This is a genomic window from Hymenobacter nivis, assembly GCF_006439025.1.
Taxonomy (GTDB): Bacteria; Bacteroidota; Bacteroidia; order Cytophagales; family Hymenobacteraceae; genus Hymenobacter; species Hymenobacter nivis_A.
On sequence record NZ_RCYZ01000007.1, the window covers coordinates 56414 to 112523 of the forward strand.

General features: G+C 66.4%; 52 protein-coding genes (2 of these 52 cut by a window edge). 23 read left to right on the forward strand and 29 right to left on the reverse strand.

The genetic code is table 11. The annotated features are described in order from the left end of the window. A protein-coding gene (locus EAH73_RS16155) for a spheroidene monooxygenase (RefSeq protein WP_240047294.1) crosses the window boundary here: on the forward strand, positions 1–679 show its 3' portion. The gene continues 44 nt to the left of window position 1, outside the view; the window shows 679 of its 723 coding nt (coding positions 45–723); its start codon lies off the left edge, out of view; it ends in the stop codon at positions 677–679. A gap of 50 nt (positions 680–729) precedes the next feature. On the opposite strand, the gene EAH73_RS16160 is transcribed toward EAH73_RS16155, so the two are convergent. Further along, complete coding sequence (locus tag EAH73_RS16160) at positions 730–1947, reverse strand: hypothetical protein (RefSeq protein ID WP_140468395.1); 1218 nt, start codon at positions 1945–1947, stop codon at positions 730–732. 165 nt (positions 1948–2112) lie between these two features. Here EAH73_RS16160 and EAH73_RS16165 point away from each other — a divergent pair, with 165 nt between their 5' ends. Both EAH73_RS16165 and EAH73_RS16170 read left to right on the forward strand, forming a co-directional pair. After that, positions 2113–3672: a hypothetical protein gene (locus tag EAH73_RS16165; protein ID WP_140468397.1), complete on the forward strand. Its 1560-nt coding sequence runs from the start codon at positions 2113–2115 to the stop codon at positions 3670–3672. 50 nt (positions 3673–3722) lie between these two features. Next, positions 3723–5312, forward strand: coding sequence for a hypothetical protein (locus EAH73_RS16170; RefSeq protein ID WP_140468399.1), 1590 nt, complete (start codon positions 3723–3725; stop codon positions 5310–5312). A 313-nt stretch (positions 5313–5625) separates the two neighbouring features. Here the strand turns inward: EAH73_RS16170 and EAH73_RS16175 are convergent, their stop codons facing one another. After that, positions 5626–6738, reverse strand: a complete 1113-nt coding sequence (locus EAH73_RS16175; protein WP_140468401.1) for a DNA topoisomerase IB — start codon at positions 6736–6738, stop codon at positions 5626–5628. A gap of 146 nt (positions 6739–6884) precedes the next feature. Then, on the reverse strand, positions 6885–7460 hold the full coding sequence (locus EAH73_RS16180; RefSeq protein WP_140468403.1) for a hypothetical protein: 576 nt from the start codon (positions 7458–7460) through the stop codon (positions 6885–6887). A 125-nt stretch (positions 7461–7585) separates the two neighbouring features. On the opposite strand from EAH73_RS16180, the gene EAH73_RS16185 reads away from it, so the two are divergent. Both EAH73_RS16185 and EAH73_RS16190 read left to right on the forward strand, forming a co-directional pair. Continuing rightward, the gene (locus tag EAH73_RS16185; RefSeq protein WP_240047295.1) at positions 7586–8710 is read left to right on the forward strand and encodes an App1 family protein; all 1125 of its coding nucleotides are present in this window, start codon (positions 7586–7588) and stop codon (positions 8708–8710) included. A gap of 20 nt (positions 8711–8730) precedes the next feature. Then, positions 8731–9003 carry a hypothetical protein gene (locus tag EAH73_RS16190; RefSeq protein WP_140468407.1) on the forward strand — a complete coding sequence of 91 codons (273 nt, stop codon included), beginning with the start codon at positions 8731–8733 and terminating at the stop codon, positions 9001–9003. A gap of 203 nt (positions 9004–9206) precedes the next feature. Here the strand turns inward: EAH73_RS16190 and EAH73_RS16195 are convergent, their stop codons facing one another. From EAH73_RS16195 to EAH73_RS16205, 3 genes are read right to left on the reverse strand one after another with little or no spacing between them, the layout of a single operon-like run. After that, the gene (locus tag EAH73_RS16195; RefSeq protein ID WP_140468409.1) at positions 9207–9761 is read right to left on the reverse strand and encodes a YdeI/OmpD-associated family protein; all 555 of its coding nucleotides are present in this window, start codon (positions 9759–9761) and stop codon (positions 9207–9209) included. Between the two features lie 34 nt (positions 9762–9795). Next, positions 9796–9975, reverse strand: a complete 180-nt coding sequence (locus tag EAH73_RS23415; protein WP_193560207.1) for a hypothetical protein — start codon at positions 9973–9975, stop codon at positions 9796–9798. Between the two features lie 43 nt (positions 9976–10018). Beyond that, a complete protein-coding gene (locus EAH73_RS16205) occupies positions 10019–10699 on the reverse strand; it encodes a metallophosphoesterase (RefSeq protein ID WP_161599577.1) in 681 nt (226 codons plus the stop codon). Positions 10700–10865: 166 nt separating this feature from the next. On the opposite strand from EAH73_RS16205, the gene EAH73_RS16210 reads away from it, so the two are divergent. Then, entirely contained in the window at positions 10866–12254 is a 1389-nt protein-coding gene (locus EAH73_RS16210) for an amidohydrolase family protein (RefSeq protein ID WP_140468413.1), read from the forward strand. A gap of 97 nt (positions 12255–12351) precedes the next feature. Here EAH73_RS16210 and EAH73_RS16215 read toward each other — a convergent pair whose 3' ends face one another. The 4 genes from EAH73_RS16215 to EAH73_RS16230 all read right to left on the reverse strand — a co-directional run bounded on the left by EAH73_RS16215 (position 12352) and on the right by EAH73_RS16230 (position 17361). Beyond that, complete coding sequence (locus EAH73_RS16215) at positions 12352–13785, reverse strand: glucoamylase family protein (RefSeq protein ID WP_140468415.1); 1434 nt, start codon at positions 13783–13785, stop codon at positions 12352–12354. Positions 13786–13962: 177 nt separating this feature from the next. Then, positions 13963–14424 (reverse strand): YybH family protein, encoded by a 462-nt coding sequence (locus EAH73_RS16220; RefSeq protein ID WP_140468417.1) that lies wholly within the window; start codon positions 14422–14424, stop codon positions 13963–13965. A 90-nt stretch (positions 14425–14514) separates the two neighbouring features. Continuing rightward, positions 14515–14877: a hypothetical protein gene (locus tag EAH73_RS16225; protein WP_140468419.1), complete on the reverse strand. Its 363-nt coding sequence runs from the start codon at positions 14875–14877 to the stop codon at positions 14515–14517. Between the two features lie 15 nt (positions 14878–14892). Next, positions 14893–17361 carry a penicillin acylase family protein gene (locus EAH73_RS16230; protein ID WP_140468421.1) on the reverse strand — a complete coding sequence of 823 codons (2469 nt, stop codon included), beginning with the start codon at positions 17359–17361 and terminating at the stop codon, positions 14893–14895. 139 nt (positions 17362–17500) lie between these two features. On the opposite strand from EAH73_RS16230, the gene EAH73_RS16235 reads away from it, so the two are divergent. Continuing rightward, on the forward strand, positions 17501–18979 hold the full coding sequence (locus EAH73_RS16235) for an APC family permease (protein WP_140468423.1): 1479 nt from the start codon (positions 17501–17503) through the stop codon (positions 18977–18979). Between the two features lie 109 nt (positions 18980–19088). Here EAH73_RS16235 and EAH73_RS16240 read toward each other — a convergent pair whose 3' ends face one another. Then, complete coding sequence (locus EAH73_RS16240; protein WP_140468424.1) at positions 19089–19484, reverse strand: hypothetical protein; 396 nt, start codon at positions 19482–19484, stop codon at positions 19089–19091. A gap of 179 nt (positions 19485–19663) precedes the next feature. Here EAH73_RS16240 and EAH73_RS16245 point away from each other — a divergent pair, with 179 nt between their 5' ends. Then, positions 19664–19951, forward strand: coding sequence for a hypothetical protein (locus EAH73_RS16245; RefSeq protein ID WP_140468426.1), 288 nt, complete (start codon positions 19664–19666; stop codon positions 19949–19951). 6 nt (positions 19952–19957) lie between these two features. Here EAH73_RS16245 and EAH73_RS16250 read toward each other — a convergent pair whose 3' ends face one another. The 4 genes from EAH73_RS16250 to EAH73_RS16265 all read right to left on the reverse strand — a co-directional run bounded on the left by EAH73_RS16250 (position 19958) and on the right by EAH73_RS16265 (position 22461). Further along, a complete protein-coding gene (locus EAH73_RS16250; RefSeq protein WP_161599578.1) occupies positions 19958–20260 on the reverse strand; it encodes a SemiSWEET family sugar transporter in 303 nt (100 codons plus the stop codon). A 97-nt stretch (positions 20261–20357) separates the two neighbouring features. Beyond that, a complete protein-coding gene (locus tag EAH73_RS16255; RefSeq protein ID WP_140468430.1) occupies positions 20358–20813 on the reverse strand; it encodes a peroxiredoxin in 456 nt (151 codons plus the stop codon). 159 nt (positions 20814–20972) lie between these two features. Then, on the reverse strand, positions 20973–21893 hold the full coding sequence (locus EAH73_RS16260) for an anti-sigma factor domain-containing protein (protein ID WP_140468432.1): 921 nt from the start codon (positions 21891–21893) through the stop codon (positions 20973–20975). Positions 21894–21900: 7 nt separating this feature from the next. Next, positions 21901–22461: an RNA polymerase sigma factor gene (locus EAH73_RS16265; RefSeq protein ID WP_240047296.1), complete on the reverse strand. Its 561-nt coding sequence runs from the start codon at positions 22459–22461 to the stop codon at positions 21901–21903. 167 nt (positions 22462–22628) lie between these two features. Between EAH73_RS16265 and EAH73_RS16270 the strand changes: the two genes are divergently transcribed. Further along, positions 22629–24026: an NAD-dependent succinate-semialdehyde dehydrogenase gene (locus EAH73_RS16270; RefSeq protein ID WP_140468434.1), complete on the forward strand. Its 1398-nt coding sequence runs from the start codon at positions 22629–22631 to the stop codon at positions 24024–24026. Positions 24027–24208: 182 nt separating this feature from the next. Here the strand turns inward: EAH73_RS16270 and EAH73_RS16275 are convergent, their stop codons facing one another. From EAH73_RS16275 to EAH73_RS16285, 3 genes are all read right to left on the reverse strand, one after another. After that, entirely contained in the window at positions 24209–24976 is a 768-nt protein-coding gene (locus tag EAH73_RS16275; protein ID WP_140468436.1) for a YdcF family protein, read from the reverse strand. A gap of 111 nt (positions 24977–25087) precedes the next feature. After that, positions 25088–25441, reverse strand: coding sequence for a thioredoxin family protein (locus EAH73_RS16280; protein ID WP_140468438.1), 354 nt, complete (start codon positions 25439–25441; stop codon positions 25088–25090). Between the two features lie 65 nt (positions 25442–25506). Beyond that, positions 25507–27267, reverse strand: coding sequence for a DUF885 domain-containing protein (locus EAH73_RS16285; RefSeq protein WP_140468440.1), 1761 nt, complete (start codon positions 27265–27267; stop codon positions 25507–25509). 219 nt (positions 27268–27486) lie between these two features. Here EAH73_RS16285 and EAH73_RS16290 point away from each other — a divergent pair, with 219 nt between their 5' ends. Both EAH73_RS16290 and EAH73_RS23745 read left to right on the forward strand, forming a co-directional pair. Beyond that, a complete protein-coding gene (locus tag EAH73_RS16290) occupies positions 27487–27951 on the forward strand; it encodes a transposase (RefSeq protein WP_140468441.1) in 465 nt (154 codons plus the stop codon). A gap of 150 nt (positions 27952–28101) precedes the next feature. Then, positions 28102–29529: a DNA/RNA non-specific endonuclease gene (locus tag EAH73_RS23745; RefSeq protein WP_140468443.1), complete on the forward strand. Its 1428-nt coding sequence runs from the start codon at positions 28102–28104 to the stop codon at positions 29527–29529. Here the strand turns inward: EAH73_RS23745 and EAH73_RS16300 are convergent. The 8 genes from EAH73_RS16300 to rsmA form a co-directional block, all read right to left on the reverse strand. Then, positions 29526–30377 (reverse strand): alpha/beta hydrolase, encoded by an 852-nt coding sequence (locus tag EAH73_RS16300; RefSeq protein WP_140468445.1) that lies wholly within the window; start codon positions 30375–30377, stop codon positions 29526–29528. The two genes, EAH73_RS23745 and EAH73_RS16300, sit on opposite strands and share 4 nt — an antisense overlap. A gap of 103 nt (positions 30378–30480) precedes the next feature. Further along, positions 30481–32121 carry a M28 family peptidase gene (locus EAH73_RS16305; RefSeq protein WP_140468447.1) on the reverse strand — a complete coding sequence of 547 codons (1641 nt, stop codon included), beginning with the start codon at positions 32119–32121 and terminating at the stop codon, positions 30481–30483. A gap of 163 nt (positions 32122–32284) precedes the next feature. Beyond that, positions 32285–33067 carry an enhanced serine sensitivity protein SseB C-terminal domain-containing protein gene (locus EAH73_RS16310; RefSeq protein WP_140468449.1) on the reverse strand — a complete coding sequence of 261 codons (783 nt, stop codon included), beginning with the start codon at positions 33065–33067 and terminating at the stop codon, positions 32285–32287. Between the two features lie 15 nt (positions 33068–33082). After that, positions 33083–33922: a nuclease A inhibitor family protein gene (locus EAH73_RS24000; RefSeq protein ID WP_140468451.1), complete on the reverse strand. Its 840-nt coding sequence runs from the start codon at positions 33920–33922 to the stop codon at positions 33083–33085. Positions 33923–34109: 187 nt separating this feature from the next. Further along, positions 34110–34583, reverse strand: a complete 474-nt coding sequence (greA, locus tag EAH73_RS16320) for a transcription elongation factor GreA (RefSeq protein ID WP_068232258.1) — start codon at positions 34581–34583, stop codon at positions 34110–34112. Between the two features lie 108 nt (positions 34584–34691). Beyond that, positions 34692–35657 (reverse strand): NAD(P)-dependent oxidoreductase, encoded by a 966-nt coding sequence (locus EAH73_RS16325; RefSeq protein ID WP_317129392.1) that lies wholly within the window; start codon positions 35655–35657, stop codon positions 34692–34694. Next, entirely contained in the window at positions 35654–36076 is a 423-nt protein-coding gene (locus EAH73_RS16330; protein ID WP_140468453.1) for a hypothetical protein, read from the reverse strand. The genes EAH73_RS16325 and EAH73_RS16330 overlap by 4 nt, the downstream gene beginning before the upstream one ends. A 23-nt stretch (positions 36077–36099) precedes the next feature. Then, positions 36100–36885, reverse strand: a complete 786-nt coding sequence (gene rsmA / locus EAH73_RS16335) for a 16S rRNA (adenine(1518)-N(6)/adenine(1519)-N(6))-dimethyltransferase RsmA (RefSeq protein WP_140468455.1) — start codon at positions 36883–36885, stop codon at positions 36100–36102. Between the two features lie 187 nt (positions 36886–37072). Here rsmA and EAH73_RS16340 point away from each other — a divergent pair, with 187 nt between their 5' ends. Further along, positions 37073–38134 carry a LacI family DNA-binding transcriptional regulator gene (locus EAH73_RS16340; protein ID WP_140468457.1) on the forward strand — a complete coding sequence of 354 codons (1062 nt, stop codon included), beginning with the start codon at positions 37073–37075 and terminating at the stop codon, positions 38132–38134. A 102-nt stretch (positions 38135–38236) separates the two neighbouring features. Here EAH73_RS16340 and EAH73_RS16345 read toward each other — a convergent pair whose 3' ends face one another. Beyond that, a complete protein-coding gene (locus EAH73_RS16345; protein WP_140468459.1) occupies positions 38237–40138 on the reverse strand; it encodes a DUF294 nucleotidyltransferase-like domain-containing protein in 1902 nt (633 codons plus the stop codon). Then, a complete protein-coding gene (locus EAH73_RS16350; protein ID WP_161599579.1) occupies positions 40131–40898 on the reverse strand; it encodes a 3'-5' exonuclease in 768 nt (255 codons plus the stop codon). The genes EAH73_RS16345 and EAH73_RS16350 overlap by 8 nt, the downstream gene beginning before the upstream one ends. Positions 40899–41028: 130 nt before the next feature. Between EAH73_RS16350 and EAH73_RS16355 the strand changes: the two genes are divergently transcribed. From EAH73_RS16355 to EAH73_RS16405, 11 genes are all read left to right on the forward strand, one after another. Next, positions 41029–43851 carry a bifunctional transaldolase/phosoglucose isomerase gene (locus EAH73_RS16355; protein ID WP_140468462.1) on the forward strand — a complete coding sequence of 941 codons (2823 nt, stop codon included), beginning with the start codon at positions 41029–41031 and terminating at the stop codon, positions 43849–43851. Between the two features lie 94 nt (positions 43852–43945). Continuing rightward, complete coding sequence (locus EAH73_RS16360; protein WP_140468464.1) at positions 43946–45406, forward strand: leucyl aminopeptidase family protein; 1461 nt, start codon at positions 43946–43948, stop codon at positions 45404–45406. 115 nt (positions 45407–45521) lie between these two features. Beyond that, positions 45522–46556, forward strand: a complete 1035-nt coding sequence (pdxA, locus tag EAH73_RS16365) for a 4-hydroxythreonine-4-phosphate dehydrogenase PdxA (RefSeq protein WP_140468466.1) — start codon at positions 45522–45524, stop codon at positions 46554–46556. A gap of 96 nt (positions 46557–46652) precedes the next feature. Further along, positions 46653–47186: a YceD family protein gene (locus tag EAH73_RS16370; RefSeq protein ID WP_140468468.1), complete on the forward strand. Its 534-nt coding sequence runs from the start codon at positions 46653–46655 to the stop codon at positions 47184–47186. Between the two features lie 136 nt (positions 47187–47322). Continuing rightward, the gene (gene rpmF / locus EAH73_RS16375; RefSeq protein WP_068232288.1) at positions 47323–47547 is read left to right on the forward strand and encodes a 50S ribosomal protein L32; all 225 of its coding nucleotides are present in this window, start codon (positions 47323–47325) and stop codon (positions 47545–47547) included. 120 nt (positions 47548–47667) lie between these two features. Next, the gene (plsX, locus tag EAH73_RS16380) at positions 47668–48609 is read left to right on the forward strand and encodes a phosphate acyltransferase PlsX (RefSeq protein WP_140468470.1); all 942 of its coding nucleotides are present in this window, start codon (positions 47668–47670) and stop codon (positions 48607–48609) included. 136 nt (positions 48610–48745) lie between these two features. Further along, positions 48746–49750, forward strand: a complete 1005-nt coding sequence (locus tag EAH73_RS16385) for a beta-ketoacyl-ACP synthase III (protein ID WP_140468472.1) — start codon at positions 48746–48748, stop codon at positions 49748–49750. A 99-nt stretch (positions 49751–49849) separates the two neighbouring features. Further along, positions 49850–50413 (forward strand): elongation factor P, encoded by a 564-nt coding sequence (efp, locus tag EAH73_RS16390; RefSeq protein ID WP_140468474.1) that lies wholly within the window; start codon positions 49850–49852, stop codon positions 50411–50413. Between the two features lie 28 nt (positions 50414–50441). Then, the gene (accB, locus tag EAH73_RS16395; protein WP_140468476.1) at positions 50442–50906 is read left to right on the forward strand and encodes an acetyl-CoA carboxylase biotin carboxyl carrier protein; all 465 of its coding nucleotides are present in this window, start codon (positions 50442–50444) and stop codon (positions 50904–50906) included. 178 nt (positions 50907–51084) lie between these two features. Beyond that, positions 51085–52428 carry an acetyl-CoA carboxylase biotin carboxylase subunit gene (accC, locus tag EAH73_RS16400; RefSeq protein WP_140468478.1) on the forward strand — a complete coding sequence of 448 codons (1344 nt, stop codon included), beginning with the start codon at positions 51085–51087 and terminating at the stop codon, positions 52426–52428. Between the two features lie 206 nt (positions 52429–52634). After that, entirely contained in the window at positions 52635–55232 is a 2598-nt protein-coding gene (locus EAH73_RS16405) for a cellulase family glycosylhydrolase (RefSeq protein ID WP_140468480.1), read from the forward strand. 90 nt (positions 55233–55322) lie between these two features. Here the strand turns inward: EAH73_RS16405 and EAH73_RS16410 are convergent, their stop codons facing one another. Beyond that, a protein-coding gene (locus EAH73_RS16410) for an alpha/beta hydrolase (RefSeq protein WP_140468482.1) crosses the window boundary here: on the reverse strand, positions 55323–56110 show its 3' portion. Its footprint extends 97 nt past the window's final position; only the last 788 of its 885 coding nucleotides appear in the window; its start codon lies beyond the right edge, outside the window; its stop codon occupies positions 55323–55325.

A 56110-nucleotide genomic window follows, 5' to 3' on the forward strand; every position in this document is an offset into this window, starting at 1 on the left:
CGCCCGCTGGGCCCTGGCCCAGATGGGCACCGCTCCGCCGCAGTTGAAGCGCGTGGCGGGCCTGCGCTTCGCCAAGCTGCTGGGCAGCGGCGCGGGCGGCTTTGGGGCCCTGCCCAACCTGCGCCGCTACGGCCTGATGGCCGTGTGGGACGACGCGGCGGCGGCGGCCGCGTTCTTCGCCCAGCACCCGCTCTGGCAGGCCTACCGCGCCCGCGCCGCCGAAACCTGGACCGCCTACCTGGGGCCCCTTAAAGCGCACGGCCTCTGGGACGGCGCCACCCCGTTTGACTACCCCGCCGACGCGGCGGCGGGGGCCCCGGCCGCCGCCGGGGGCCCCGTGGCCGTGCTCACCCGCGCCAGCATCCGGTGGTGGAAAACGCCCCGCTTCTGGCGCTACGTGGCGCCCACCAGCGCGGCCGTGGCGGGGGCCCCGGGCGTGGCGCTGGCCATCGGGCTGGGCGAGTTGCCGGTGGTGCGCCAGGCCACGTTCAGTGTGTGGCGCTCGGCGGCGGCCATGCAGCAGTACGCCTACCACGACGCCCGTCACCGCGAGGCCATGCGCCTCACCCGCCAGGAAAACTGGTATTCTGAGGAGCTATTCGCCCGCTTCCAGGTACTGGCCGCCGAAGGCACCGTGGACGGCCGCGACCCGCTGGCCGGACTGTTCGCGGAGGGTTGATAGCTATTTCAGGCTGTAAGTTTTAAGCTCAGGCGAGCCTAACTGGAACCTCACTTTCCCTTGTTCACCGCTTCATAAAACCACCCGGCCACGGCGGGCAGCTGGGCGCGGCGGGCGCGCAGGGCGGGGCCCAGCGCAGCGGCCATGGCGGCGCAGGTTTCGGGCGGGCCAGCTTGCAGGGCCGAGTCGAGGGCCGCGTCGGTGAGGCGCTGGCGCAGCAACGCGGCTTCCTGCTGAAAGGCGGTGGCCGGCAGGCCGCGTAGCAGCAGCGTGTCGAGGGGGCGGGCCGTGATGGCGAGGCCGGCCACGGCAGCGGCCGTGAGGCGGGGCCCGAAACTCTGGTAGCGGGCGCGGCACTGCCCGATGAGCCACGGGTAGAGGCCGTCGTCCATCTGAAAAAACGCCTGGTCGCGGTCGCGCGGGATGGGCCGAAACTCGGGGCCCGCCCCGGCGGCGGGCTCCGCGGCCCAGCGCCACTGATCGGGGCGGCGGCTCCAGTCGCCGAGCCACAAATCGAGCAGGCGAGCCCGCAGAAACGCCCGGGCCGTGGCCGGCGAAACGGGTCTCTGGCCCACCTCGGCCAGCATTTCGGCCGAGCCCACCACCCGCGCCGAGGCCCCCAGCGTGGGCGCGTGGCGCTGGTCGCCAGCGGGGCGCTCCTCCAGCAAATACAGCGCCCGGCCGTAGGCGGCGCGGAAGGGCCCCAGGGCGGGGTCATCGGGCAGGTACACCAGGCGCGGGTTGGTGTGGAGCACGCCCGCGGACTGGGCCAGCCGGGCGGCTACATAGGCCCCGTAGGGGTGGCCGGCGCTGGTTTGGTCGCGCATGAGGGGCCCCAGCAGGCGGCGCACCCAGCCGGCGGGCAGTGCCGGCCGGGCGTCTTTATCCACGGAGCGCAGCACGAATTCGCGGCCATCGGCGGTGCGCAGGCGCAGGCTGCGGGTTTGGTAGCTACCGCCGGCCCGCAGCGGCCGGAGGCCACCCGGGCCCGTGGGCCCCAGCCGTAGCACCGGCGCCGTCACGGGCGTGGCCCACAGCGCCCGGTGGTGCCCCCCCCACAGCGCCCGCCAAAGGGGCCCCGCGGCGTATTCGGGCCCAGCCGCCACCACTACGCTGGCCGAATCGGGGGCCCAGCGGGTGGGCGGGGGCCCCACCGTGCCCACCCCGCGGCGGCAGGCGGCCGAGAGCAGTAGCCCCGCCAATAGCGCCAGCACACCCAATGCCGCCCAGCCCAGTACGTTGCCCAAAACTTTTAGCCCGCGACGCATAGCAGAGACAATTGCACAAAGGCTGGATTAAACGTGGCAAAACAACGGCCTGCCGGCCCTTATACTGTAAAGGCGGCCGTTGCGGCCAGCGCGTCCCGCCTTTTTTGGGGCGCTTGCGTAAGCAGTGGGCCCCGGGGCCGGGTTTGGGCCGGCCGGAGGCGCTGTTTGCTCCACCTCGACCTCGCCCCCGGCCGCTTGCTGCTTCGCTACGCTTTTTACTTACCGGCCCTGCTGGGGGCCCTGGGTGCGGCGGGGGCCCTGGCCGGCTGCGCCCGCGAGCCTTATGGCCCGCCCGATGCCCGCCCGCCCGCGCAGGCCGCCCGGCCGCTGCCCGCGGATGCCGACTCGGTGCGCGGCGCGGCGGCCAACCCCCGCTACGCCCGGCACGGGGGCCTTTACCAGGCCATTCTGGGGCGGCACTACCGCCGGGTGTGGGCCGCTCCGGTGGCGGTGGCCGTGCTCGMCCCCGCCCGCGCGGCCCCCGGCGGCGGGCCGCTGCGGCCGCGCAAGGCCGGCGGCGGCTTCCAAACCATCAGCCTGAGCCTGCGGGGCCCCGGCGGCCAGGAATACGCGCTGCGGGCCCTTGACAAAGACCCGCGCAAGATGCTGCCGCCGCTGCTGCGCCGCACCTTTTTGCTGAACGCCGTGCGCGACGCCACCAGCGCCGCCAACCCCTACGCCGCGCTGGTAGTGCCGCCCCTGGCCCGGGCCGCGGGCGTGGCCCACACCAACCCGCGCCTGGTGTACGTGCGCCCCGACGAGGCCGGGCTGGGCGAAAGCTCGGCCCGCTTCCAGGGCCGCCTGGCGCTGCTCGAAGCCAAGGCGGGCGGCAAGGCCGATGTACTCAACACCACGGAAATGCTGGCCCAGTGCGCCGCCGCGCCCACCGCCACCGCCGATGGGCCGGCCTTTTTGCGCGCCCGCCTGCTTGATGTGTGGCTCGGCGACTGGGACCGCCACGAGAAGCAGTGGAACTGGGCGGCGCGGCCCGCGCCCGGGGGCCGCACCGATTTTGTGCCCCTGCCCAAGGACCGCGACCAGGTGTTTTTTCGGTTCGACGACGGGGCCCTGCCCTGGGCCGTAAGCCGGCTGGTGCCCAAGTTTCAGACCTTTGGGAGCCGCTACGGCAGCGTGCCCGGCCTGGTGCGCCAGGGCCGCTCCCTCGACCGGCACGTGTTGGCCCAGGCCACCCGCGCCGATTTTGCCCGCGCCGCCGCCGCCCTGCAAGCCGCCCTGCCCGACTCGCTGCTCGAACGCGCCCTGCGCCGCCTGCCGCCCGCCGTGTACGCCCTGGAGGGGCCCCGCACGCTGGCCGCGCTGCGAGCCCGGCGGGCGGCCCTGCCCGCCGCGGCGGCCGAATATTACCGCACCCTGGCCCGCCGCCCGGCCGTGGGCGGCACCGCCGAGGCCGAGCGCTTCGTGGTGCGCCGCTACCCCGATTCGGTGGCCGTGGCCGTGTACGCAGCCGGGGCCCCGGGGGCCCCGCCGCGCTTCGCCCGCACGTACTTGCCCGCCGATACGCGCCGGCTGACGCTGTACGGCCGGGGCGGGGCCGACGTGTTTGAGGTGCGCACGGCCCCCGGCCGGGTGGCCCGGCTGCGGTTAATTATCGTGCCCGGCCCGGGGCCCGCCCGGCTGGCTGCCGAGGGCCCCCGGCAGCGGCTGGCCTACCGCGCGGCCAGCAGCGCGGCCAGCAGCGCCGGTGCCGCACCGGCACCGCGCTAATATTCTATCAACAATCTGACGTTACCTGCGTTTAGTTTTTTTTCGTTGCTGTGCCGCGTCCTGCCTTACCCCTCCTTTTTGCTATTTCTTCGCTGCACCGCGCCGCGGGGCAGATCCTGCGCCGGTGGTGGGGGCCCCTGGGCCTGCTGGCCGCCGCGGGCTGCGCCCAGAAAGATTACTTCCAGCCCGATGCCCGCCTGCCCGCCACTACTGCCGGTGGGGCCCCGGCGCGCTACACCGCGGGGCGGCAGTACGACCGGCCAGGAGGCCTGCACCGGGTATTTTTTGGGAAGCACTACCGCCGCACCTGGGCCGCGCCCGTGGCCGCGCCGGCGTTCGACGCCGCCACTGCCGCGTCCGGCGGGGCATTACGGCTGGGCAAGCTCGGCGGGGGCTTCAACAGCACCAGCCTGGGCCTGGTGGCCGCTGATGGTCGCCCCTACGTGCTGCGCACCGTGGACAAGGACCCCAGCCGGGCCCTGCCCGGGTGGCTGAAAAACTCGCCGGTGGCCTGGTACCTGCGCGATAATGTATCGGCCACCCACCCCTACGCGGCGCTGGTAGTACCGCCGCTGGCGCGGGCCGCGGGCGTACCCCACACCACGCCACGCCTGTTTTACGCCCGGCCCGACGCCCCCGCCCTGGCCGGCGACTCGCTTGTGAAGCTGCGCGGCCAGCTGGTCTGGCTGGAGGAAAAATTCAGCGGCGACGCCCGCCCCACCGACGTCGTGCCGGCCGCCACCGACTTGATGAGCAGCGAGGCGTTCTACAAGCACCTGTTTGCCGACCCGCGCCACCGGCCCGACGCCGCCGCGCTGCTGCGCGCCCGCTTGCTCGACGCCTGGCTCGGCGACTGGGACCGCCACGCCGGGCAGTGGACCTGGGCCCAGGTGCCCGCCCCCGGGGCCCCCGCCGGCCGCTTCCGCTACCAGCCCGTGCCCAAAGACCGCGACATGGTGTTCTACCGCGCCGCCGACGGCGTGTTTCCCTGGCTCTTCACGCGGCGCATTTTCCTGCGCAAGTGGAATACCTTCCGGCCCGCCTACCACGACATTGGAGGCCTGCTGCAACAGGGCCATTACCTCGATGAGCACGGCCTTATCGGCCTCACCGCCGGGCAATTCCAGGCGGCGGCGGCCGCCATGCAACGCCAGCTCACCGACGCGGCCATCGACTCGGCGCTGCACCGGCTGCCGCCCGCGGCCTACGCCCTGGAGGGCCCCTACCTGGCCGGGGCCCTGCGGCAGCGGCGCACCGATTTGCCCCGCGTGGCGGCGGTGCTCTACCGCCGTCTCAGCCGCCGGCCCACGGTGGGCGGCACGGCCCAGGCCGAGCGGTTCGTGGTGCGCCGCTACGCCGACTCGACTGCGGTGGCCGTGTACGCCCCCGCCCTGGGGCCCGATTCGCTGCTGCTGGCCCGCACGTTTTTCCGGCACGAAACCAAGGTAATTACCCTCGAAGGCCTCGAAGGGGCCGACGTGTTTGAGGTATCCGAAATAGGGCCCCGGGCAACCCAGGGCCCCCGCGTGGCCATTTACGGCAATCCCGGGGCCCGTCCGCCCGCGCCCGCCCGGGGGCTGCGCTACTTCACCGAGCCCCGCCGCAGCGCCCATGCCTATACCCGCCCTGCGGAAGAATAGGGCCCCAGGGCGCTGTTTGAATTTGTTAGAACTTACGCCTGGCCTTTTTGCTAGCCCCGGCGGGGCGGCCCATCGGCAGCAAGAAAGTGACAAGCCAAACCAAGGCCCCAGCGGGGCGACCCAATTGTTCGGGTCGCCCCGCTGGGGCTTTATCATTTACTTACCGCCATTTATTACCGACGGGCCGCCTCGCCGGGGCTAGCAAAAAGCCTAGATAGGCATAAGTCCTATTTATAAGAAACAATGATGCTTAGACTCTGCTGGGCCCCGCATGACCGTTTTTTAAGTAGACAACTTATGTACTTGCAGCCGACTAAGCGTTGGCGGCCAGCATTTTCAGCACCAGGCGCTCGGTGGGCGAGAGCGGGTCGTGGGGGGCGGAGGTGGCGTCGTGGTCGCGCAGGTACTCGATGAGTTCGCCCGATTTAAAAAGCGTAACCACCTGCGGGTGGATGTAGTATTTCGAGCACACGGTGGGCGTATTGCCCAGGCCGCTGGCCACGTATTTCACGGCTTTGCGGATGACTTTTTCGGGGGCCAGGTCGGGTTCCTGGGTGAGTACGCTTTCGAGGCACTCCACCATTTTCACGGTGCCCCCCCAAGTGCGGAAGTCCTTGGCCGACAGGGCCAGGCCGGTGTGCTCGTGCAGGTAGCCGTTCACGTCGCCCGATTCCAGGGCGTGGCGGTGGCCGTCGGCGGTGTAGTACTGAAACAGGTGCTGGCCGGGGATTTCCTGGCACTTGCGCACGAGGCGGGCCAGGCGGCGGTCGCGCAGCGTCACGTCGTGGGCCACGCCTTTTTTTCCCACGAAGGCAAAGCGCACGGCGTCGCCCTTGAAGGTGACGTGCTCGTCGTGCAGCGTGGTGAGGCCGTAGCTCTTGTTCTTCTTCGCATACTCTTGGTTGCCCACCCGGATGAACGATTGGTCCATGAGCGAAATCACCAGGGCCACCACCTGCTCGCGGCTCAGGGCCGGGCGGGCCAGGTCGTGCTTGAGCTGCTGGCGCAAAGCGGGCAGCTTCTCGCCGAAGGCGTGCAGGCGCGAGAACTTGGTGAGGCTGCGGATTTCGTCCCAGGCGGGGTGGTAGCGGTACTGCTTGCGGCCCACCGTGTCGTGGCCCGTCACCTGCAAGTGGGCCCGGGCATCCTGGGCCACCCACACATCTTTCCAGGCCGGCGGAATCACGAAGCCGGCGATGCGCTCGAGCACCGCCGCGTCGGTCACCTTGTGGCCCTGGGCGTCGTGGTAGCTGAATTTGCCGCCGCGGCTGGCCTTGCGGGTGTAGCCGGGGGCCGCGTCGGTGGCGTAGTGCAGCCCGGCCTGGGCGGCCTGCTGGGCGGGGTCTTTATAAAGCTCGTGGGCAGTGGGCGCGAGGTGCTTCTTACGGGTTTTGGGGCGGGCGGTGGGCGCGGCGGCAGCGGGCATGGGGCGGGAAAAAGGATGGGGCCCTGGTGTACGCAAAAACCCGCCCCAGGATGAGAAAACCGCGTTACTTCCTGCAAATCAGGGCCCCACAGCGCAAAGCTGCGCTTAGCTAACGGCGCCGGGCGCTCCTCCCCTTTCCCGCCGGGCTACAGGCCCTCGCCTACCGGGCGCAGGCGGTGGTAGTAGTGGACGGTGGCGTGCGTGGGCGCCGACAGAAACTGGTGCCGCAGGTAGTCGCCCCGCACCAGCAGCCAATTGGCCGTAGGCCGGCCGCTGGCTGGGTATTCCCACAGCTCCAGCCGGGTGAGCTGGCGGTCCTCGTAGCGCTCAGTTAGTACCTGGTGGCCAGCGGCGTCGTAATACGCTACCTTTTGCAGCTCAACGCCGAACCGGTGCTTCACCACTTCGCGCTTCACCAGGGGCCCGGCCGAGCGGGCGTAGGTCCGCACCCGCCGGTGCAGCCCGCCAAACGAGCCCTGCGAAGCGGAAAAGTAGCCGGCGCGGGCCTCCGCCTGCGCGTGGATTTGCGCCACGCGGTACATCAGCGAATCGTGGGCGGCGGCGTAGAGCAGCGGCTCGGGTGGCAGGGCGGCGGCCGCCGGGGCAGTTTGGGCGGGGCGGCGGGGCGTAGGTTCGCCCAGGGCCAGGGTTTGGGCCTGGGCCGAACCTGCGCCCAACAGCAGCAGGCCCAGCGCGGCCGCGGGGCGTAATCGTGACGGCATAAGGGCGGAAAAGGGTAGAAATCCGGCCGGAAGATAGGGCCCCGGCTCGTTGGAAATCGTAAAAAATAGCGGGCCGCGCTTGGCGCCCCGGCGCGCCCGGCCGTAGGTTTGCCCTTATGCCTTTTTTGCGCGAACTGCTTTCCCGCCTGCTCCACCTCGACAACCACCGCCTGGCCCGCCTCGGCTGGGCGCGCCCGCTCCAGCTCGTCACGTACCGCACCTACGGCACGGCCGAGCGCTTCTACGTGAAGGGCCGCCTGCTCACCGACCCCGGCCTGGCCCCGGCCACCGCGGCCGATTCGCGCTGGCGCAACTTCCGCAACATGGCCCGGCGCTTCCTGAGCTACGAAATTGCCGGGGCCGGGCTGGTGGCCGAGCGCGCCGGCGGGGCCCAGCAGCCCGTCGTGACCGACGACGAGGGCTACTTCACGCTCGTGCTGGAGGCCCCGCCCCAGCCGCCGCCGGGGGCCCTGCTGTGGCAGCCGGTGGCCGTGCGCCTGGCCCGCCTACCCGACGGCGCGCCCCTGCCCGCCCGCCCCGTGCAGGCCGTGGCCGAGGTGCTGGTGCCGCCCGCCGGGGCCGAGTTTGGGGTGATTTCCGACCTCGACGACACGGTATTCGAATCGGGAGCCACCAACTTCCTGCGCATGGGCTTCACGGTGCTGCTGCGCAACGAGTTTTCGCACCAGCCCTTTGCCGACGTGGGCGCGTTTTATAGGGCCCTGCAACTGGGCTGCACCGGGCGGCCCGACAACCCGTTTTTCTACATTAGCAGCAGCCCGTGGAACCTCTACGACGCGCTCGACGAGTTCCTCACCCTGCACCGCATCCCGAAGGGGGCCCTGCTGCTGCGCGACGTGGGCCTGCGCCCGCGCAACCCCGCGCCCGCCACCGCCGAAGGCCTGGCCGCCGCCGCCCACTTCGGCCACAAGCTCCACGAAATCGAAAACGTGCTGCGGGCCTACCCCGCCCTGCCCTTCGTGCTGCTCGGCGACAGCGGCCAGGAAGACGCCCGCATCTACCGCGAGGTGGTGCGCCGCTACCCCGGCCGCATCCGCGCCGTGTACATCCGCGACGTGCAGGTGCCCAAGCGGGCCCTGCGCATCCCGCAGCTGATAGCCGAACTGCACGCCGAAAACGTGGAAATGCTCCTCGTGCCCGACTACGCCACCGCCATGCGCCACGCCGCCAAGCGCGGGCTCATTGATGGCGGGCTGGTGGCGGTAAAAGCGGATGAAAAAAGTGCGTAAAAGCCTCAAGGGCTTGGTTTGTGTGGCTCTATTTTCACGGACTTGTCTTTAGCGACTATGTCGCGATGAGCCTGCCACCCCTCCCTACCGATTTACACGACGCACTTATTGAGGAATTTGCTTTCGACCAGCTACGCGGTCGTTTGACGATTGGTGTGTTGTTGGCCGTGCCGGAAGGGCTGATGACTGAGCGCAAGCAAATACTTTTATCAGGGGTAAGCAACGGCAGAGAAGTAGTGCAGTTCGAACAGCAGATTGAGCGAATTAAAAAAAAGGCAAACGCTCATCCTTAAATTACCTCTTAGAAGAACTTAGCTACACTGCCCCAACGGCGTCGCGGAAGGCCGAGTTATCAATTCGATTGGCCATCGACCATTTGCCCGCGCTGATAATACTGTGCAAAAAAGTCACAGTGCCCAGCAATCCTTTGGGCTACTGATCCCAGCAAACGCCTCGCTGATGCTTTCGCCCCGAGCTGCGCAGCTGGCGGCACCCGTTAGCTGGCTAGTTCCAGGATGGCTGCGATGCGTTGCTGACGGGTCGCGGGCCGCTTCGCCATCACTAGCCCCAGCAATAAGTTGCGCTTAGCGGTTCGGCTGAGGCTCAAGAAATAGCCGCGGGCCGCGGGTTGCTGCTCAAACGCCTGTGCCAGGTCGGCCGGCAGGTGCAGCGCTTCCACCTCATCGAGCAGGGTCCAGGAGCCGTTTTGCTGGGCCCTTTCGATGCTAGCCAGGCCGGCGGGGGCCATTTTTCCTTCGGCGAGCAGCCGCTGTACCTTTTCCTTATTCACCCGCGACCACCCGCTTTTGGGCTGGCGGCGGCTGAAGCGCTGCTGGTACGTGTCGGCGTCTATCGGCTTGGCCTGGCTGTCGATCCAGCCGAAGCACAGGGCTTCGTCTACGGCTTCGCTCCAGGTCAGGGTTGGCGTGGCCGACTGCTTTTTGTGGTACACCAGCCAAACGGCTGAGTGCTCGTTGTGGTGCGCTTGCAGCCACGCGCGCCAGTGCTGCGGGCTCAAAGGACAGACAACCAATACTTCCGGCTTCGCCATGGGTACTTGCTAAAGTGGTGGGGGCCCCGGGGCCCTATTTCATCGCGGCCAGCACGAGGCACGTCAGCGTGGTGCCGGCTACGTGGTAGGCGCTGGTGCTGGCACTGCAGCGGATGGGGCGGGGAATATTGGGGTTGATGGCTATGCTGGTGGTGTTGGCTACCAAGTAGCCCACGGCCACGATGGCCGCGAAACGCAGGGCAGCGGCGCACATGGTGCTGCGCAGCGCGTAAAAGCGGTGGTGGCCAGTCCGGCCATTAGCGCCCCTCCACGCCGGGGTATAGCTCCCGTACTACGTCGCTCTGCACAAACTCTTTGGTGCGCACATTCAGCATGCTCAGGCGTCCGTTGTAAGCGGCGCCCTGGTCCACGTTCCACACGTTGTGGGTTTGGCAAGGCACTTTTTTATAGTTCCAGGTGGAGGTGTGGCCGATGAAGCATTCGTGGTAGCCGGTGGCGGCCTGGTTGCCGTCCCACAGGTCGCGCGTCCAGATGAGGTCGAACGGGTCTTGCAGGGCAATGGGCCGTTTGGGGTCGTAGCCGGCGTGCACGTACAGGTTGTTGGCTTCATCTTCGAAGTAGGGCCACTGCTCGCCAAAAAACTGGCGAAAGTGCCGGTACCGCTCATCCGAGGGCAATTGCAGGTAGGCCTCGTAGGTGGCCTGGCCGCCCTGCCGGTACCAGTCCTGTTCCACGTATTCGAGCGGGAGCTGCGTGCTCAGCCACTCCGCCGCCCACCAGTCGTGGTTGCCTTGCAGCCAGATGCTGTTGGGGATGCCCAGCAGCCGATCCACGCAGGCCGGGGTATCGGGCCAGCCGTCGGCCACGTCGCCGAGCTGCACGAGGCGGTCGATGCCTGGGCGAAACGGGCTGCGCTCCAGCACTTGGTCCAGCGCCCGCACCGCGCCGTGAATATCCCCTATGACGTAGGTTTCCATGCTTTTAGTTAAAAAGGCCGCTGCAGCGGAGTGGAAGGAATAACCGGTCGGTGGCCGCGCCGGGCGGGGCCGCGCCCGGCCACTTTTTCGTAGCGGCCGGGGCCCCGAAATGTACACTACTTTCGCCAGCCGACTGCTCTCCCCCACCCCTTTCTGCCCTCGCCTGATGCGCCTCCTGCCCGCCCTGTTCCTCGCCCTTTGCCTGGGTGCTTCGGCGGCGCGGGCGCAGCCGCTCACCATCGTGCACGCCAACATAATTGACGTGGCCACGGGCACCGTTCGGCCCGACATGACGGTGGTAATCAGCGGCCCGCGCATTGTGCGCGTGGGGCCCTCGGCTCCTGCCAATCCCAAAAACGGCCGGGTGGTGGACGCCCGCGGGCAGTACCTGATGCCGGGGCTGTGGGACATGCACACCCACGTGTACTTCGACGGGACGGCCGCCGCCGGCACCGACCTGATCCTGCCGCTGCTGCTGGCCAACGGCATAACCGGCATCCGCGACATGGGCAGCCAGCTCGACTCTGTTTTGGGGGCCCGGGCGGCCGTGGCGGCGCACCGCCGGCTGGGGCCCCGGCTGGTGGTGAGCGGGCCGATGCTCGACGGACCCAAGTCGCCCTATAAAGCGGCCATCGCCGTGGCCACCCCCGCGGACGGCCGCCGGGCCGTGGCGATGCTCAAGGCGCGGGGCGTCGATTTCATCAAAATCCAGTCCTACGTGCCGCGGGACGCTTACTTCGCCATTGCGGCCGAGGCCAAGGCCGTGGGCCTGCCCTTCGAAGGGCACGTGCCCGATGCCGTGAGCGCCGCCGAAGCCGTAGCCGCCGGCCAGCGCACCTTCGAGCACCTGATCGGCATTTTCGAGGCCAGCTCGACCGACGAGGCCCGGTACTTGGCGGGCGCCGAGAAGTCGCCGGGCCGCCTGCTGGCCACCTACGACCCGGCCCGCGAAGCCGCCGCCGTGCGGCTGCTGGCGGCGCACCAAGTATGGCAGTGCCCCACCCTGTTCTGGGAGCGGGGCCAGTGGCTCGTCGATTCCATTGCGTGGCGCGCCGACCCCGACCTGGCCTACGCCGGCCGCAGCTGGGTGGCGCAGCGGTGGCCCAAGGCCCAGGCCAGCATTGCCCGAACGATGGACACGGAGCCGCTGCCGGTGCGGGCCCGCTTCGTGGGCCACGAGCTGACGCTGGTGCGCAAGCTGCACGCGGCCGGGGTGGGCTTCCTGGCCGGGACCGACGCGCCGGCCGGCGTGGACGTGCTGCCCGGCCCCAGCCTGCACCTGGAGTTGCAGCGCTTCGTGGCGGCCGGCTTCACGCCCTTGGAGGCCCTGCAAACGGCCACCCTGAACCCGGCCCGGTTCTACCACCGCCTCCAGGACTTCGGCAGCGTCGCGCCCGGCCGCCTCGCCGACCTCGTGCTGCTCAGCGCCAACCCGCTGGCGGACATCGCCAACACCCGCCGCATCGCCGCCGTGGTGGCCGATGGCCGCTACCTGTCGCGGCAGGACCTGGACCGGCTATTGGAGCACTTGCAGCAAGTGGCCGCCGAGAAGTAGGCCGCAACGAGGAGCCAGCCGGCGCAACTCAGGGCCCCACCCCCGGCTCCACGGGAGCGCCTGCGCGCTGCCGCCAGCCGCACCGTTTCCTGAAAGGTCAGCGCTGGGCGCGCTTGCTCGTGAAGCCCAGCCGGGCCAGGCCCTTTTGCACGTCGGGGTCGCCCATGAACAACCGCCAGGGCAGGCCGCTGCGGTAGTTCTCAATCATCACCACGATGGGGCCCTGGTCGATGGCCAGGTGAGTTTTGGCGTACCAGTTCCGCGTTTCGCTGAAGCCGTCGGCAAAGCCATAGGGGCCCCAGAGCTGCGCGCCCAGGTCGTAGTACAAGTGCCGGAGCACCTGCATGGAAAAGGCTGGCGTGTACGGAAACGAGGACAGCGCCGCCGTGGGCTGAATCACGCCTAAGTCCACGCTTGGGCAGTGCGCCACGTAGCCCTTGTAGCTGTCGCCGGCGGTGAGGCCCCAGCAGTTGGCCCCGTAGCCTTTGTAGTGCTTGGGGTTTTCGAGGCAGTACGCCCGGTTGATGAGGGTGTGGTTGCGGGTCTGCTGGGCGTAGTCGATGCCGTGGTTGTCGGTCAGCCCGTTGGGGTCGATGTCCAGGTAGGTATACTGCTCGAAAAACAGCGGGCCGCCCTTGTCGTAGGTGTCGAGCGGCAGCTCGTAGCCGTAGTACGTCTTGCCGTTGCGCCAGCCCGGGTTCTTCACCCAGCAGTTTTCGTACAACTCCTTGGAGATGGGGTGGTTGGGCGACGACGCGGCCATGATATAGGTAATCAGCGCCTCGTCGTAGCCCACCACCGGGAAGTTCATCTGGAAGTCGTTGGTGGGGCTCCAGTGCCAGTACAGCGCCGCGGTGCCCCCTTTGCTGTGCCAGTTCCAGTCGGCGGCGGCCCACATTTGCTGCACCCGCTTCTGGAAGTACCGCTCGGGCAGCGTGGTCCCGTTGAAGTAGGCTTTGGCCGTGAGCAAGCCCATCAGCAGGTAGGACGTTTCCACGATGTCGGCCCCGTCGTCGATGCGGTCGAAGGCGATGGTTTTGCCGGTCGCCCCGTTCATGAAGTGCGGGTAGATGCCGTGGTAGCAATCGGCCTTCGCCAGAAAATCAACGATTTTGGTGAGCCGGTGCAGGGCCGCCGCCTGGCTCACCCAGCCGCGGTGCACGGCCACCACCGTGGCCATCACCCCCATGCCGGTGCCACCAATGGCGCAGGCCTCCGGGCCAAACGTGGCCGTGCTCAGGTTGGGGCTGTCGTCGGCCTCGTTGATGTAATCCCAGTAGTACACGGCCCGCACGGTGTTGTCGCGCTCGCGGGCCAGGCCGCTCACCGGGTGCGCGAAGTGCCAGAAGTACCGAAACGTTTGCCGCTGCACCACGTCCAGCAAAGCCGAATCGCTGAGGTTTTTCACGATGCCCACCGGCGCAATCACGTCGCGTGCCGCGGGCGGGGGCCCCGCCGAGCGCTTCGTTTGGGCAGGGGCCGCCAATGCGCCTAACGTCCCTACCAGCAGTAGTCCCAGCGTGTTTTTCACGGGCTTCAAAATAGTATGAAAGAATGAGCACAGGCCCCTTCGCCGGGGTCCCCAGGCCCACCGCGGGGCCCCGGCGCACGCATAGGCAGGCCCGCTCCACTGCCAGGCCCAGGCCTGCTAAAAGGTAAGCAATTAACTCCATTTAATGCGGAGCTATGCGCCGGGCCCGGCCGGGCGCTATGACGTGTGATCCGCTACGATGACCCAGCGGCCCTGGATGCGCCGAAACACCAGCAGGAAGTGGCCGCCTAGGTCGCCCAGGGCGGTGGGGCGGGCCAGGTGCCAGGCCCCCACCACCTCGGCCGCGTCGGGCCCCAACGGGGTGATGCGCAGGGCCCCGAAGTCGAGGCGGCCCATGGCGGTGGCGTCGGGGTAGCTTTTCTGGTAGTTGGCCAGCGTGGGGGCCCAGCCGTAGGTGAGGCCCTTTTTGCCGATGAACACCAGCGAATCGGACTGCCAGTAGCCCTGCATGAAGCCGGGGATGTCGCCGCGGTTCCAGGCGGCGGTTTGGGTGGCCAGCACCCGGGCAATGGCGGCGCGCGGCGCGGGCGAGGTTTGGGCCCCGGCGGGCGCGGCCAGCAGCAACAGGGCCCCCAGCGCGGGCCGGGCCAGGCGCTGCGGTGAGCAGGTGAACGACATACGCGGCGAGCAAAAGCGGGGCAACGGCACCCCCGCCGCAAAGATGGCGGCGGTAAAGCGTTTAGCGGCCGGGGCTAGTTTAGCCCCGGTTTACCTACCTGCCACCGGGGCCGGGCCGCGCACCGCCTGCCGCGCCCAAGCGCCGGCCAGCGCTGCCACGCCGCCCACCAGCCCGCCCACCAGGGCCGTGGCCAGCACCAGGGCCCAGCCGCTGCCCCCAAGCGGGAGTAGCTGGGCCATGCGGTGGCTCAGAATGCCGGCACTGCGCGCGTTCAGCCAGGCAGCGGCCAGCAGCCAGCCCAGGCCGATGCCGGCAAAGCCCGCCCCAAATGCCCGGCCGCCCGGGGCCCCCAGGCCGGCGGCCAATCCGAAGCACAGCGGCGCCACCGTCCACCAGGGCAGGAAAAGCTGCACCAGCAGCGCCAGGACGAAAATCGATAGCAAGAGTCGCATACGGGCGGGGAAAGATTAGTTGGCCAAGGTCCAGGTGGCCCGCACGCGGGGGTGGGCCTCGCCGGCTGAGCGCAGGAACACCAGCTCGTTGAGCTGGCCCACGCGCCAGGTTTCGAGCATATCGTCGTAGGCCGCCGAGCCGGGGTTGCCGCTCTGGCCGCCCGGGAATACGCCGTAGGCCCGCACCTGGGGCCCCAGCGCCACCACCATGCGCCACGAGGGCCCCGTGCGGTTGGTGGTGGCGTTCACAATGCCCGCCCCGCCGCCGCAGTCCAGGTCGAGGTGGCCGAAACCGGGCAGCTGGAGCATGTGCAGCACGTCGGTGCTCTTCTGGTTTTTCCAGGCCCACCGGGGCCCCAGGGGGCCGTACTTGCGGGTGAGCGAATCGGTGGCGAAGCGCAGGCTGCGGCGCACCAGCTGCGGCAGGGTTTCGCGCAGCGGCGTGCGGCGGTCGTCCACCCAGGGGCTGTTTGGCTCGCGCAGCAGCAGCGTTTTGGTGCGGTCGCGGGCGGGGAAGCGCATTTCCAGGCCAGTGGCTTGCAGCCCGAAATCATCGTTCCAAATGCGCTGCACCAGGTTGGCAAACCATAAATCGAATACGCTCGGGGCCAGCGCGTCGGCGTCGTACATGTAGTTCCAGCGGCGCATTTCGGCCAGCGCGCGGGCCTCGGGCCCGGCGGCGGCCACCAGCGTGTCGCCGTTGGCGGGGCCGGCGGCCAGCGCCAGCAGGCGGGGCAGCAGCTGCTGGGCCGTCACGCTGAGGTTGTCGTTCTGGAGCATGCGCAGGCTGTCGGGCGTGGCCTGGGTCATGCGCGCCAGCCGCTCGCCGATGCGGTGGGCACGGTCGTAGCTGCCGTTGCCGTAGTCCCAGTTCAGGTAATACGGGTAGTCGGGGCCGGCCGAGAATTGGTTGGACGAGGCCACGAACTGGCGCGGCGGGTTCTTCACGTGCGGGTTTTGGGCGGCCGGAATCCAGCCCTGCCAGTCGTAGGCCGGGTCGGTGCCGTCGAGAATGAACTTGCCCTGGTCGCGCCACTTCAGCGGGAAGCGGCCGTTGGGCCAGAGGGCAATGTCCTTGTCGGCGCTGGCAAAAATAAAGTTCTGGGCCGGCGAGCCGTAAGTGCTGAGCGCGGCGGTGTAGTCGGGGTAGTTGCGGGCGCGGTTAAGGCGGTAAAAGGCTTGGAACTCGTTGGCCGCATCGTGGGCCGTCCAGCGCATGGCGTGGGCCACGGGCACCTGGCCGGGCAGGAAAGGCTTTTCCGGCTTATCGTACACGATGGGGCCGTGGTGGGTGTAGAGCACCGTGTCGAGGCGGTCGGGCCGGCCGCGCACCCGGATGCGCTCCACCACCCGGCGCACCGGCTTCCAACGGCCGGCGTGCCAGTACTCGCGCCGCGTGCCGTCGCGGAACTTGATCTGGTACCAGTCCAGCACGTCGGCCGCCACGTTGGTCACGCCCCAGGCCACCCGCTCGTTGAAGCCGATGATGGCAAACGGGGCCCCCGGAATGCTCACTCCGTACACATTCACGCCGGGCGCGGCCAGCTGCACCTGGTACCAGATGCTGGGCAGGTTGAGCTGCAAGTGCGGGTCGTTGGCCAGCAGCGGGAAGCCCGTGGCCGACTTGGCCCCGCTCACGGCAAAGTTGTTGGAGCCCAGCTCGGGGTCGGGCTCGTGCTGCGGCACCTGGCCCGACAGCGCCGCCGCGAAGCCCGGCGGCGTGGCCGGCACGGGCAGGGGCGTAAAATCGAGCGGCGTACCCACCGGCACCACCGGCTCCTCCTGCACCGGGTAGTCGGGAAACAGGTCTTTGACAACGGCCGGGCCGTAGCGGGCCAGCGCGTTGCTCATGCGCAAGTCGTCGGAGCGGCCACTCAAGTCGAAGGCCATGTACTTCAGGATCAGGCAGCTTTTCAGCGGCACCCAGGGTTCGGGCGTGTAGTCGAGCAGCTTGTACTCGAAGGGCAGGGTGGCCGGCGTCAGCGTGCCAATGTAGGCGTTCACCCCGTCGGCGTACGAGGTGAGCACGGTGCGGGTCACGGGGTCGGCCAGGGCCGCGGCCAGCGATTTTTGGGCCCCAAACGGCAGGCCCATGCGCCGGAAGAAGCGGTCGGTTTCGAGGCGCGCCGGCCCCACGATTTCCGCCAGCCGCCCGCCCGCCACGTGGGCGATGAAGTCCATCTGCCAGAGCCGGTCCTGGGCCGTGAGGTAGCCCTGGGCGTAGTACAGGTCGTGGTCGTTCTGGGCAAATACGTGCGGCACGCGCTTGTCGTCGAAGCGCACCTGCACCGGCCGCTGCAGGCCCGGCAGGCGCAGCGTTTGCTGGGCGGGCAGGCCCCCGGCGGTTTCGCCATTTTGCCAAAACCCGCGGAACGGGCTCAGCAGCTTGCCAAACGGCGGCACGTCGCCGTGCTTGGTGTTCAGGCCCCAGGTGAGGGCAACGGCGAGCCCCAGGGCGAGCAGGGCTTTAATCCAGCGCAGCATAAGCGGTCAGCGGCAAGGGGTGGCAGCCGCTGGATTGCCCAGCGCCCGGCGGCGAAAGTAATCGGAAACCGGCCAGCGCCCCGGGGCCCTAACGCCGCCAGCGCGTAGCTTGCCGGCTTAATTCCGTTTTCGTTTTTCTATGGCCGACGCTACGCCCACTTCCCCGCCCCATTTCCAGCGGGCCCTCACCCTGTTCGACGCCATCATGCTCGTCACGGGCAGCATGATCGGCTCGGGCATTTTCATCGTTTCGGCCGACATTGCCCGGCAGGTGGGCACCGCCGGCTGGCTGCTGGTGGTCTGGCTCATCACCGGCCTCATCACCACGGCCGGCGCCGTGAGCTACGGCGAGCTGGCGGCCATGTTCCCCAAGGTGGGCGGGCAGTACGTGTACCTGCGCGAGGCCTTCGGGCGGCTGGTGGCGTTTCTCTACGGCTGGACGCTGTTTTTGGTGATTCAAACCGGCGTGATTGCGGCCGTGGCCGTGGCCTTCGCCAAGTTCCTGGGCGTGCTTTGGGGCTGGTCGAGCGTGACGAATGTATTGTTCCAAATAGGGCCCCTGGCGGTCAGCAGCGCGCAGGTGGTGGCCATACTGCTCATCGTGGGCATCACGGCCCTGAACGCGCAGGGCGTGCGCACGGGCAAGCTCATCCAGAACGTGCTGGGCAGCACCAAGCTGGTGGCGTTGGCGCTGCTCATCGTGTTCGGAGTGGCGCTGGGCCTCAACCACGCCGCGGTGGCGGCCAACTTCCACGACGTGTGGGCCGCCGCGCGCCACCCCGCCGCCGGGGGCCCCGCCCTGCCGCTGAGCGCGGGGGCCCTGGTCATCGCCATCGGCATGGCCATGTCGGGCTCGCTGTTCTCTTCCGATTCGTGGAACAACATCGGCTTCGCGGGCGAGGAAATTCAGAACCCCGAGCGCACGCTGGTGCGCAGCATGGTCATCGGCACGGGCATCGTCACGGCGCTCTACATCCTGCTGAACATCGTGTACCTATTGGTGCTGCCGCTGGCCGGCTCGCCCGAGGCGGCCACCGTGGCCGGGCGCGGCATCATGTACGCCAAGGACGACCGCGTGGCCACGGCCGTGGCCGAGTCGGTGTTGGGGGCCCCGGGGGCCTACGTCATGGCCATCCTCATCATGCTCAGCACGTTCGGAGCCAACAACGGCATCATCCTGAGCGGGGCGCGGGCCTACTTCGCCATGGCCAAGGACGGCCTGTTTTTCCCCGGCCTGGCCCGCCTCAACCCCGCCGGGGTGCCCGCCCGGGCCCTGTGGGCGCAGTGCCTGTGGGCCAGCCTGCTGTGCCTGAGCGGCAGCTACGGCCAGCTGCTCAACTACGTGATGTTCGCCGTGATTCTGTTTTACGTGGTCACCATTATCGGCATTTTCGTGCTGCGCCGCACCCGGCCCCACGCGCCCCGCCCCTACCGCGCCTGGGGCTACCCGGTGGTGCCGCTCATCTACATCGGCCTGGCCTCGGCCTTCTGCGTGGTGCTGCTCATCGCCCCCGACACGGCCGAATATTCGCGCCGCGGCCTGGGCCTGGTGGCGCTGGGCCTGCCCGTATTCTTCCTCTTCGGCCGCCGCTTCGGGGGCCCCACCGCGGCAGAATAGGCCCCCCTGGGGTGCCGCCAGGACATACCCTGGCGGCCACTACCTTTCCAAACGCAAAAACGGCCTCCCCCCTGCGGGGAAGGCCGTTTTTATGGATCCATGGGGGTAATTACATGTCCTGGGGCTCTTTAGCGGGGCCGCTGGGGGCGTCTTCGCCAAACTTTTGCTCCTTGGTGCGCACATCGTGGTCGAGCTCGTAGCTGCCCTCCACGCCGAAGCCGGGGCCCTGCTGCTGCTCGTTGGCGGCGGTGTGCTCGGTGCCGCCCTGGGGCGTGCGCTCGGAGCCGCCGATGTGCAGGTTTTCGAGCTGGTCCTTCTGGTCGGAGCGCTGGGTGTAGCCGTGGGCGCCGGTGTAGCGGGCGGCCGAGGCGTCGTTTTCTTCTTTGCCGTTGCTCTGGTCGGCTTTGTACTCTTTTTCTTTTTGCTGCTGCTCGTTCTGCGGGATGTCGCGGTCCGGTTGCGGGTCTTTCTGGTCGTCGTCGCCAAAGAGGCTGTCAAGTATCATAGGAAGGGATGATTAGGGTGAAGCGAATCTGCTTGGGTGTACGCCCCCGGCGCGGTTGCGTTGCCGCCCGGGGGGCGCGGGGCTCCGGGGGCCCTATTTTTGTGCGCCGGGGCCCCGCCAATGCCCCGGCTGGGGCCCCGGCCGCCAAACAAACCCGGCCTTTTTTGCTTGTGCCCGCCATGGACTTCTCCAAACTCTATCGCCCCTCTGCCCTCAACAGCTTCCAGTTTGTGGCCGTGACCGGGCTGCTGATGAGCGCCGGGGCCCACTTCATCCTGGCGGCGTTTGTGGGGCGCGTGCCGGCAGGCTTCGGCTGGCTCTACGTGTGCTGGCTGGTGTTTTACGCCGGCGGCACGCTGCTCAACTACTTCGGCAAGCCCAACGCCGGCCATCACCACGACCATGACCACGGCCATGACCACGAAGATGATGAGGACGACCACGGCCACAACGGCACTTTCCACTAGCCGCCGCTAGGACGCGGGGGCGGCCGGGGCCACGGGCGGGGCCGCCCGGTAGCGCCACTTAAAATACACCAGCAGCAGGGTAAAAAACAGGTTGCAGCCGTTGCCCAGCAAGATGGGCAGGCTGTGCGTATAGGCCCCGTAGGCCAGCCACAGCACCATACTGGCGCCGCCCACCGCCAGCATCGAGCCCGAGAGGCCCTGCGCCGAGCGCTTCTGCCAGGTGTGGAGCACCTGCGGGAAAAACGTGAGGCCCGACAGGACCGCGGCCAGCAGGCCAACCCCGCTGAAAAGGTGCGCGAAGGAAGTCATGGCCTGCATACGCAGCCGGGCGCCCGGGGGCCCAGGGCGTACCAGCAAGCCGCCCAGCTAGCGCAGACAGGCCGTACCTGCCGGGGCCCCCGAGGCCTTAGGCGGGCAGGCCCTTGAGTACGTCTTTGGTGTGACGCACGTGGTCGGTGGCCCCGCTCATGGAGTTGAAGATGTACTGGATAACACCTTCTTTGTCAATTACAAACGTGACGCGGCCGGGCAGCAGGCCCAGCAGGGCGCGGGGCACCTCGTAGAGCTTGCGCACGGCCCCGCCGGCGTCGGCCAGCAGCGGAAAGGGCAGGCGGTGCTTCTGGGTAAATTTCTGGTGCGAGGCTTCGTTGTCGGAACTGATGCCCACCACGTCGGCCCCCAGGTCCTGGAAGTCCTGGTACTGGTCGCGGAACGAGCAGGCTTCGGCCGTGCAGCCGGGCGTGTCATCCTTCGGGTAGAAGTACAGCACTAGGTGCCGCCCGCGGCGGTCGGCTAGGTGGAACGGGGTGCCGTCGGTGGTGTTGAGTGTGAAATCGGGGGCGGTTTGGCCTACTTGGAGCATGGCGGTGCAGTCAGAAAATGGTGAAAGGAAAGCGGGCGGCCACAGCGGGTAGCCAGGGGCCCGCAAATAACAACGGCGCGGCCCGTTTGGCCTTTTTCACAACAAAACAGCCCCCGCGAAGCATCGCGGGGGCTGTTAGTGAGGAGGCAGCTAGGGGCCCTAAATGGTGCCCATGGCCTGGATGGGCATGGTGGGCGAGGCGCTGCCGCCCAGGGGCTCCAGCGTCACGGCGAAGGCCTGGGCGCTGGCAATGTCTTTCATGCGCTCGAGGCGCTCGCCAGAAGCGGCGGCCTGCGTCAGCATGCCAGCATCCACGGGCTTGCCGTTGTTGAGGGCCCAAAGCTGGTACTGGCGGCCGGTGGGCGCGGGGGACAGCTTTTGCACGTCCACGTACACCTGCTTGGTTTTGGCGTTGAACAGCACCCGGGCACGGTCCTGGGGCGCATCGGGGGTGCCGGCCAGGGCCACGAAGTGAAACTCGGCGTCGCGCAGCACGGCGTTCTGCTCTTTCACTTCACCGAGCTTTTTCTCTACCACCAAGGTATTGGCGGCCACGCGGTTCTGGGTGTCCTGCAAGGCCACGAGGGCGGTGTCGGCCCCCTGCCACTGCTGGTACAGGTAGGCGTTGCCGAACAAGCTCAGCAGCAAGGCGATGGAGGCGGCAATGGCCAGGCCCCGGCGCGGGGCTGTGGGTGCAGCGGCGCTGCTTATTGAGCGCACGCCGGGCTCGGCAGCCGCTTGCGGGCGGGCCAGGGCGTCTACATCGGCCCGGAGGCTGGCGGAGGGCGTGGGGGCCCCAGCGGTAGCTGCTACCGGGGCGGCCACGGGGGCTTCGGCGGCGGCGGGGGTAATTTGGGCCAGCACTTTGGTCAGCACCCGGTCGCGCATGGCGGCGGGCAACTCACGGGAGTGGGCTTCGGCATAGTACTCGAGGGCGCGCTGGCCGGCGGCCAGCTCTTCGGCTACGAGGGGGTGACGGGCGGCTTCGGCTTCGACGGCAACGCGCTCAGCGGGCGTGAGCAGCCCGAGGGCGTACTGCTCTAAAATGCCGGATTCTATATAGGCTTGAGGATCTTCCACGGTGGAATTAGCGTATCAGTTTACCAAGGAGTTTAATGGCCGTGCGGGCACGGGTTTTGACGGTGCCCAGGGGCAGCTTCAATTCCTCGGCCACTTCGCTTTGGGTGTACCCTCCGAAGTAAAGTAGGTCGATTATTTGCCGCTGTTCGGGCACCAGGGTCTGCACAACTTCTTGCAGCCCAATGTGCTCGGGCCGAAAACTGTCGGCTGCGGGCATTCGTTGAGCGGCAAGGCTGTCGTCGAGGCCCTGGGTGCGAGTACCTACGCGGTGCTGTCGCGAGCGGATTTTGTCGATGGCTAAATTTCGACAGATGTTCAGCACCCAGGTGAACAGGCGGCCCTTTTCGGCGTCGTAGGCCGGAAAAGCGTTCCAGATTTTGACCAGCGCTTCCTGAAGCACGTCTTCGGCCGTATCGTCGTCTTTGACGATGCGGGAGATGACGCCAAACAGGGCCGACGCGTAGCGGTCGTAAAAGAGCGTCAGGGCCGATTCGTCGCGGGCTTTAAGCCGGCGCACGAGGTCTTCCTCTGAGGCAGTGGGCAGGGAGATGGGTAGCGTATCGGACACGGTGAAAGGAAAAGTGGCCAGGCGACGGAGCAAGCCGCAGGTGTGGTGCACGAAAGTAAGCCCGGGGGCCCGGACTGAGCCGGGCCGCCCGCAACCCCGGGGCCCCGGAAAAGGGTATAACGGATACTAGCCCGGCCCGTTGCCGCCGCCCGCATTTCCCCCGCGCCATGCCCATCGAATCCCGCAACCCTTATACCGGCCGCGTACTCAAGCGGTTCCGCCCGTTTTCGTGGGCCAAAACCGCGCGCATCCTCGGCCAGGCCCACGCCGCGGCCGCCACCTGGCCCGCCACCCCGCTGGCCCAGCGCGCCGCCGTGCTGCGCCGCGCCGGGGCCCTGTTGCGCGCGCAGGCCCCCGAGCTGGCCCGCCTCATGGCCCTGGAAATGGGCAAGCCCGTGGCCGATGGCCGCGCCGAGGCCCTGAAGTGCGCCACTTGCTGCGACTACTACGCCGACCACGCCGCGGCCTTTCTGGCCGACGAGCCGGTGGCCACCGACGCCGGGCGCAGCTACATCAGCCACCAGCCGCTGGGCGTGGTGCTGGCCATCATGCCCTGGAACTTCCCGTTCTGGCAGGTGGTGCGCTTCGCCGCCCCGGCCCTGATGGCCGGCAACGTGGGCCTGCTCAAGCACGCCCCCAACGTGCCGCAGTGCGCGCTGGCGCTGGAAAAAATATTCCACGACGCGGGCCTGCCGCCGGCCTGCTTCCGCACGCTGCTTATTGAGACGGACCTGGTAGAGCCGCTCATCGCCGACGACCGGGTGCGGGCCGTGACGCTGACCGGCTCGGAGCGGGCCGGGGCCGCGGTGGCCGCCCTGGCCGGCCGCCACATTAAAAAAACCGTGCTGGAGCTGGGCGGCTCCGACCCCTTTATTGTACTGGCCGACGCCGACCTGCCCCTGGCCGCCAAAACCGCCGCCCAGGCCCGCATGATCAACGCCGGCCAGAGCTGCATCGCCGCCAAGCGCTTCATCGTGGAAAAGCCCGTCCTCAAGGAGTTTGTGGCCCAGCTCACTTCCCACCTGCTGGCCCTGCGCACCGGCGACCCGCTGGCCGAAGACACCCAGTACGGCCCCCTGGCCCGCCCCGACCTGGCCGACGAGCTGGCCCGACAAGTGGCAGACTCGGTGGCCCAGGGGGCCCGGCTGGCGCTGGTGGGCGGCCAGGCGCGGCCCGGAGCAACCTTGTTTCGGCCGGCCATCCTCACCCACGTGCGGCCCGGGCAGCGCGCCTACCACGAGGAGCTTTTTGGGCCCGTGGCCATTGTGCTCGAAGCCAAGAACGCCGCCGACGCCGTGCGCCTGGCCAACGATTCGCGCTTCGGCCTGGGGGCCTCGGTGTGGACGCAGGACCTGGCGAAGGGCGAGGACCTGGCCCGGCAGATTGAGGCCGGCGCCGTGTTTGTGAACAGCCTGGTGAAATCGATGTCCGAGCTGCCCTTCGGCGGCGTCAAGAAATCGGGCTACGGCCGCGAGCTATCCCGCCTGGGCATCCTCGAATTTGTAAACCAAAAATCGGTGTGGATTGGCAAAGCTGCCGCGCCAGCCGGGGCCAAAACGGAGTAGCGCCGGGCTGGCCCGTGAGGTTTAGGGCCCCTAGCCCAACATAGAGACGCAAGGATGCATCATCGGGCTGCCGTTGTTGCTACGGGCCTGCACCTTAGCCTGGGGGCCCTAACTTGGGCATAAATGCTTGCTGTAAAGAATAAAAGACAACAGCCAGCAACCGTCAGCTGATTGCTAAGCCATTAGCACCAGCCGCGGACCTTATACACGGCCCAGCCGGCCATTTCGTGCAGCAACAGGCTCCACTGCTCCAGGGCTGCGGGGGCGGGCAGCAGCCAGTAATCGGGGGTGAAGGAGCGGGGGATGGTGCGGAAGCCGGCCGGGAAAGCCAACACGGGCACCCCCGCCTGGGCAAAGCAGCCCGCGGCCCGGCGCATGTGAAACGCCGCCGTGACGAGCACCAGCGTATCGGCGCCCGGGTGGCGGGCCAGCAGCTGCTTGGTGAACTCGGCGTTTTCGTGGGTGTTGCGGCTGCGCCCTTCCAGCCAGATATCGGCGGCCGGCACGGCGGCCAGGCGCAGCAGCGTGGCTATCTGGCGGGCTTCGCTGACGGCCTGGGACCCCACCATGCCCGAGCCGCCCGACACGATGATGCGCCGCACCCGCCCGGCGCGGTACAGCCACAGGGCGTTGGTGAAGCGGTCGGCCCCGGCGTGCAGGTACACGCGGTCGGCGGGCTGGCGGTTAGCGTCGGTGATGCCCCCGAGCAGCACGGCCGCATCGGCCCGGGGCGGCAGGGCGGCCAGCGGCACGGCGGGGCGCTCCCAGGCGCGCAGGGCCTCGTTGCTGAGGGCACGGTTGGTGCCCACCAGGGCCAGCACGGCGGCGGCGCGCAGCCACTGCCGCTGCCGGCGGGGCTGCCGCGCCACCAGGGCCCCCAGCAGCAGGGCCACCAGCCACACGGTGGGCAACAGGGCAGCGTCGAGAATTTTGGAAAGGAGAAAAAACACGCTTTAACGGAAAAATCCGGGCCCAGCGGCCCGGCGCGCAAACGCCCGGCCGCTGCCCAGCGGCCGGGCGTTTCGCCCAAAAAATACGAATTAAAAAGAGTCCCCGGGGCCCTACTTCACCGGCACAAAGGCGCGCAGGCGGTCGAGCTGGGCGCGCACGTCGGCCTCCTCGGTGAGGGCGGCGCACTCGAGCAGGCGGCCCTGGCAGTAGCTCACAAAAAAGGGCGCTATTTTGTCCTGCATCAGCTTTTTAGCCACCGGGTTTTCGTCGGAGTTGAGCTTCAGAAACAGGATGGTTTGGTAGGGCTCCTCGTCGACAAACTTGGCGAACGGCGGGGCCAGGGCGTCGCAGACCGCACAGTTTGCCGACGTAAATTTAGCAAATACCTTGAGGTGCTCGTGAATGAGGTGGCGCAGCTGCTCGTCGTTGGCGGAGTGCACGTGCTGGCGGTGGGCTTCGGTCATGGGGAAGGGAAGTGGCGGGGCAGGCAAAGCGGCAGCGCGCAACCCGCGCACCGCCCCCCTATACCTTATTTGCGCCGCATAAGTTCGCGGATGTAGCGCACCGGGGCGCTGCCGTAGCCCAGGAATTGCTCGTGGAACTGCTTGAGGTCAAACGCCTTGCCGCGCTGCTGCTTGAGCTCCTCGCGCAGGGCGTAAATCTCGGTGTAGCCGGCGAAGTAGCTGCTGAGCTGCACTTGGCTGAGGGTGGCGCGCAGCCACTTGCCCTCGGCCTCGGCTTGCTCCTGGAAGCCCTCGCGCTCCAGCATGGCCACGGCGGCTTTTTCCGAAATGCCGTCGACCTGCACGGCGTGGTCAAGGATAGTGTTAAGCGTCACGCGCATGTTCCACTTGTCCCAAAGCAGCCACATTTCGTCGCTGTTCTGGCCGTAGCCCTGCTCCAGCATCATGCGCTCGGCGTACACGGCCCAGCCCTCCACCATGGCGCCGTTGCCGAAAATGCTCTTCACCAGCGAGGGCGAGCGGTTGGCGTACACGAGCTGCGTGTAGTGCCCCGGAATGGCCTCGTGGATGTTGAGAATCTGGAGGGTATAGTCGTTGTACTCGCGCAGGTAGCTCTCGGCCTGGGCTGCCGTCCAGGTGCTCGGGATGGGCTCCACATTATAATAGGTGTTGGCGCCTTTGTCGTAGGGCCCCGGGGCGCTCACGCTGGCCCCGGCCCCGCTGCCGCGCATGTAGAGCGGCGTTTCGCGCACCACCAGCGGCTTGCTGGGGTCCTGGGTGAGCAAATTATGGTCGTTCACGAAGGCCACCAGGGTCGGAATCTGCTGCTTCACGGCGGCCACGAAGCCGTTGCGCGGGGCGTGCTTCAGGGTGAGCTGGTTGACGACGGCGCGGATGAGCTGAAGTGTATCGGCGGGCGCGGGCTGGCCGGGCAGGTACTTAGGGTAGAGGCGCGCGGCGCGGCGGCCCATGTCGTGCAATAGCTCGGCCTTGTGGGCCAGCGCCTGCCGGTACACCTCATCGGCCGAGTAGCGCGACTGGATGTCGTAGGCAAACTTGCGGTCGAACAGGGCCTTGCCGATGCGGAACGAGCGGAACTGGTGGGCCCCCAGCACGTCGGTTTTCAGGAAGGCCAGGTAGCTCTGGATGGCGAGGCGCGCCGTGGCCAGGCGGTCGGCAAACACCTTTTTCTCGCGCGCGCTCAGGCCCGAGGCACGCACCGAATCGGCAAGGGCGGGGCCCAGCACGGCCAAGCCGCCCTCGTTCTGCTTGATGGCCAAGCGGGTGTGCTCCTGGGTGGGGCGGCGCAGGTTGTTTTCGGCGGCCTGGTAGTAGGCTGGGGCCTGGGCCAGCTGGTCGGAAATGTTGCGCAGGCGGCGGTCGAGCCGGTAGTAGCGGCCGTTGAGGAATTCGCCAATGTCGGCGCCCAGGTTGTAGGCGGCCGGGTTCCACTGCCACTGGCGCAGCGTGTCGTCCTCCCAGCGGCTGGCGCGCAAGTAGTTGGCCAGCAAGTGGTGGTCAATTTGATTGGCGGGCGCCAAGCTGTCGAGCGGGAACGTGGCCAGCGCCTTCAGGTTTTTCTCGCCAAACGCCGCCGCCCGCCGCCGTTGCAGCGAGTCGGGGATTACCAGCAGCGAGTCGTACTTGTGGTAGCCCATGGCCGAGGCAAAGCTGGGGTCTTCGCGCCACAAATCGGCAATGAAACGGGTCTTGAACCCTTCAAAGCGCACGTCGGCCGAAGCCGGGGCCTTGGCGGCGGGCTTATCGGCCGATTGGCAGGCGGGCAGGGCCCCCAGCAGGGGCAGCAGCAAGTAACGGAGTTTCATAGGGCGCGGCGGTGGGGGCTAGTGGGGGCCCCAAAGGAACGGCCGGCGAGGGATAGTTGCGGGGCGCGGAGCCCAAATCGGCGCTGAAGCTGTATCAGAGCGGATTTGGAGTCAACGGCTGTAGGGTGCGGGGCTTGCCCCCGCCCGTCGTTGAACGAATCGTGCGCTAATCGTTCAACAACGGGCGGGGGGACAAGCCCCGCACCCTACTTTCGTGGGATGGAACCCTTGCCGCAACGCCGCAGCATTCGCTACAATGGGTACGATTACAGCATGGCTGGCTGCTATGCTCTCACTATTTGCGCGCGCGATAAGGCGCATCTGTTTGGCACCTTGCCGCCCAATGCCCCGCTGGTGCCCTCGCTCCTGGGTCAAGCAGTCCTGGCTGAGCTAACGGCCCTGCCTACGCACTACCCTACCGTGCGGCTCGACACCTGGATGGTAATGCCCAACCACTTGCACCTAATTTTGGTACTTACCCGCAACCAGGTGGTAGCCGTCAGCCAAATAGTTGGCAGCTTTAAGTCGCGCAGCTACCGGCGGTGGCGGCAGGGCGAGCTGGCGGCCGGGCAAGTGGCGCCGCCTTCGTGCTGGCAGCGCAATTATCACGAGCGCATCATCCGTGATGCGGCCGAATTGGACGCCCACCGCCGCTATATCCACGCGAATCCTGGCCGCTGGTAATAGGGTACGGGGCTTGCCCCCACCCGCCGCATGAACGAAACCCGCCCGAGCCGTTGAACGATTGTCGTTCAACGGTTCGGGCGGGGGCAAGCCCCGCACCCTACCAACGGCCAGCGCACCCTGTTCGCGCGGCAGCGGCTACTTTCGTTCATGCGTCCTTCCCTCCTGCTCGGGGCCCTGGCCCTACTGGCCTGCTCCCAAAACGCCGATACCCGCACTGCGTCGGACCTGCGCCTGGCGCCCGCCGCCACCTTCCCCGAAACCTTTGAGGCCGGCACCAAGGGCGCCTACACCGAGGCCGACGAGGCGCTGGCCACGGGGCCCTGGCACTTCCAGGACGGCCTGATTGGCAGCACCGAGCAGGACCACAAGGACGGCCAGCGTGCGGCGCGCCTGCGCGGGCTGGGCCGCCTCACCATGCAGTTCGACGCGGCGGCCGGCGTGACGCAAATCAGCGTCAGCGCCGCCGCTTACGGCACCGACGGGCCCAGCACCTGGGAGCTGTGGCTGAGCCGCGACGGCGGCGGCCACTGGCAGCGCGCGGGGGGCCCGGTCACCACCCAGGGGCCCCAACTGGTGCCCCACACCTTTGCCGGGGTGGCCAGCGAGCCGCTGCGCCTGGAAATTCGCAAAACGAGTGGCCCTAAGAATCGCCTCAACTTCGACGATGTGGTGCTGACGACGGCCACCGGGCCCGCCGTGGCGGTGGGCGGCACGGGCACCGCAATGCCAGCGCCCACCACTGGGGCCCCCACGCGCCGAGCGCCGCAAGCGCCGACCGCCCAGGGCCCCACCACGGCCCCCGGACCCGCCACTGCCCCCGGCGACAACCTGCTGCTCGGCAACCCCAGCGGCGCCACCTCCGACCCGGCCAACGCCACCAACTACCTGCTGGTGCGGCCCCAGTTCACGAGCGGCTACAGCGCCACGCGCGGCATTCCGGTGTGGACGAGCTGGCACGTGGGCCGGGGCGATTTGGGCCAGTCGCCGCGCCAGAACGACTTCCGCCCCGACCCCGCCCTGCCCCGCCAGTTCTTCCAGGTGACGCCCCAGAGCTACTCCGGCTCGGGCTTCGACAAGGGCCACAACTGCCCCAGCGGCGACCGCACGGCCAGCCTCGACGACAACTCGGCCACCTTTTTGATGAGCAACATGGTGCCCCAGGCCCCCCAAAACAACCAGCAAACCTGGGCCCACCTCGAAGAATACACCCGCGCCCAGGTGCAGCGCGGCCTCGAAGCCTACGTCATCATGGGCAGCTACGGCCGCGGCGGCACCGGCAAAAACGGCTTCGCCCAAACCATCGCCCAGGGCCGCGTGACGGTGCCCGCCCGCATTTGGAAAGTGGTGGTGTTCCTGCCCCAAGGCACCAATGACCTCCAGCGCATCGCCGCCGGCCAGGCCCGCGTCGTGGCCATCGACACGCCCAACGACACCAGCAGCAGCCCCGACTGGAAGCAATACCTCACCACGGTCGACAAAATCGAAGCTGCCTCGGGCCTCGACCTACTCAGCGCCCTGCCCCCCGCCACCCAGGCCCAGCTGCAAAAAGTGGTGGACAGCGGCCGGGCCAACTAGCCCTTGGAGGCAGCGGGCGGGCCGGCCAAAAAGCGGCTGATTACCCGCACGTAGGCGTTGCCGTATTCCTCCGCGGGTTCGGTTTTCGCCAGTTCTTCCATGGCGCCCAGGTGGCCGCAGGGCACGGCTAGCAGCTGCCGCCGCTGCCCCCGGCGGGCCGCTTGCACGGCAGCCGCTGAGTCGGCCAGCGGCGTGTTGCGGTCCTCGGTGCCGGCGATGAACAGCCAGGGGCATTTCACCCGGGGGCCCAGCGGGTCGTAGCTCGTGGCTTCGGCGGGCAGCGTCACGGTTTTGTGGCGGGTGGCTTGGTAGGCAACAATCGCCTGCAGGTTGCCCACGTACCCGTCGGTTATCAGGAAGTCGCAGCGGTCCTTCGCGGCCACTCGGGCCCCCAGCAGGGTGCCCATCGAGAAACCGAGGATGCCTACGCGCTGGCGGGGCGCGCGCCGCCGGGCCTCGGCCAGCGCGGCGCCCAGGTCGGTGGCAAATTCCTCGTAGTACAGCCGATTTTGGTCGATGGCGAAGGCTTGGCTGTGGCCAAAGCCGCGGTAATCGAACAGCAGCACCTGGTAGCCCGCCGCCGCCAGCGCCCGCGCCTGGAAGAGGAACGACGCCATGTTGCCCGAGTCGCTGCCGGCCACGACCATCGTGGTGTGCTGGTCGGGGGCCCCAGCCGCGGGCGCCACCAGCCACGCGGCCAGCCGCACGTGGTCGGGCGTGGTCAAGGCGAGGCTTTGGTACTTTAGGCCCAGCGTGTCGGGCTTGGCCCACCAGGTTGGCGAGGGCTTGAGGGCCCAGGCCGAAAGCGTTTGCAGCAACAGGCAGCCGAAGAGTACCAAACGAAGCATTTTGCCGGGCGTTAAAACGTGAAAAGCCCGCGCACCGTGCACGAGCTTTTCATAGACCACCGGCCCAACCGCGGCGTTGCAACGGGCCCGCTGCGCTGCGCCGTTATTTCCCGAACCGGGCCCCAAAGAAGTCGTCCTTGTTCCAGGTGGGGCGGGCCGCGGCCTGGGCCACTTGGTAGCCCACGAGGAAGTTCAGCTGCGCGTACTTGCGACCGGCTTCCCAATCGAACGTGCCGCCGGCGAAGTTGTCCTGGGGCTTGTGGTACGTAACGGCGCGCCACTTCTGCACCTGCTCGCTGAGGTTGTTCTTGCCATCGGCCGTCTTGTTGCCGTACTTGAGGTGCAGCGCCGGAACGCCTTGTACCACAAAGCTGTACTGGTCGCTGCGAATGAAGCGGTGCTGCGCCGGCTCGGGGTCGGCTTCCACGGCCAGGCCCAGGTAAGCAGCTGCCGCTTCCACGGGTTGCAGCAGCGACGAGTGCTGGGCCCCCAGTGGCACCACGGCCAGCAGCGGGGCAATGATGGTGGGCATGTCGGTGTTCACGTCGGCCACCAGCGCGGCCTTGGGCACGGTTGGGAGCTTGGCGAAGTACGACGACCCGATCAAGCCCATTTCCTCGCCTGTCATCAGCACGAACAGGATGGAACGCTTGGGCTTCACCGGCAGCCGGCCGTAGGTGCGGGCAATTTCCAGCACCGCGGCCACGCCCGTGGCGTTGTCGTGGGCCCCGTTGAAAATGGAGTCGCCGTTGACCGGGGCCCCCACGCCGAGGTGGTCGAGGTGGGCGCTGTGCACCACGTACTCATTCTTCAGCTTTGGGTCGGAGCCCTCCAGTTTGCCCACCACATTGTAGCCGTCCACGTCCTGGTAGCGGCTGCGGTAGGCGGCGCGCAGGCGGCCGGGCAGCGCCTGCGAGGCGGGCTTGCCGGCCCGCAGCGCCGCCAGCGTTTGGGCCGTATCGGAGGGGGCCCCGGCGAACAGCTGCTGCAACGCCGCCGCGCTCAGGGCCCCCACCACTTGCACCGAGCCCGGCGCGTAGGAGCGCGACACGACCACTTGGCCCTTGGGGTCCAGCGCGCTCACCACGCCCTTGGGGGGCGCGGGCGGCAGGGCCCCGGCTTTGTCATTGGCCAGCAGCACGCCCACGGCGCCGTGGCGGGCAGCGGTTTCGAGCTTGGTGCGCACGTCGCCAAAGTACTGCTGCTCGTTGTCGCCGAACTGCCGCAGGGCCTGGCGCGTCAACACCACTATTTTTCCTTTTGCATCGAGGCCGGCGTAGTCGTCGTAGCCCAGCTCGGGGGCCGAAATGCCGTAGCCGGCAAACACCAGCGGGGCCTCGGTGGCCACCTGCGCCTGCCCAGGGTTGGGAGAAAACGTGGCGTCGGGCCCGTAGGCCAGCGGCACGGCGGGGCCCCCAGCGGCTTGGTACACCAGCGTGGCGCCCGGTTCCACGAAGGCGCGCCGCAGCCGTACTTTTTGGGTGAAGCCCCCGTTTTCACCGGCCGGCCGCACGCCCATTTTCTTGAACTGGGCCGTGACGTAGTCCACGGCCATTTGGTAGCCGGGCGTGCCGGGCAGGCGGCCGCGCAGGCGGTCGTCGGCCAGGTACTGCACGTGGGCTTTGTAGTCGTCGGCGCTGATTTTTTGCAGGGCCGCCGCTACGGGCGCGGGCACGGCCGGAGTTTGGGCCCCGGCGGGCCGGGCCAGGGCCCCGGCGAGGAGCAGGAGGAAAGAGAAGCGCATAAGCTTGCAAACAAAAGGGGTTTTCCTGAACTAGAAACCGCACAAAAAGAACGTTATGCTTCGCGGCGCGCGGCGCGACGCTCTTTTTATGCGATTTTTTTAATTCGCAGACGAGTCTATAAACTGTTCACCGACGGGCACCCATTGCGCGGTTGAACCAGTCTTACCGCTCGTAAAACGGCTTGGTTGAGCGGAAATAGTCCGTCAAGCTGCTTTCATCGGCCTGAACGATGTCCACCACCTCGTCTTTTCCCAAGAATTGCTGCGCCACAAAACCGGTTTCTTTGGCGATGGCGGTCATCTCGCCTTCCACGTCGAGGCAGAGGATGCAGTGCGGCGGCACGGGGCCGGCCGGGTCGTGGATCCAGCCCAGGTAGGCCGCTACCACGCGCGGCTGCTGGGCCAGCAGCCGCGCCAGGGCCCGCACCATTTCCGTGGGGTACACGGCGGGCTGGCCCAGCAGCACCTCCGCGGCCTGCTCCGACACCAGGTTTTGGCCCGTATCCAGCACCGTGCCGGCCAGGATCTGCGCTATTTCGTCGGGCAGCAGCTCCTTGCCAGCGGCCGAATAAGGGTTCAGCACCAGCGTTGTCCCGGGCAGGGTTTCGAACAGGGCCCGGCCTTTCATCTGGGCATAGGCAACCCGGTGCTTTATTACTTCCCCGTCGAGAATGCGGTCCGGCGTGGTAAAGACGGGGATTCGCCCGTCCTGCCAGCAAAATATTCGCATGGTCGAACTGTCGTCCGCGATTTTAGTGCCCGGCACCAGCGTCGCCGGGTTTTCGTCGGTAATCACCACGAGGTCCTCCAGCAGCAGGCGGCGGTAAAACTCCGGGCGGTACGCCGGGTCGGCGGCGGCCTGCCCCAGCAGCTCGTCCAGCGTGGCCCCGGGGTCCAGCGGCGCCGCTGCATCCGGCTGGCGCTTCAGGAAATCGAATAATCCCATCTGGCTAAGGCTGCGCTAGGTTTGCGTGAGCACAGTTTTGAAGCCGGCCAGGCGGCCGTTGGCGTCGCGCCCCAGCGCATAGGCGCGGATCTGGGGCTCCTCTCCCACCAGGTACACCTGCGGGCCGTCGAGCTCCTGCTTGAGGAACAATTGCAGCGCCTTGTAGCGGTTGGCCTGGGCCGGGTCGTGCAGCACGCCGTTGTCGGCGGTGTGCTGGCTCAGGAAATCGGTTAGCTCCTTGGTTTTCACCGCCGTGCCGGCCGGCTCGCCCAGCGCCTTCAGCAGCGCGGCGGGCGCCAGGGCCCCGGCCGGGGCGGCGTAGCTCACGGGCTCCAGCGGCGCGTCCGACTCCGACACGAACCGCAGGCCGGCGCACATTTTCTGCAGCTGTTGCACCGTGGGGTCGTCGGTGGCGGGCGCGGGGGCCCGGGCGGCCTCGGCCTCGGCCAGGCCGCTGCCGCCATCCACTTTCGCGGCAATGGCGGCGGCCAATTCCCGCATCCGGTCGTCGGCCACCTTGATTTTGGGGTTGGCGAAGTTCATGTCCGCCACCTTGTTCATCGGAATCAGGTGGATGTGCGCGTGGGGCACCTCCAACCCAATGACGGCCACGCCGATGCGCTTGCACGGCACCGCCGCCGCCACGCCCTTGGCCACGCGCTGCGCAAACACGTGCAGGGCCGCCAGCGCGGCGGGCTCCATGTCAAAAATGTAGTCGATTTCCTGCTTGGGCACCACCAGCGTGTGGCCCTCCACCAAGGGCGTGATGTCGAGGAATGCCAAGTGCTGGCCGTCCTCGGCCACTTTATAGGCGGGCAGCTCGCCCGAGATGATGCGCGAGAAAATGGAAGGCATTGGGCTGGTTATAGTTGTCAGTTGTTCGTTGTCAGTTGTTAGGAAAAGGGCTAAAGAAACGGGGGCCCTATTTCTGACGCAAATAAAGGCGGAATGCCGCACTGGGCCCCGGACGCAAAAAGGGCGGGCCCTGCGGCTCCGCCCTTTTCCTAACAACTGACAACGAACAGCTGACAACTAGAAGAACCTACCGGCTAATCTCCAGCACTTCAAATTGCAGCTTGCCGGCCGGCACCGTGATTTCGGCCACGTCGCCTACCGATTTGCCCAGCAGGCCCTTGCCGATGGGCGATTTCACGGAGATTTTGCCGGTGGCCAAGTTGGCCTCCTCCTCTGCCACGAGGGTGTAGTTCAGCACGGCGTTATTCTTGGTGTTCTTCAGCTTCACCTTGCTCATGATGAGCACTTTGCTGAGGTCCATGTTGGTTTCGTCGAGCTCGCGGGCGTTGCCCACGACTTCCTCCAGCTTCGATATTTTCAGTTCCAGCAGGCCCTGCGCGTCCTTGGCGGCGTCGTACTCGGCGTTCTCGCTCAGGTCGCCTTTGTCGCGGGCCTCGCGCAGGTCTTCGGCGGCCTTGGCGCGGCCTTTCACTTTCAGGTCTTGCAGTTCGTCTTTCAGTTTTTGCAGGCCTTCGGGGGAATAATAATTGATGGTGGCCATGAGGTAGCGGGAAGAGTTACAGGTTGGCTAAAAAGCAAGGAGAACGGCTGGCGCGCGGCCAACCGTTCTCCCTGCGTTAGGTTCGGGGCAAAGATACAACAAACCGTTTTACTCCCTAGCGCCCCCACCAGCGGCGGCCAAAAATGCCGCTAGCTTACCCACCAGCACCTCGTTGATGCGCTGGTAGCTCTGGTGCGTCCAGCCCCCAATATGGGGCGTTAGCAACACATTATCAGCGCTTTTTAGAAACTCGTAGCGCGCCGCCTGGGGCCCCGAGAGCGTGGCCAGCCGCTCGTTTTCGAGCACGTCGAGCGCCGCCCCGTACAACCGCCCATCCTGCAAACCATCCACCAGCGCGGCGTGGTCGAGCACCTCGCCGCGGGCCGTATTCAGCAGCCACAGCGGGCGCTGGAAATCGGCCAAAAAGTTGTGATTTACGAAGTGGTGGTTGGCCTCGGAGTACGGAATGTGCAGGCTGAGCACGTCGGCGCGGGCCTGCAATTCGGCCAGCGGCACCAGCGCGGCGTGGGCGTCGGGCGCCACGGTCGGGTCGTGGTCGTGGGCCAGCACGGTACACCCGAAGGCCCCCAGCCGCCGCGCAAACGCCCGCCCCATGTGCCCGTAGCCGAGCAGGCCGATGGTCTTACCTCCTATTTCCTCGCCGCGGTTGGCCTCGCGCCGCCACTCGCCGCGGCGCACCTCGCCATCGGCCCGCACAATGTGCCGAAACAGTGCCAGCAGCAGCCCGGTGGCAAACTCGCCCACTGCGTCGCGGTTGCCCTCGGGGGCGTTGAGCAGCGTCACGCCCGCCGCCGCCATCGCCGCCTCGTCAATGTTATCCACGCCCGCGCCGGCCCGGGCCACGTAGCGCAGCTGGGGGCCCTGGGCCAGCAGCGCGGCCGTCACGCGCAACTTGCTGCGCACCACCAGCCCATCGTAGAGCTTGGCCGCCAGGGCCCCGGGTACCTCAGCAGCCGTCAGCTCGGGCCGGTAATCGGCCGTCACGCCGATGCCGGCCAGCATTGGCAGCAGCGAGGGGTGCATTTCATCAACGACAAGGCAGGTGCTTATCATCCGCTTTTTATTAAACTAGGATTGAATTGGAGTAAAGTGTCGCCGTCTATTTCTCGTTTAAAGTTCTGGAACTCATGCTTAGTCATAGGGCCCCTAACATTAGCTCGGGCTTCTACTTGATTTACCGCATTGGTCATGAGTGCAATATAAAATTGAGGCGACATGCCGGCTACCCGCAGAATAATACATTTCTCGTTGAAACCGGCTTCCACTATTGGATGCTTGATAATAGCTTCACCTAACCCGCGCCCGTTTGTTTCCTCATCAAAGTATAGCTCCCATTCGTCCAAGCTGGGCTCAATCCTGCTCAAATAATAACGACCTGTCAATTGATGCGTGTCGTATTCATCACCCCAAAAGCAGCTCGTTAATAGCAGCGGCAATAAAAACAGGCAAGCCAGAATTTTGATAGCTTTCACACTTTTCATCTTGGTCTGCCGCCTCACTGCGCCGCTTCCAGCAGCTTCGTGAGCCCCACAAACTCGGCCACGCCCAGTTGCTCGGCGCGCTTGTCGAAGATTTCGCCAGCCATGGCTTCGGCCGAGAGGCCCAGGGGCTTGAGGGCGTTGCGCAGTGTTTTGCGGCGGGTGGAAAAGGCTTGCTTCACGACGCGGAAAAATAATTTCTCGTCGCAGCCCAGGTGCTCGGTGGCGTTGCGGGTGAGGCGCACCACGGCCGACTCGACCTTGGGCGGCGGGATGAACACGTGGGGCGGCACCGTGAACAAGTACTCGATGGTGTAGAAGGCTTGCATCAGCACGCTCAGAATGCCATAGGTTTTCGAGCCGGGCGGCTCGGCCAGGCGCTCGGCCACTTCTTTTTGAATCATGCCTACCACCTCGCGCACCTGCTGCCGGTGGGCCAGCACTTGGAAGAAAATCTGGCTGCTGATGTTATAAGGAAAATTGCCGATGATGGCCAGCGGCTGCCCCGGAAATAGGGCCCCAATGTCCTGCTTCAGGAAATCGGTGGCGAAGATGCGCGGGGCCAGCGCCGGGTACGTGGCCTCCAGGTACACCACCGATTCGCGGTCAATTTCCACCACGCTGGTCGTAAATGCGGCATCTTGCAGCAAAAATTGCGTGAGTACGCCCGTGCCAGGGCCTATTTCGAGCACTTCGTGCACGCCGTCGGGCCGGCGAAGGGCCCCCACAATGCGGCGGGCGATGTTGGGGTCGGCGAGGAAATGCTGGCCGAGGTGTTTCTTGGGTTTGACGGGGGAGTGCATGCGGGGCCCCGGCGCGGCGGAAGGGCCCGCCGGGGCCCCAAAGGTAGCCCCCGGGGCCCCGCGGCGGGGCCCCGGGGCCGCGCAAACCCGCTTTCTTTCCTACCTTGGCCCCTTATTAGGCCATCGCGGCCGGGGTCCTTGCCGGCCCGCCCGGTGTTTCCCGTCGGATTTAATTGATTTTTGAGCTTTGGCCAACACTAACAAGCGGATATCCATCGCCGAACTCGCCGCGCAGTTGGGCCTGTCCACGTCCACCGTTTCGCGCGGCCTCAGCGACCACCCCAGCATCAGCGAGGCCACCAAGGCGCGCGTGCGCCAGCTGGCTCAGGAACTGAACTACCTGCCCAATAGCCTCGCCGCCGCCCTACGCAAGGGGCGCAGCAACACGGTGGGCGTTATTGTGCCGCACATCAACGGCTACTTCTTTCCGGCCGTGATGAACGGCATCGAGAAAATTGCCAGCCGCGCCGGCTTCAACGTGATGATGTGCCAGTCGAACGAGGACATCCGCCGCGAGCGCCAGAACGTGGAGGCCCTGCTGGCCTCGCAGGTCGAGGGCATCCTGGTATCGGTATCTAAGGGCACCGACCTCGACCTCAACCACTTCCGCCAGGTACAGCAGCAGGGCACGCCGCTGATTTTCTTCGACCGCATGCCCGACCTGCCCGGCAGCACGGCCGTGGTACTCGACGATCACCTCGGGGCCTACGACGCCGTGACGCACCTCATCCGGCAGGGTTGCCGGCGCATTGCCCACTTCGCCGGGCCCCAGCACCTCAACACCAGCCGCAACCGCCTGCTGGGCTACCAGGCCGCTTTGGAGGCTCATGGCCTGCCCTTCGACGAGCGCCTGGTGTACTCGCTGCCGCGCTCCAACCAGGAGTCGGGCCGCGACGGCATGGACTACCTCATGGGCCTGGCCGACCGGCCCGATGCCGTGTTTGCCGCCTACGCCTTTCCCGCCGTGGGGGCCCTGGAAGTGCTTGAAAGCCACGGCCTGCACGTGCCGAAGGACTTCGCCATTGCTTGCTTCAGCAACGAGCCCTTCACCACCATGACGCACCCGCGCCTGACGGCCGTGGACCAACGCGGCGAGCAAATGGGCGAAACCGCCGTGAACCTGCTCCTGCAAATCCTCAAGCGCACCCCCAACTATTCGCCCCCGCGCATCGTGCTCAAGCCCCAGCTCATGCTGCGCGAGTCGTCGCTCTTCGGCCAGGAAGACCCAGTGGTGCAGCGCGAATTTTAGGGCCCCCAGGGCCCTAAACGGCGTAAGTAGAACATCAGAGCGCCGCCGAAGCATGACGCCAGCAGAGAAGCCGCCGTGGGGCCCCACGGCGGCTTCTCTCTTTTACAGCGCCTTGGTGAAACTGACCTTTATCTTCACTTGGAAATCGGCAATGACCTTAAAGATTTCCTTCAGCGTCACTTGCTCTACCTGGGTTAATTCTTTGGGGTCGAGGTAGTTGGTGGCGGGCATCAGGTCGTCGATGAGCTGGCGGGCCTGTTTTTTCAGGCGCATGCCCATTAGGTAGTAGTAGGCTTGCAGCAGCTCCTGGTACTCTTTTTCGGTGAACACGCCGCGGGCGCGCAGCTGGGCCAGCCGGGCCCCGGTGTTGGTTTGGAACACCTGGTGGCGCAGGGCGTATACGCGCACCAGGTCCACAATGGGCGTCATGGTTTTCTTGAGGTCGAACACCTTCTGGTCGCCCTGGGCGAAGGTGCGGAAGTTGCGGAAAAACGTGAGCGGCGGCTCGTATTGCAGGGCGTTGGTGGCCATGTAGTGCAGGAAGCGGTCGAGGGGCCGGGCCAACTCGGTGCGGATGAAGGCGCGCAGCTCATCCATGATTTCGGGCTCGCCGTACAGAAACCGGCAGTCGAAAAACGTCGAAAACTGCATGGCCGCCTCGGGGTTCGAGTTGTCGATCCACTCGTGGTAGTTGCGCTTCCAGTGCGAGAGCGAGTGCGTCCAGCGCGGGTTTTGGGCAATGAAGCCGCCCGTGCACAGGCTCAGCCCAATCTCATCGAGGCGGTCGGACACGGTGCTGGCGAAGCGCAGGAAGTACTCGCGCACCACCTCGCGCTGCTCGTTGGCCTTGTCCTCGTACACAATGGCGTTGTCCTGGTCCGTGAGCAGGGTTTGCTCCTGCCGGCCCTCGCTGCCCAGTACCATGAACACGAACTTGGCCGGCGCGGGGCCCATCTCGGCCAGCACGCCCTCAATCACTTTTAGGGCAATGGTATCAGCCACCGTCGTGATGACCTGGTTCACCAGCTCGGCCTTCACGCCGCGGCTCAGCAGCTGGTTCACAATTTCGGGCACCTTGCGCCAGCGCAGCCGCAGCTCGCGCGGCGACTGGGCCAATTTCACGGCCTGAATGAACATGAACGGCGACTGCGCCAAGTCGCTCAGCAGCTTGTTGCGGCTGAGGAACCCCACAAACTCGCCGTCCTTCTCAATGAGAAGGTAGCGCGTTTTGGTCTGGAACATCAGCAAAATGGCCTCGTGCACGAAGGCGTCGCTGGCGATGGACACAATGGGCGTGGCCAGGATGTCGGCCACCGGGCGGCGGGCGTCCAGGCACTTGGCCACCACGGCGTCGCGCAACACAATGTCCGTCACGTAGCCCACAATGGGGCCCCCGGGGTCGCGCACGAACAGGCAGCTCACCTTGCCCCGGGCCATGCGCTGGGCCGCCTCGAAGATGGGCGTGGCGCCGGTGCACTCCACCAAATCGCGCGTTTCGAGGGTTTCAATTTTGCGCGAGTACAGCTGGTCGGCGGCGATGAAGTTTTCCTCCGGCGCGGCCGTGGGGCGGATGAAGTGGGCGTACTCCTCGTTCAGCATCCGCTCGCCGTAGCGGGTGGTGAAGAACTGAAAGAAGTCCTTGTAGGCCAGGCACAGGGCCCTAAAATCGCGCCGGTGCAGGAAGTACACCCGCGTGCCCTTGCGCGCCACCACCGTGCGGATGGAGCGCTTCTTGTTGAGCAAGATGGACATGCCGCCGTAGCAGGCCCCCGGGCCGTACTCCTCGGGCAGGCGCTTGTGCTGCTCGCTGTCGTAAAAAAACGTTTCGTAGCCGCCGGCCACCAGCAGGTCCACGCCGCGCAGCTTGGTCACATCCTGCTTGTAAATCAGGGTTTCCTTGGCGTATTCCACCTCCTGGAGCAGGTCGGCCACGCCGGCCAGCACCTCGGTGGGCAGCGCGTCGAAGGGCGGCACGGTTTGTAAAAAAGCGAGGCGATTATCCATAGTAATAGTATAGCCAGATAAGAAAAAGCAACAGCAGCGCGCCCGCCGCCCCGGCCACCCGCCGCCCCCGGGGCCCCAGCCACTCGAAGGGCCCCGCCGCCACGGGCTCGGCCAGCGGCGCTTGCTCCGCCAGGCTGGCCTCGGTGAGGTAGCCGGTGCGCAAGAGCTCAAAAAAGCACTCGGCGGTGGCCTCGGCGTCGGTTTGGGCGTCGTGGTGGCGGTCCAGGTGCTCGTGGAACAGGTATTCGTAGAGCTCGTTCAGGCGCAGCAGCCGGCGGCCGGGCGGGGGGGCCAGCGCCCGGGCCAGGGGCCCGGTGGGCAGCATGGTGCAGAACGTGGGCAGCCCAGGCAGCGGGTTGGGCAGCCCGGCCCGGTGAAAGCCGGCGCCCAGCATATGAAAGTCGAGCTGCACAAAATGGCCCACCACCAGCGGCTGGTACTGCGCAAGGTCGGCCGCCAGGGCCCCCAGCACGGGCGCCAGTTCCTGGCCCTCGGCCGCCAAAAACTCGGTGCTCAGGCCGTGGATGGCCTGGGCCGTGGGCTGCATGGTGCCGGCGGGCACGCGCAGGTAGTGGTTCGCAGTTTTCACCAGGGCCCCGGCGCGGGTGTACACCACCCAGGCCAACTGGGCCAGGTGGGGCCAGGCTGCATCGTCGGCGTAGGGGCGCCGCCAGCCGGCGGGCAGGCCGGTGGTTTCGGTGTCGACGAAGAGCAGGTAGTCTTGCACCGGGCGGGCGAAAATGGGGAGCGAATGGCGCAAAGCTAGGGGCCCCGGCGAGCAAAACTTGGGCACGGGGCCCCCACTTGCGCGGCTTCTTGCGTAAACAAGGCGGTGGTTTCGCAAAGAAAGCCCACCTTCGCACCCGCATCCTTGCTCATTTCCCTTCGCCATGAACCCACTCGTTGCCATCCGTCCCCTCGACCAAAGCATCTGGCTCGACTTCATTCGCCGCAAAATTCTGATCAACGGCGAGTTGCAGAAGCTCATCACCGACGACCAGCTGCGCGGCGTCACGTCCAACCCCGCCATTTTTGAAAAAGCCATCGGCGGCAGCGACGACTACGACAACGCCATCAAGGCCCTGGCCCTGCAAGGCAAGTCGACTAACGACATTTACGAAGAGCTGGCCATTGCCGACGTGCAGGCCGCCTGCGACCTGTTCCGGCCCCTGTACGACGACGCGGCCAACGCCGGCGACGGCTACGTGAGCCTCGAAGTATCGCCCAAGCTGGTGAACGACACCGAGGGCACCATCGCCGAGGGCCTGCGCTTCTGGAAAGCCGTGGACCGGCCCAACGTGATGATTAAGGTGCCCGCCACGTTGGAGGGCCTGCCCGCCATCCGCAAGCTCATTTCGGAAGGCGTGAACGTGAACGTGACGCTGATTTTCAGCGTGGAGCGCTACAAGGCCGTGGCCGAAGCCTTCATCGCCGGCCTCGAAGACCGGGTGCAAGCCGGCAACTCCATTGAGCGCATCGACTCGGTGGCCAGCTTCTTCCTCAGCCGCATCGACGTGCTGATTGACCCGCAGCTGGAGAAAATGGTGGCCGCCGGTGGCGAGCAGGCCAAGATTGCCGAGCCCCTGGTGGGCGAGGTGGCCGTAGCCAGCGCCAAGCAGGCGTACCAGGACTACAAAAAGATTTTCGCCGGCCCGCGCTGGGAGGCCCTCAAGGCCAAAGGCGCCGAATCGCAGCGCTTGCTGTGGGCCAGCACGGGCAACAAAAACCCGAAGTACGACGACCTGAAGTACGTGGACGGCCTCATCGGGCCCCACACCGTGAACACCATTCCGCTGGAAACGCTGAACCTGTTCCGCGAGAAAGGCAAGCCCGCCGTGCGCCTGGAGGACAACCTCGACCAGGTGGCCGATGTGCTGAAGGCGCTGCCCACCGTGGGCCTCGACCTCGAAGCCCTGGCCCACGAGCTGGAGGTGGACGGCGCCAAGAAATTCAACGAGCCCTTCGGCAAGCTGATGGACTCGCTGGACAAGAAGCGCGTGGCCGCCCTGGCCGAAACCACGGCCCCCGCCACGCTGGCCCTGGGCCAGTACCAGGCCGCGGTAGACGCTAAGCTGCAAGAATTTAACAACGCCCAGTTCACCCAAGGCTTCTGGAACACGGACGCCGCGCTGTGGACCGACGATGCGGAGGCCCAGCAGAGCATCCGCGACTTCACGGGCTGGCTGCGGGTAGCCGAAACAATGGTGGCCGCCATGCCTAAGCTCGACACGTTCGTGAACGACGTCATCGGCCACGGCTTCAAGCACGTGCTCGTGATGGGCATGGGCGGCAGCTCGATGGCCCCCATCGTGTTCCAAAAGTCGTTCCCGCAGGGCGAGAAAGGCCTGCCCATTTCCATCCTCGACACCACCGACCCCGGCACGGTGCAGCACTTTGCCGACACGCTGCCGCTGGCCGACACGTTGTTCATCGTGGCCAGCAAGTCGGGCACTACGGCCGAGCCGCTGGCCTTCGGCGATTTCTTCTACGACAAGGTGAAGGCCCTCAAGGGCGACAAGGCCGGCGAGAACTTCGTGGCCATCACCGATCCGGGCTCGAAGTTCATTGCCACGGCCAACTCGCTGGGCTACCGCCACGTGTTCCTCAACTTTGAGTCGGTGGGCGGCCGCTTCTCGGCCCTCACCTACTTCGGCCTCGTGCCGGCTGCCTTGTACGGCCTGAACGTGGGCGAAATCTTGGAGCGCGCCATCCGTATGATGCGCGCCTGCGGCGCCTACGGCCCCGTGGACCACAACCCCGGCCTGGAGCTGGGCACGGCCCTGGGCGTGCTGGCCACGCAGGGCCGCGATAAGCTGACGCTGGTCACGCCGCCGTCGCTGAGCGACCTGGGCCTGTGGCTGGAGCAGCTCACGGCCGAGAGCACCGGCAAGCACGGCAAGGGCATTCTGCCCGTGGCCGGCGAGCCCGTTGGGGCCCCGGACGTGTATGGCCACGACCGGGTGTTCGTGTACGTGGGCTACGAGAGCGAGGAAGACGCCGACAACAAAGCCAAATTGGGGGCCCTGGAAGCCGCCGGCCACCCGGTCATCCGCATTTCGCTGAAGGATGCGCTGGACCTGGGCCAGGAGTTTTTCCGCTGGGAAATGGCTATTTCGGTGGTAGGCGCCGTGCTGCGCATCAACCCCTTCGACCAGCCCAACGTGCAGGAAAGCAAGTCGGCCACCGACCGCCTGATGAAGGTAGTGGCCGAAGAAGGCCACCTGCCCGCGCAGGAAAAAGCGCTGGAAGCCAACGGCCTCGCCTACTATGGCGTGCCCAAAGCCTCGGATGCGAAGCAATTGCTCGCTGATTTCTTCGGCCAGGCCAAGGAGGGCGACTTCGTGTCCATTCAAGCGTACCTCACCGAATCGCCGGAGCTGAACGCGGCCTTCAACAAGCTGCGTACTAGCCTGATGGAGCGCCTGCACGCGGCCACCACGTTCGGCTACGGGCCGCGCTTCTTGCACTCCACCGGCCAGTACCACAAGGGGGGCCCCAACACCGGCCTGTTCTTGCAACTGACGGCTGACCACAACCCCGACCTGCCGCTGCCGGGCCGCTCCTACACCTTCGGCACCCTCGAAAACGCCCAGGCGCAGGGCGACTTGGAGGCCCTGCAGAAGTACGAGCGCCGGGCCCTGCACGTGCACCTCGGCGCCGATGCGCTGCAAGGCGTGCAAGCCATCCAGGAGGCTTTTGACGCCCAGGCCTAGCCGCCACTGCCCTGAAAAGGCCCGCCGCGCAACGCACGGCGGGCCTTTTTGCTAAGTTTGTGGTCCTATCAGATTCCGCCTTTCCCCCTCGTTTATGCTTCCCCAACTTGCCCACGCGGCCACGACGCCGGCCCAGGCCACCCAGGTTTTTTTGCTGCCCCACGGCACCACTGCCCTGCCCGCCGCGGCGGCCGGCGACCTGCCCGCCGCGGCCCGCGCCTACGTCGAAGCCGCCTTGGCTGACCACCAGAAACTCGTTCACCTCAACCACTTCAGCCACCAGCACTACTACGTGGTGCTAGCCGACAAGCCCACCGCCGACCAGGTGCTGGAAGCCCTGCGCCGCAGCGGCCACCAGCTCCACGGCCTGCTGAAGGCCGAGAAAGTGGCCGAAGTGTTCATCCAAAACCTCGCCGGTGAGCCCGCCGGGGCCCTGGCGCTGGCCGAAGGCCTGGCCCTGACGGCGTACCAATTTGAGGGGTACAAAACCGACGAGAAATCGCGCAAAGCTCCGGTCCTGACCACCATTACGCTCGTGGGCGACGCGGCCACAGAAGCGCAGGTGCGCGAATTAGAACACGTACTGCAAGGCGTGGCCCTGGCCCGCGACCTGGTGAACGCGCCCGTCAACAAGCTCAACGCCGAGCAGTTTGCAGAGCGCATGGCTGCCGCCGGCGACGAGGCCGGCTACACCACCGACATCCTCGACCTGGCCCGCATCGAGGCCCTGCGCATGGGCGGCCTGCTGGCCGTGAACCTGGGCTCACCCGAGCCGCCCACGTTCAGCATCATGGAGTGGAAGCCTGCCAACGCGCAGAACGCCAAGCCCTACGTGCTGGTGGGCAAAGGCGTGGTGTTCGACACCGGGGGCCTCAGCCTCAAGCCCACGCCGAATAGCATGGACATGATGAAGTGCGACATGGCTGGCGGCGCGGCTGTGGCCGGCACGCTCTACGCGCTGGCTAAAAACCAGGTGCCACTGCACGTCATCGGCCTGGTGCCCGCCACCGACAACCGCCCCGGGGGCCTGGCTTTCGTGCCCGGCGACGTCATCACAATGCACAGCGGCCTGACGGTGGAAGTCAAAAATACCGACGCCGAAGGCCGCCTGCTGCTGGCCGACGCCCTCAGCTTCGCCAAGAAATACGACCCCGAGCTGGTGATTGACCTGGCCACCCTCACCGGGGCCGCCGTGCGCGCCATCGGCACCGAGGGCAGCGCCGTGCTGGGCACCGCTGGGGCCCCCACCGTGCAGCAATTGCACGCCGCCGGCCACCGCACGCACGAGCGCCTGGTCGAATTTCCGCTCTGGGACGAATACGCCGACCACATGAAGTCCGATATTGCTGACCTAAGTAACTTGGGCAAGGGCGAGGCGGGCCACATCTCGGCCGCCAAGTTCCTGGAGCGCTTCGCCGAGGGCTACCCGTGGCTCCACCTCGACATTGCCGGCCCCGCCTTCCTGACGGCCCCCGACAACTACCGCGGCAAGGGCGGCACCGGCGTCGGCGTGCGGTTGCTCTACGAATTTCTAACCAAGCAGCTGGCCGATTAGCTTCGCTGGGGCCCCCACTTGCTACACCGGCGAAGGCAGCATCTTTCCCGGCCAGTACCCACTGCACCAACGCAGGAAAATACTTCCTGCATCGGCACGATAACCCGCAACTACAATGCCCAGATCCCTTCCCCGCCTCGGTTTTTCCGTGGGCGACCTCGCCGGCATCGGCCCCGAAGTCATTTACAAAACGCTGCTCGACGAGCGGGTGCTGAAGCTATGCACCCCGGTGGTGTACGGCACGGCCACGGCCCTGTTCGACGAGTTTCCGGTGGCCAAAGACGCCGAGCCGCTGGCCTTCCGGCAGCTGCGTGACGCCGCCGACATTGCCCCCGGCCGCCTGAACGCCGTGACCTGCTGGGACGAGGATTTCCACTTGGCCCCTGGCCAGCCCTCGGCCGCGACTGGCCAGGCCGCCCGCGAGAGCCTGCTTGCCGCCAGCCGCGACCTCAAGGCCGGCCTACTCGACGGCCTCGTGACGGCCCCCATCAGCAAGGACAACACCCAGGGCCCCGATTTCCGCTACCCCGGCCACACCGAGTTTCTCACCGCCTATTTTGGGGCCCCCGAGAGCCTGATGCTGCTGGCCGACGACGAGTCGGGCCTGCGCGTGGCCACCGCCACCGGCCACGTGGCCCTGCGCGACGTGCCCGCCCGCCTCACCCCCGACCTGCTGCGCACCAAAATCAAGCTGCTGCTCAAGTCATTGAAAACAGATTTTGGCATTGACAAGCCCCGCGTGGCCGTGCTGGGCCTCAACCCCCACGCTGGCGAAAACGGCCTGCTCGGCGGGGAGGAAATGGCAGTGGTCGAGCCCGTGCTCAAGCAGTTTCTGCACGATGGCCACTTGGTATTCGGCCCCTACCCGGCCGACGGCTACTTCGGTACCGGGCAGTTCCGGCAGTTCGACGCTACCCTATCTCTCTACCACGACCAGGGGCTGATTCCATTTAAGCTGCTGGCCTTCGAGCGGGGCGTCAACTTCACGGCCGGCCTGCCGGTAGTGCGCACCTCGCCCGACCACGGCACGGCTTACGGCATTGCCGGCCAGTACCAGGCCGATGCCTCGTCGTTCCGGGCCGCCGTGTTCATGGCCGCCGACATCTGGCGGCAGCGCCAAGAAGCCGCCGCGCCCCGTAGCGCCCGGTAAGCCACTGGCAAGCAAACGCTGGGGGCCCAAAATGGTGCAGAATACTTGCCTACTCATTGAATTTTCGTACTTTTGCACCCTGCTAGTGCGCACGCCGTGAAAAAAGAAAGCCAATACGACTTGAATCTGGTGAAGCTGGGCCCCAAAACGGTTCGCTTCGACTACGAGCTGGGGCCCGATTTCTTCGCCCTCTTCGAAACCCCGCTCGTGGAGCAGGGCCAGCTGCACGCCGAGGTGGAAGCCACGCGCACCGAGCGCCTGCTCACGCTCAACTTCCACATCACCGGCACCGTGGGCCTCACCTGCGACCGCAGCCTCGACGAGTACGACCAGCCGCTGGACCTTGAGGAAACGCTGCTGGTACGCTTCGGCGACGAAAGCAAAGAACTGGACGACAACGTGCTGCAAATCACGCCCGACACCCAGGTACTGCCCCTCGCCCAGCACCTCTACGACTACATTGGCCTGGCGCTGCCCATGAAACGGTTGCACCCGCGCTTCCAAAACGAGCCCGACGACCAGCCCGACGCACCCACTAAGCACATTTTTTCGACCAGCCGCGACCAGGACGACTCCGATGATGACGAGCCGGCCGACCCGCGCTGGGCCGCCCTCCGCAACCTAAACTAACCCCGTTGATTTCATAGGCTGGCCCGGGGAGGTCAGTCCGCCCGCTGGCGCCGGCGTGTTATCAATTCGTTCCCCATGCAGCCTCCGTCGGCCGCGCCCTTTATTCAAAATCTCCACTTTCAACGCTCCCTGACTCATGGCCCATCCTAAGCGCCGCACCTCTTCTTCCGTCCGCGACAAACGCCGCAGCCACCACAAGCTGACCCCTAAAGCCGTGACCCTGTGCTCGAACACCGGCGAACTGCACCTGCGCCACAAGGCCTACGTGGTAGACGGCGACCTGTACCTGCACGGCAAAGTTGCTATTAAGAACTTCAGCAAAGTAGCCGCCGCGGCCGCACCCGATACCGACGAGGAATAGCCCGCGAAGTCGTTACTTCGCGGCACCGGAGGCATTCCGGGCCGGCCCTCCTCCCCGGACGGGGGCCGGTTCGGAATGCTTTTTTGTGGGAACCCTATCCGCTGACCTAATTACTCGTTCATGAAAATTGCCCTGGACGCCATGGGCGGCGATTTCGCCCCCCAGGCTGCCGTCGCGGGGGCCCTGCTGGCCGCCGAACGGCTCGCCGGCAAAGCCACCATCGTTTTAATTGGCCAGGAAGACGCGGTGCGGCCCTTGCTGCCCACCACCGGCTTTGCGCCGGATGCATTTGAGTTTGTGCCCGCCTCGCAGGTTATAGAGATGGGCGAACATCCTACCAAAGCCTTCCAGCATAAGCAGGACTCCAGCATTGCCGTAGGCTACCGCCTGTTGCACAGCGGCGAGGTCGATGCTTTTTGCTCGGCCGGCAGCACCGGGGCCATGCTTGTGGGAGCCATGTTCACCGTGAAAACGGTGCCGGGCGTGTTGCGGCCGGCCATCGCCAACTTCGTACCGAAGCTCAACAGCGAGTTTGGCATCCTGCTCGACGTGGGGGCCAACGCCGAGTGCAAGCCCGAAATGCTGGAGCAGTTCGGCGAGCTCGGCTCGCTCTACGCCCAGTACGTGCTGGGCATTGCCCACCCCCGGGTAGGCCTGATGAACCTCGGCGAGGAAGAAGGCAAGGGCACGGCCCTCACCCAGGCGGCCCACCAACTGCTAAAGGTGAATCCACACATCGACTTCGTGGGCAACCTCGAAGGCCGCGACCTGTTCAACGACAAGGCCCACGTGGTGGTGTGCGACGGCTTCACGGGCAACATCCTGCTGAAAATGGCCGAGTCGGTGTACGAAATCCTGGCCGAAAAAAACATGCACGACCCGTTCTTCGACCGTTTCAACTACGAGGCCATCGGGGGCTCGCCCATCCTAGGCATCAACGACAACGCCATTATTGGCCACGGGCGCAGCACGCCCATGGCCATCGGCAACATGCTGGTGCAGGGCTATAACATGGCTGCCTCCGGCATTGTCGACCAAATTAAAGCTACTTTTAAGTCCTGACCGGGGGCCGCGGCCCCCTGCTGAAAAATCCGGCCCCGGCCGGATTTTTTGGTAATAAGCCGATTAGGGCCGCGCCGGGGGCCCCGGCCCGGCCCGTCGTCCTCGTTTCTCCCGTCCCGCCCCTACTTTTGCCCGTATGAAGATTACCGCTGCCATTACCGGGATAGGTTCCTACGTACCCGATTACGTGTTGACCAACCAGGAACTCGAAAAGATGGTGGACACCACCGACGAGTGGATTACCACGCGCACGGGTATCAAGGAGCGGCGCATTTTGAAGGGCGAGAACCAGGGCACTTCGGTGCTGGGCACCAAGGCCGTGCAGCAGCTACTGGAGAAAACCGGCACCCACCCCGACGAGATAGAGCTGCTGATTTGCGCCACCACCACCCCCGACATGCTGTTTCCGGCCACGGCCAACATCATTTCCAACGCTGTGGGCATCACCAAGGCGTTTAGCTACGACATGAACGCGGCCTGCTCAAGCTTTTTGTTTGCGCTGGCCACCGGGGCCCAATTCATTCAAGCGGGCACTTATAAGAAAGTGATTGTGGTGGGGGCCGATAAGATGTCGTCCATCGTGGATTACACCGACCGCGCCAACTGCATCATCTTCGGCGATGGGGCCGGGGCGGTGCTGCTTGAGCCCAACACCGAGGGCTACGGCCTACTCGACCAGGTGCTGCGCACCGACGGCAGCGGCGAGGCCTACCTGCACCAGAAAGCCGGCGGCAGCCGCCGCCCGCCCAGCCACGAAACCGTGGATCGGCGCGAGCACTTCATCTACCAGGAAGGCGCCACGGTGTTTAAGTTTGCCGTGACCAACATGGCCGACGTGGCCGGCCAGGTGATGGAGCGCAACCACCTCGGCAACGACGACGTGGCTTGGCTCGTGCCTCACCAGGCCAACAAGCGCATCATCGACGCCACCGCCCACCGCATGGGCGTGGGCCCCGAGAAGGTGATGCTCAACATCCAGCGCTACGGCAACACCACCAACGGCACCATTCCGCTGTGCCTGGCCGACTACGAAAGCCAGCTGCACCGCGGCGACAACCTCGTGCTGGCCGCCTTCGGTGGCGGCTTTACCTGGGGCTCGGTGTACCTGAAGTGGGCGTATGATTATAAAGCCGTTAGCTAACAGCTACTGGCCGCCAGCTTTCGTTCCCGCTTTCCGACTGCATTCTCATTCAACCAAAAGCGCATAGCCAACCCCTATTCGCTCATAGCTTAACAAAATATGGCTTCAACCGCCGATTTTCGCAACGGGCTCGTGCTCAACTACAACGGAGAGTTGCACGTCATCACCGAATTCCAGCACGTGAAGCCCGGCAAGGGCCCCGCGTTTGTGCGCACCAAAATGCGCAACATCAAAACCGGCCGCGTGATTGACAACACCTTCAACGCCGGCGTGAAAGTGGAAACCGCCCGCGTGGAGCAGCGCCCGCACCAGTACCTGTTCAAGGATGATTACGGCTACACGTTCATGGACAATGATACGTTTGAGCAGATTGTGCTGCCCGAGGCCATGCTGCCCTTCGCCGACCTGATGAAGGAAGGCCAGGCCATCACCATCCTCATGCACGCCGAAACCGAGCAGCCCCTCACCGCCGAGCTGCCCACCACCGTGGAGCTCATGGTGACCTACACCGAGCCTGGCCTGCGCGGCGACACGGCCACCAACACGCTCAAGCCCGCCATCATGGAAACCGGGGCCCGGGTACAGGTGCCGCTTTTCATCGACCAGGACACCAAAATTCGGGTCGATACCCGTACCTATACGTATGTCGAAAGAGTCAAGTAAAGGCCCATCGCCTAAAAAAGACGCCCCTATGAAAGCCAAAGAACTACAGGAACTGCTCGATTTCATCGCCAAATCCGGCCTGAACAAGGTGAACATCGAGACCGATGAATTCAAGATTTCGGTGCAGCGCGACCCCAGCACCAAGCAGGTGGTGAGCGTGGCCGCCGCCGCTCCGGCCCCGGCCACCGCCCCCACGGCAGCTCCCGCTACACCCGCAGGGGCCCCAGCCGCTGCCCCCGCGGCCGCTCCCGCCGCCAGCCAGACCGCCCTGAAGGCTCCGATGATTGGCACGTTCTACCGCAGCAGCGGGCCCGAGTCGCCGGCCTTTGTGCAGGTGGGCGACATGGTAGAGAAAGGCCAGGTAATTTGCATCATCGAGGCCATGAAGCTGTTCAACGAGATTGAAGCCGAGCAGAGCGGCCGCATCGTGAAGGCGCTGGTAGAAAACGCCACCCCGGTGGAGTACGACCAGCCGCTGTTCCTGATTGAATAGGCGCCGCCTTTTTTGTCATCCTCATCTGCCGTTCGCGCAGCGAAGGACCGAAGGACTTTTGAACACTTTGCAGTAATCAGAAATACTGTCAATCGTTCTTCCCTGACAAGGTCCTTCGCTGCGCGGACGGCAGATGAGGATGACAGTTTTTTTACCCTTCCGAATCTTTCGACGACCCATGTTCAAGAAAATCCTCATTGCCAACCGGGGCGAAATTGCCTTGCGCATCATCCGCACCTGCAAGGAAATGGGCATCAAAACGGTGGCCGTGTACTCGACCGCCGACAAGGAAAGCCTGCACGTGAAGTTTGCCGACGAGGCCGTTTGCATTGGGCCCCCGGCCTCGGCCCTGTCGTACCTGAGCATGCCGAACCTGATTGCGGCCGCTGAAATCACCAACGCCGACGCCATTCATCCGGGCTACGGCTTTTTGAGCGAAAACGCGGAATTCTCGCGCATCTGCCAGGAAAACGGCATCAAGTTCATCGGGGCCTCGCCCGAGATGATCAACCAGATGGGCGACAAGGCCACGGCCAAGGCCACGATGATCAAGGCCGGTGTGCCGTGCATCCCGGGCTCGGTGGGCTTGCTCGACTCGGTGGAGCAAGGCAAAAAAATCGCCGCTAAAATTAAGTACCCCGTCATCATCAAGGCCACGGCCGGCGGCGGCGGGCGCGGCATGCGCATCATCCACAGCGACGACGAGTTCCAGAAAGCCTGGGACGATGCCCGCACCGAGTCGAAGGCCGCGTTTGGTAACGACGGCATGTACCTGGAGAAGTACGTGGTGGAGCCCCACCACATCGAGGTGCAGCTTGTGGGCGACCAGTTTGGCCACGTGTGCCACCTCTCCGAGCGTGATTGCTCCATCCAGCGCCGCCACCAGAAGCTGGTGGAGGAGGCTCCCTCGCCGTTCATGACGGCTGAGCTGCGCGAGAAAATGGGCGCGGCGGCCATCGCCGGGGCCGCGGCCATTGGCTACGAGGGCGTGGGCACCATCGAGTTTTTGGTGGACAAGAACCGGGATTTCTACTTCATGGAGATGAACACCCGCATCCAGGTGGAGCACCCCGTGACGGAGGAAATCATTAACTACGACCTCATTAAGGAGCAAATCAAGGTGGCGGCGGGCATCCCGATTTCGGGCAAGAACTACTACCCCAAGATGCACGCCATGGAGTGCCGCATCAACGCCGAGGACCCGCGCAACGGCTTCCGGCCCGCCCCGGGCCGCATCACCACGCTGCACATCCCCGGCGGCCACGGCGTGCGCGTTGACACGCACGTGTACGCAGGCTACCAGATTCCGCCCAACTACGACTCGATGATTGCCAAGCTCATCACCGTGGCCCAAACCCGCGAGGAGTGCATCGTGAAAATGAAGCGGGCCCTGAGCGAGTTCGTGGTGGAAGGCGTGAAAACGACCATCCCCTTCCACCTTGCCCTGATGGACAACGAGCAATTCCAGGCCGGCTACTTCACCACGGGCTTCCTGGAAACGTTCGACTTTTCGACGGTATAGTTTCTGCGGTTTTTAGTTGTTGAAAAGCGTGCCCGGCATTACCGGGCACGCTTTTTTTATTATGCATCTTATTCATTTCTAATGAGTTGGGGCCCTAATTCTGTGCAAACGTTTGCACAGAATTAGGGCCCCGGGGTACCTTGCGCCAAAATCATCAAGTAGGGCCCCCACGAAGGCGTCGGTTTGCCGTGCTACGCTGCGCATTTATGCTTCCAAGAATTGCCTCTTTTCTGACCGCCGCTCTGCTGGGGCTGACGCTTTTTCAACCGGCCGTTGGCCAAGCCCCGCACACCGGCGACGTGTTTGTGGACAAGGGCGGGGTGCTGCGCTGGGCGAAGGGCAAGCAGGAAGTGGCCCTGTTTGGGGTGAACTACACCGCGCCGTTTGCCTACTCGTACCGGGCCCTGGGCAAGGTGGGTGCCGACCGCGAGCAGGCCATCCGGCAGGACGTGTACCACCTGGCGCGGTTGGGCGTGGACGCCTTCCGCATCCACGTGTGGGACGTGGAAATCAGCGACACGCTGGGCAACCTGAAGGAAAATGACCACCTGCGGCTGCTCGACTACCTGGTGGACCAACTGGAGCGGCGCGGCATCAAAATCATCCTCACCCCGATTGCTTACTGGAACAACGGCTACCCGGAAAAGGACACCGGCACCGGCTTCTCGAGTATTTACGGCAAGGACGCGGCCTACACCAACCCGCGGGCCGTGGCGGCTCAGGAGCACTACCTCACGCAGTTCCTCAACCACCGCAACCCCTACACCAAGCAGCTGGTGCGGCAAGACCCGGGCATACTCGCCTTTGAGGTGTGCAACGAGCCGCGCTACCACCAGCCCGAGGGCCCCGTGACGGCCTTTGCCGACCGCATGGCCGGGGCCATCCGGGCCACGGGCTGCCGCAAGCCGGTGTTCTACAACATCGCCGAGAGCCCGCAGGTGCACAACGCCATCCTGAACGCCAAGGTGGACGGACTGACCTTCCAGTGGTACCCCGAGGGGCTGGTGGGCGGGCACACGCTGCACGGCAACTTCCTGCCCTACGTGGACCGCTACCCAATTCCGTACGCCGGCGATGCGCGCTTCAAAAGCAAGGCCAAGATGGCCTACGAGTTCGAGTCGGCCGACGTGGTGCAGCCGGTGATGTACCCGTTCATGGCCCGCAGCTTCCGCACGGCGGGCTTGCAGTGGGCCACCATGTTTGCCTACGACCCGCTGGCCATTGCCTACGCCAACACCGAGTACCAGACGCACTACCTGAACCTGGCCTACACGCCGGCCAAGGCCATCAGCCTGCTCATTGCCGGGCAGGTGTTTCGGCGCACCAAGCGCGGGCAAGCCTTCCCAAGCTACCCGGCTGATTCGACGTTCGGCGCGTTTCGGGTGAGCTACCGCGAAGGGCTGAGCGAAATGAACACGCCGGACGCTTTCTACTACACCACCAGCACCGGCACGCGGCCGGTGGCCCCGGCCCAGCTGCGGCACGTGGCGGGCACGGGCGCGTCGGCGGTGGTGCGCTACGGCGGGCTGGGGGCCTACTTCCTCGACCGGCTGGCCCCGGGGGTGTGGCGCTTGGAAGTTCTGCCCGACGCCGTGCCCATCCGCGACCCATTTGCCAAAACCTCGCTGGCACAGCCCGTGACGCAGATTTTGTGGAACGACCAGCCGGTGCAGCTCATGCTGCCGGGCTTGGGCGACAACTACACGCTGCGGGGCATTAACGAGGGCAATACCGCCCAGGCCACCGCCACCGGGGGCCGCGCCACGGTGCGCCCCGGCGTGTACGTGGTGGCCGCCGCTGGGCAAAACACGGCCGCCTACGGGGCCCAAACGCCGTTTGGTGCCGGTCAGCTGGGCGAGTTTGCAGCGCCGGCGCCCACCGATTTGGGGCCCCAGGTGCGGCACACGCCGCCGGCCCAGACCGGGGCCGGCCAGCCGCTGCGCCTCACCGCCACCCTTACCGGCGTGGGGCCCCGGGACACCGTGCTGCTCGTGGCCCAGCACTACTACGGCCGCACAACCCAAATCGTACCGATGGTGGCCACTGCCTATGCTACCTACGCCGCCACCGTACCCGCCGCACTGGTGTACCCCGGCCTGGTGCGGTACTGGCTGGTGCTGCGCCGCGGTGGGCAGGCACGCACCTTCCCCGGCAACTTTGCCGGCCAGCCCGGCGACTGGGACTACGCCCACCCCGAGCACTGGGAAGTGCCCGTGGTAGCCGCCGGGGCCCCGCTGCCGCTCTTCAGCGCTGGGGCCGACAAGGACCTGACGGAAGCCCACGGCGTGGGCGAAAACCAAGGCTGGACCGACTACGTGACCACGCCCACCGGCGCCCTGGCATTGCGCCTGGCGCAAGAACCTGCTTCTGCCAAAAACCCTGCGCCAACCGCGGGGGCCCCGGTAGTGGCGCTGCGCGCCTACTTCGGCGACCGGCTGGCTAGCCGCCCGGCTGCCGAGCTGGCGGGCTTCCGCGCGGTGGTGGTGCGGGTGCGGCCCGGCGCGGGCGCGGGGGTCCTGCGCCTCAGCCTGGCCACGCGCGATGCGGTGGCTTACACCGCCGACGTGCCCGTGACCGGTACCGATTGGCAGGAGGTGCGCGTGCCGCTGGCGGCGTTTCGGCCGGCGCCGCTGCTGCTGGTGCCGCGCCCGTACCCCGGCTTTCTACCGCTCGACTACACCGCCCCCAGGACCCCGGGGGCCCTAAAGCTGGCCGACGCCGAGGTGCTGCAAGTGGTGCTGGGCGCCGCCCCGGCCGGCCCCGCCCCGCTGACGGTGGACCTAGAATCAGTGTCGCTGCAATAGACTGAAAAACCGGAGTTTACATCCACGCAAAGGAGCGCGCCAGCAGTGGCGCGCTCCTTTGCATTGGGGCCCTAGCGAACCTTTGAAACATTAGCGGGAAGCCGGCGGCCGGTCGAACAGCCACTCGTAGGCGGCGGCGAACTCGCGCTGCCAGAACCATTCGCGGTGCTCGCCGTCGGGGGCGGCGTGGTAGGCCACGTGGGCGGCGGGCACGCCGGCGGCGCGCAGCCGGTCGCGCCACTGCGCCATCAGGGGCAGCATGGAGCTGTCTTCCTTGGCCCCGGCCACCAGGTAAAACTTGGCAGCGGGCGCCGGCGGGTGCTGGCGCGCGTAGGCTTGCAGCGAATCGTTGCAGACCCAAAAGGCGGGTGAGAAGGCCCCCACGCGCCCGAACACGGCCGGGTGGCGCAGGGCGGCGTACACCGAAATGAGCCCCCCCAGGCTGGAGCCGGCGATGCCAGTGTGGGCCGCGTCGGAGCGGGTACGGTAGTGCCGGTCGATGTAGGGCTTGAGGGTGAGGGCCAGGAAATCGACGTAGGCCGCGCCCTGGCCCCCGGTTTTGATGCGCGGGTTGTGCCACGGGATGTACTCGTCGCCCCGGTAGCGGCTGCCGTTGTCCACGGCCACCACGATGCAGCCGGTGGGGTCCTGGCCGCTGGCGCGGATGCGGTCCAGGGTTTCGTCTACGCCCCACTCGCCGGCGAAAGCGGTGGCCGCGTCGAACACATTCTGGCCGTCGTGCAGGTACAGCACCGGGTAGCGGCGCTGGGGCTGGCGGGCATAGTCGGCGGGCAAGTACAGCCACACGCGCCGGTGCCGGCCCAGCTGGGGCATAAAAAACGCGGTGTCGAGCACCTGCACCTGGGGGCTGGCCGTGC

Excerpts from the sequence above, each read along its gene's own strand:
- EAH73_RS16160 (WP_140468395.1), bottom strand. The coding sequence starts at position 1,947 with ATGCGTCGCGGGCTAAAAGTTTTGGGCAACGTACTGGGCTGGGCGGCA.
- EAH73_RS16175 (WP_140468401.1), bottom strand. The coding sequence starts at position 6,738 with ATGCCCGCTGCCGCCGCGCCCACCGCCCGCCCCAAAACCCGTAAGAAG.
- EAH73_RS16180 (WP_140468403.1), bottom strand. The coding sequence starts at position 7,460 with ATGCCGTCACGATTACGCCCCGCGGCCGCGCTGGGCCTGCTGCTGTTG.
- EAH73_RS16195 (WP_140468409.1), bottom strand. The coding sequence starts at position 9,761 with ATGGCGAAGCCGGAAGTATTGGTTGTCTGTCCTTTGAGCCCGCAGCAC.
- EAH73_RS23415 (WP_193560207.1), bottom strand. The coding sequence starts at position 9,975 with ATGTGCGCCGCTGCCCTGCGTTTCGCGGCCATCGTGGCCGTGGGCTAC.
- EAH73_RS16205 (WP_161599577.1), bottom strand. The coding sequence starts at position 10,699 with ATGGAAACCTACGTCATAGGGGATATTCACGGCGCGGTGCGGGCGCTG.
- EAH73_RS16210 (WP_140468413.1), top strand. The coding sequence starts at position 10,866 with ATGCGCCTCCTGCCCGCCCTGTTCCTCGCCCTTTGCCTGGGTGCTTCG.
- EAH73_RS16220 (WP_140468417.1), bottom strand. The coding sequence starts at position 14,424 with ATGTCGTTCACCTGCTCACCGCAGCGCCTGGCCCGGCCCGCGCTGGGG.
- EAH73_RS16225 (WP_140468419.1), bottom strand. The coding sequence starts at position 14,877 with ATGCGACTCTTGCTATCGATTTTCGTCCTGGCGCTGCTGGTGCAGCTT.
- EAH73_RS16230 (WP_140468421.1), bottom strand. The coding sequence starts at position 17,361 with ATGCTGCGCTGGATTAAAGCCCTGCTCGCCCTGGGGCTCGCCGTTGCC.
- EAH73_RS16235 (WP_140468423.1), top strand. The coding sequence starts at position 17,501 with ATGGCCGACGCTACGCCCACTTCCCCGCCCCATTTCCAGCGGGCCCTC.
- EAH73_RS16240 (WP_140468424.1), bottom strand. The coding sequence starts at position 19,484 with ATGATACTTGACAGCCTCTTTGGCGACGACGACCAGAAAGACCCGCAA.
- EAH73_RS16245 (WP_140468426.1), top strand. The coding sequence starts at position 19,664 with ATGGACTTCTCCAAACTCTATCGCCCCTCTGCCCTCAACAGCTTCCAG.
- EAH73_RS16250 (WP_161599578.1), bottom strand. The coding sequence starts at position 20,260 with ATGACTTCCTTCGCGCACCTTTTCAGCGGGGTTGGCCTGCTGGCCGCG.
- EAH73_RS16255 (WP_140468430.1), bottom strand. The coding sequence starts at position 20,813 with ATGCTCCAAGTAGGCCAAACCGCCCCCGATTTCACACTCAACACCACC.
- EAH73_RS16270 (WP_140468434.1), top strand. The coding sequence starts at position 22,629 with ATGCCCATCGAATCCCGCAACCCTTATACCGGCCGCGTACTCAAGCGG.
- EAH73_RS16280 (WP_140468438.1), bottom strand. The coding sequence starts at position 25,441 with ATGACCGAAGCCCACCGCCAGCACGTGCACTCCGCCAACGACGAGCAG.
- EAH73_RS16285 (WP_140468440.1), bottom strand. The coding sequence starts at position 27,267 with ATGAAACTCCGTTACTTGCTGCTGCCCCTGCTGGGGGCCCTGCCCGCC.
- EAH73_RS16290 (WP_140468441.1), top strand. The coding sequence starts at position 27,487 with ATGGAACCCTTGCCGCAACGCCGCAGCATTCGCTACAATGGGTACGAT.
- EAH73_RS23745 (WP_140468443.1), top strand. The coding sequence starts at position 28,102 with ATGCGTCCTTCCCTCCTGCTCGGGGCCCTGGCCCTACTGGCCTGCTCC.
- EAH73_RS16300 (WP_140468445.1), bottom strand. The coding sequence starts at position 30,377 with ATGCTTCGTTTGGTACTCTTCGGCTGCCTGTTGCTGCAAACGCTTTCG.
- EAH73_RS16305 (WP_140468447.1), bottom strand. The coding sequence starts at position 32,121 with ATGCGCTTCTCTTTCCTCCTGCTCCTCGCCGGGGCCCTGGCCCGGCCC.
- EAH73_RS16310 (WP_140468449.1), bottom strand. The coding sequence starts at position 33,067 with ATGGGATTATTCGATTTCCTGAAGCGCCAGCCGGATGCAGCGGCGCCG.
- EAH73_RS24000 (WP_140468451.1), bottom strand. The coding sequence starts at position 33,922 with ATGCCTTCCATTTTCTCGCGCATCATCTCGGGCGAGCTGCCCGCCTAT.
- greA (WP_068232258.1), bottom strand. The coding sequence starts at position 34,583 with ATGGCCACCATCAATTATTATTCCCCCGAAGGCCTGCAAAAACTGAAA.
- EAH73_RS16325 (WP_317129392.1), bottom strand. The coding sequence starts at position 35,657 with ATGATAAGCACCTGCCTTGTCGTTGATGAAATGCACCCCTCGCTGCTG.
- rsmA (WP_140468455.1), bottom strand. The coding sequence starts at position 36,885 with ATGCACTCCCCCGTCAAACCCAAGAAACACCTCGGCCAGCATTTCCTC.
- EAH73_RS16345 (WP_140468459.1), bottom strand. The coding sequence starts at position 40,138 with ATGGATAATCGCCTCGCTTTTTTACAAACCGTGCCGCCCTTCGACGCG.
- EAH73_RS16355 (WP_140468462.1), top strand. The coding sequence starts at position 41,029 with ATGAACCCACTCGTTGCCATCCGTCCCCTCGACCAAAGCATCTGGCTC.
- EAH73_RS16360 (WP_140468464.1), top strand. The coding sequence starts at position 43,946 with ATGCTTCCCCAACTTGCCCACGCGGCCACGACGCCGGCCCAGGCCACC.
- pdxA (WP_140468466.1), top strand. The coding sequence starts at position 45,522 with ATGCCCAGATCCCTTCCCCGCCTCGGTTTTTCCGTGGGCGACCTCGCC.
- rpmF (WP_068232288.1), top strand. The coding sequence starts at position 47,323 with ATGGCCCATCCTAAGCGCCGCACCTCTTCTTCCGTCCGCGACAAACGC.
- plsX (WP_140468470.1), top strand. The coding sequence starts at position 47,668 with ATGAAAATTGCCCTGGACGCCATGGGCGGCGATTTCGCCCCCCAGGCT.
- EAH73_RS16385 (WP_140468472.1), top strand. The coding sequence starts at position 48,746 with ATGAAGATTACCGCTGCCATTACCGGGATAGGTTCCTACGTACCCGAT.
- efp (WP_140468474.1), top strand. The coding sequence starts at position 49,850 with ATGGCTTCAACCGCCGATTTTCGCAACGGGCTCGTGCTCAACTACAAC.
- accB (WP_140468476.1), top strand. The coding sequence starts at position 50,442 with ATGAAAGCCAAAGAACTACAGGAACTGCTCGATTTCATCGCCAAATCC.
- accC (WP_140468478.1), top strand. The coding sequence starts at position 51,085 with ATGTTCAAGAAAATCCTCATTGCCAACCGGGGCGAAATTGCCTTGCGC.
- EAH73_RS16405 (WP_140468480.1), top strand. The coding sequence starts at position 52,635 with ATGCTTCCAAGAATTGCCTCTTTTCTGACCGCCGCTCTGCTGGGGCTG.